The organism is Bacillus sp. GW823-FHT06B01 (assembly GCF_058952315.1).
On sequence record NZ_JBXAHR010000001.1, the window covers coordinates 115,343 to 173,013 of the forward strand.

At 33.9% G+C, this 57,671-nt stretch carries 58 protein-coding genes and 2 pseudogenes (1 of these 60 cut by a window edge); 51 read left to right on the forward strand and 9 right to left on the reverse strand.

The window, feature by feature from the left end; translation table 11 throughout:
• Positions 1-429 precede the first annotated feature (429 nt).
• From AC1Q8N_RS00605 to AC1Q8N_RS00665, 13 genes are all read left to right on the forward strand, one after another.
• The gene (locus AC1Q8N_RS00605; protein ID WP_493520992.1) at positions 430-939 is read left to right on the forward strand and encodes a DinB family protein; all 510 of its coding nucleotides are present in this window, start codon (positions 430-432) and stop codon (positions 937-939) included.
• 533 nt (positions 940-1,472) lie between these two features.
• Positions 1,473-1,778: an arsenical resistance operon transcriptional regulator ArsR gene (gene arsR / locus AC1Q8N_RS00610; RefSeq protein ID WP_048543675.1), complete on the forward strand. Its 306-nt coding sequence runs from the start codon at positions 1,473-1,475 to the stop codon at positions 1,776-1,778.
• A 60-nt stretch (positions 1,779-1,838) separates the two neighbouring features.
• Positions 1,839-2,276 (forward strand): ArsI/CadI family heavy metal resistance metalloenzyme, encoded by a 438-nt coding sequence (locus AC1Q8N_RS00615; RefSeq protein ID WP_048543677.1) that lies wholly within the window; start codon positions 1,839-1,841, stop codon positions 2,274-2,276.
• Positions 2,277-2,294: 18 nt separating this feature from the next.
• On the forward strand, positions 2,295-3,335 hold the full coding sequence (gene arsB, locus AC1Q8N_RS00620; RefSeq protein ID WP_098080522.1) for an ACR3 family arsenite efflux transporter: 1,041 nt from the start codon (positions 2,295-2,297) through the stop codon (positions 3,333-3,335).
• A 25-nt stretch (positions 3,336-3,360) separates the two neighbouring features.
• The gene (gene arsC, locus AC1Q8N_RS00625) at positions 3,361-3,765 is read left to right on the forward strand and encodes an arsenate reductase (thioredoxin) (RefSeq protein ID WP_097843177.1); all 405 of its coding nucleotides are present in this window, start codon (positions 3,361-3,363) and stop codon (positions 3,763-3,765) included.
• Between the two features lie 220 nt (positions 3,766-3,985).
• Positions 3,986-4,732 (forward strand): GNAT family N-acetyltransferase, encoded by a 747-nt coding sequence (locus AC1Q8N_RS00630; protein ID WP_493521136.1) that lies wholly within the window; start codon positions 3,986-3,988, stop codon positions 4,730-4,732.
• Between the two features lie 56 nt (positions 4,733-4,788).
• The gene (locus AC1Q8N_RS00635) at positions 4,789-5,772 is read left to right on the forward strand and encodes a phosphotransferase enzyme family protein (RefSeq protein ID WP_098080526.1); all 984 of its coding nucleotides are present in this window, start codon (positions 4,789-4,791) and stop codon (positions 5,770-5,772) included.
• A 55-nt stretch (positions 5,773-5,827) separates the two neighbouring features.
• Positions 5,828-6,427, forward strand: a complete 600-nt coding sequence (locus tag AC1Q8N_RS00640) for a DJ-1/PfpI family protein (RefSeq protein WP_098080528.1) — start codon at positions 5,828-5,830, stop codon at positions 6,425-6,427.
• A 300-nt stretch (positions 6,428-6,727) separates the two neighbouring features.
• A complete protein-coding gene (locus AC1Q8N_RS00645; RefSeq protein WP_098848173.1) occupies positions 6,728-7,723 on the forward strand; it encodes a CgeB family protein in 996 nt (331 codons plus the stop codon).
• Between the two features lie 167 nt (positions 7,724-7,890).
• Positions 7,891-8,775, forward strand: a complete 885-nt coding sequence (locus tag AC1Q8N_RS00650; RefSeq protein ID WP_048543691.1) for an alpha/beta hydrolase — start codon at positions 7,891-7,893, stop codon at positions 8,773-8,775.
• A 238-nt stretch (positions 8,776-9,013) separates the two neighbouring features.
• Positions 9,014-9,289, forward strand: coding sequence for a hypothetical protein (locus AC1Q8N_RS00655; RefSeq protein WP_098080440.1), 276 nt, complete (start codon positions 9,014-9,016; stop codon positions 9,287-9,289).
• Positions 9,290-10,140: 851 nt separating this feature from the next.
• Entirely contained in the window at positions 10,141-11,052 is a 912-nt protein-coding gene (menA, locus tag AC1Q8N_RS00660; protein WP_098152481.1) for a 1,4-dihydroxy-2-naphthoate polyprenyltransferase, read from the forward strand.
• Positions 11,053-11,452: 400 nt separating this feature from the next.
• Entirely contained in the window at positions 11,453-12,679 is a 1,227-nt protein-coding gene (locus tag AC1Q8N_RS00665) for a phospholipase D-like domain-containing protein (RefSeq protein ID WP_048543702.1), read from the forward strand.
• 378 nt (positions 12,680-13,057) lie between these two features.
• On the opposite strand, the gene AC1Q8N_RS00670 is transcribed toward AC1Q8N_RS00665, so the two are convergent.
• Positions 13,058-13,357 (reverse strand): hypothetical protein, encoded by a 300-nt coding sequence (locus AC1Q8N_RS00670; RefSeq protein ID WP_001191994.1) that lies wholly within the window; start codon positions 13,355-13,357, stop codon positions 13,058-13,060.
• A gap of 549 nt (positions 13,358-13,906) precedes the next feature.
• Here AC1Q8N_RS00670 and AC1Q8N_RS00675 point away from each other — a divergent pair.
• From AC1Q8N_RS00675 to AC1Q8N_RS00695, 5 genes are all read left to right on the forward strand, one after another.
• Positions 13,907-14,815, forward strand: coding sequence for an acyl-ACP desaturase (locus AC1Q8N_RS00675; protein ID WP_075308995.1), 909 nt, complete (start codon positions 13,907-13,909; stop codon positions 14,813-14,815).
• 216 nt (positions 14,816-15,031) lie between these two features.
• A complete protein-coding gene (locus AC1Q8N_RS00680) occupies positions 15,032-15,493 on the forward strand; it encodes a CarD family transcriptional regulator (protein ID WP_000486298.1) in 462 nt (153 codons plus the stop codon).
• Between the two features lie 548 nt (positions 15,494-16,041).
• On the forward strand, positions 16,042-16,188 hold the full coding sequence (locus AC1Q8N_RS00685; protein ID WP_000738548.1) for a BC1881 family protein: 147 nt from the start codon (positions 16,042-16,044) through the stop codon (positions 16,186-16,188).
• 295 nt (positions 16,189-16,483) lie between these two features.
• Positions 16,484-16,717 (forward strand): hypothetical protein, encoded by a 234-nt coding sequence (locus AC1Q8N_RS00690; RefSeq protein ID WP_098048388.1) that lies wholly within the window; start codon positions 16,484-16,486, stop codon positions 16,715-16,717.
• Positions 16,718-16,955: 238 nt separating this feature from the next.
• Positions 16,956-17,189, forward strand: a complete 234-nt coding sequence (locus AC1Q8N_RS00695; protein ID WP_098048389.1) for a YuzF family protein — start codon at positions 16,956-16,958, stop codon at positions 17,187-17,189.
• 67 nt (positions 17,190-17,256) lie between these two features.
• On the opposite strand, the gene AC1Q8N_RS00700 is transcribed toward AC1Q8N_RS00695, so the two are convergent.
• On the reverse strand, positions 17,257-17,532 hold the full coding sequence (locus AC1Q8N_RS00700) for a hypothetical protein (protein ID WP_001087713.1): 276 nt from the start codon (positions 17,530-17,532) through the stop codon (positions 17,257-17,259).
• Between the two features lie 392 nt (positions 17,533-17,924).
• Here AC1Q8N_RS00700 and AC1Q8N_RS00705 point away from each other — a divergent pair, with 392 nt between their 5' ends.
• The 7 genes from AC1Q8N_RS00705 (at position 17,925) to AC1Q8N_RS00735 (ending at position 26,609) form a co-directional block, all read left to right on the forward strand.
• Positions 17,925-18,287, forward strand: coding sequence for a Na-translocating system protein MpsC family protein (locus tag AC1Q8N_RS00705; RefSeq protein ID WP_098222080.1), 363 nt, complete (start codon positions 17,925-17,927; stop codon positions 18,285-18,287).
• A 647-nt stretch (positions 18,288-18,934) separates the two neighbouring features.
• Positions 18,935-20,467 carry an NADH dehydrogenase subunit 5 gene (locus AC1Q8N_RS00710; protein ID WP_493520993.1) on the forward strand — a complete coding sequence of 511 codons (1,533 nt, stop codon included), beginning with the start codon at positions 18,935-18,937 and terminating at the stop codon, positions 20,465-20,467.
• Entirely contained in the window at positions 20,467-23,091 is a 2,625-nt protein-coding gene (locus tag AC1Q8N_RS00715; protein ID WP_493520994.1) for a DUF2309 domain-containing protein, read from the forward strand. The genes AC1Q8N_RS00710 and AC1Q8N_RS00715 overlap by 1 nt, the downstream gene beginning before the upstream one ends.
• A 72-nt stretch (positions 23,092-23,163) precedes the next feature.
• Positions 23,164-23,676 (forward strand): carbonic anhydrase, encoded by a 513-nt coding sequence (locus AC1Q8N_RS00720; protein WP_493520995.1) that lies wholly within the window; start codon positions 23,164-23,166, stop codon positions 23,674-23,676.
• An 85-nt stretch (positions 23,677-23,761) separates the two neighbouring features.
• Positions 23,762-25,192 carry a cryptochrome/photolyase family protein gene (locus AC1Q8N_RS00725; RefSeq protein ID WP_493520996.1) on the forward strand — a complete coding sequence of 477 codons (1,431 nt, stop codon included), beginning with the start codon at positions 23,762-23,764 and terminating at the stop codon, positions 25,190-25,192.
• Between the two features lie 147 nt (positions 25,193-25,339).
• A complete protein-coding gene (locus tag AC1Q8N_RS00730; RefSeq protein WP_493520997.1) occupies positions 25,340-25,795 on the forward strand; it encodes a TspO/MBR family protein in 456 nt (151 codons plus the stop codon).
• 103 nt (positions 25,796-25,898) lie between these two features.
• Positions 25,899-26,609: an alpha/beta hydrolase gene (locus AC1Q8N_RS00735; RefSeq protein ID WP_493520998.1), complete on the forward strand. Its 711-nt coding sequence runs from the start codon at positions 25,899-25,901 to the stop codon at positions 26,607-26,609.
• A 102-nt stretch (positions 26,610-26,711) separates the two neighbouring features.
• Here AC1Q8N_RS00735 and AC1Q8N_RS00740 read toward each other — a convergent pair whose 3' ends face one another.
• On the reverse strand, positions 26,712-27,077 hold the full coding sequence (locus AC1Q8N_RS00740; protein WP_098080426.1) for a YxeA family protein: 366 nt from the start codon (positions 27,075-27,077) through the stop codon (positions 26,712-26,714).
• Between the two features lie 751 nt (positions 27,078-27,828).
• Here AC1Q8N_RS00740 and AC1Q8N_RS00745 point away from each other — a divergent pair.
• From AC1Q8N_RS00745 to AC1Q8N_RS00755, 3 genes and pseudogenes are all read left to right on the forward strand, one after another.
• Positions 27,829-27,924, forward strand: a complete 96-nt coding sequence (locus AC1Q8N_RS00745; RefSeq protein ID WP_239660868.1) for a flavoprotein — start codon at positions 27,829-27,831, stop codon at positions 27,922-27,924.
• Positions 27,925-28,323: 399 nt separating this feature from the next.
• Positions 28,324-28,632 (forward strand): hypothetical protein, encoded by a 309-nt coding sequence (locus tag AC1Q8N_RS00750; RefSeq protein ID WP_098079394.1) that lies wholly within the window; start codon positions 28,324-28,326, stop codon positions 28,630-28,632.
• 115 nt (positions 28,633-28,747) lie between these two features.
• Positions 28,748-29,047 (forward strand): annotated as a pseudogene (locus AC1Q8N_RS00755) (alpha/beta hydrolase); the annotation flags it as partial.
• A gap of 113 nt (positions 29,048-29,160) precedes the next feature.
• Here AC1Q8N_RS00755 and AC1Q8N_RS00760 read toward each other — a convergent pair.
• The gene (locus AC1Q8N_RS00760; protein ID WP_255258497.1) at positions 29,161-29,316 is read right to left on the reverse strand and encodes an acyl dehydratase; all 156 of its coding nucleotides are present in this window, start codon (positions 29,314-29,316) and stop codon (positions 29,161-29,163) included.
• A gap of 119 nt (positions 29,317-29,435) precedes the next feature.
• Between AC1Q8N_RS00760 and AC1Q8N_RS00765 the strand changes: the two genes are divergently transcribed.
• From AC1Q8N_RS00765 to AC1Q8N_RS00790, 6 genes and pseudogenes are all read left to right on the forward strand, one after another.
• Complete coding sequence (locus tag AC1Q8N_RS00765) at positions 29,436-29,822, forward strand: YflT domain-containing protein (RefSeq protein ID WP_098048402.1); 387 nt, start codon at positions 29,436-29,438, stop codon at positions 29,820-29,822.
• Positions 29,823-29,945: 123 nt separating this feature from the next.
• The gene (locus tag AC1Q8N_RS00770) at positions 29,946-30,347 is read left to right on the forward strand and encodes a peptidase U61 (protein ID WP_098079391.1); all 402 of its coding nucleotides are present in this window, start codon (positions 29,946-29,948) and stop codon (positions 30,345-30,347) included.
• A 35-nt stretch (positions 30,348-30,382) separates the two neighbouring features.
• Positions 30,383-31,408, forward strand: coding sequence for a ParM/StbA family protein (locus AC1Q8N_RS00775; RefSeq protein WP_098048403.1), 1,026 nt, complete (start codon positions 30,383-30,385; stop codon positions 31,406-31,408).
• A 305-nt stretch (positions 31,409-31,713) separates the two neighbouring features.
• Positions 31,714-32,664: a magnesium transporter CorA family protein gene (locus tag AC1Q8N_RS00780; protein ID WP_048547847.1), complete on the forward strand. Its 951-nt coding sequence runs from the start codon at positions 31,714-31,716 to the stop codon at positions 32,662-32,664.
• A 624-nt stretch (positions 32,665-33,288) separates the two neighbouring features.
• Positions 33,289-34,878 (forward strand): bifunctional metallophosphatase/5'-nucleotidase, encoded by a 1,590-nt coding sequence (locus AC1Q8N_RS00785; protein WP_098069194.1) that lies wholly within the window; start codon positions 33,289-33,291, stop codon positions 34,876-34,878.
• Positions 34,879-35,008: 130 nt separating this feature from the next.
• A pseudogene (locus AC1Q8N_RS00790) lies at positions 35,009-35,133 on the forward strand (M15 family metallopeptidase); the annotation flags it as partial.
• Positions 35,134-35,337: 204 nt separating this feature from the next.
• On the opposite strand, the gene AC1Q8N_RS00795 reads toward AC1Q8N_RS00790, so the two are convergent.
• Positions 35,338-35,757, reverse strand: a complete 420-nt coding sequence (locus AC1Q8N_RS00795) for a DUF1259 domain-containing protein (protein WP_048547833.1) — start codon at positions 35,755-35,757, stop codon at positions 35,338-35,340.
• 838 nt (positions 35,758-36,595) lie between these two features.
• Here AC1Q8N_RS00795 and AC1Q8N_RS00800 point away from each other — a divergent pair.
• The gene (locus AC1Q8N_RS00800) at positions 36,596-37,861 is read left to right on the forward strand and encodes a Y-family DNA polymerase (RefSeq protein WP_098079389.1); all 1,266 of its coding nucleotides are present in this window, start codon (positions 36,596-36,598) and stop codon (positions 37,859-37,861) included.
• The gene (locus AC1Q8N_RS00805; protein ID WP_048547830.1) at positions 37,858-38,199 is read left to right on the forward strand and encodes a YolD-like family protein; all 342 of its coding nucleotides are present in this window, start codon (positions 37,858-37,860) and stop codon (positions 38,197-38,199) included. Before AC1Q8N_RS00800 ends, AC1Q8N_RS00805 begins: the two co-directional genes overlap by 4 nt.
• 461 nt (positions 38,200-38,660) lie before the next feature.
• Here the strand turns inward: AC1Q8N_RS00805 and AC1Q8N_RS00810 are convergent, their stop codons facing one another.
• Positions 38,661-39,314, reverse strand: coding sequence for a CPBP family intramembrane glutamic endopeptidase (locus AC1Q8N_RS00810; protein WP_098132514.1), 654 nt, complete (start codon positions 39,312-39,314; stop codon positions 38,661-38,663).
• Positions 39,315-39,502: 188 nt separating this feature from the next.
• Here AC1Q8N_RS00810 and AC1Q8N_RS00815 point away from each other — a divergent pair, with 188 nt between their 5' ends.
• Entirely contained in the window at positions 39,503-39,784 is a 282-nt protein-coding gene (locus AC1Q8N_RS00815) for a YolD-like family protein (RefSeq protein ID WP_048547829.1), read from the forward strand.
• Between the two features lie 119 nt (positions 39,785-39,903).
• The gene (gene ppsA / locus AC1Q8N_RS00820; protein WP_098079386.1) at positions 39,904-42,510 is read left to right on the forward strand and encodes a phosphoenolpyruvate synthase; all 2,607 of its coding nucleotides are present in this window, start codon (positions 39,904-39,906) and stop codon (positions 42,508-42,510) included.
• Positions 42,511-42,565: 55 nt separating this feature from the next.
• Here the strand turns inward: ppsA and AC1Q8N_RS00825 are convergent, their stop codons facing one another.
• Positions 42,566-43,183 carry a TetR/AcrR family transcriptional regulator gene (locus tag AC1Q8N_RS00825; protein ID WP_493520999.1) on the reverse strand — a complete coding sequence of 206 codons (618 nt, stop codon included), beginning with the start codon at positions 43,181-43,183 and terminating at the stop codon, positions 42,566-42,568.
• A gap of 131 nt (positions 43,184-43,314) precedes the next feature.
• On the opposite strand from AC1Q8N_RS00825, the gene AC1Q8N_RS00830 reads away from it, so the two are divergent.
• The 10 genes from AC1Q8N_RS00830 (at position 43,315) to AC1Q8N_RS00875 (ending at position 53,881) form a co-directional block, all read left to right on the forward strand.
• Entirely contained in the window at positions 43,315-44,535 is a 1,221-nt protein-coding gene (locus AC1Q8N_RS00830; protein ID WP_098079397.1) for a YhgE/Pip domain-containing protein, read from the forward strand.
• Between the two features lie 190 nt (positions 44,536-44,725).
• A complete protein-coding gene (locus AC1Q8N_RS00835) occupies positions 44,726-45,160 on the forward strand; it encodes a ferritin-like domain-containing protein (RefSeq protein ID WP_098847272.1) in 435 nt (144 codons plus the stop codon).
• Between the two features lie 166 nt (positions 45,161-45,326).
• On the forward strand, positions 45,327-45,839 hold the full coding sequence (locus tag AC1Q8N_RS00840) for a GNAT family N-acetyltransferase (RefSeq protein ID WP_098079378.1): 513 nt from the start codon (positions 45,327-45,329) through the stop codon (positions 45,837-45,839).
• Positions 45,840-45,843: 4 nt separating this feature from the next.
• Complete coding sequence (locus tag AC1Q8N_RS00845) at positions 45,844-46,707, forward strand: aminoglycoside phosphotransferase family protein (protein ID WP_493521000.1); 864 nt, start codon at positions 45,844-45,846, stop codon at positions 46,705-46,707.
• Between the two features lie 625 nt (positions 46,708-47,332).
• Complete coding sequence (locus tag AC1Q8N_RS00850; RefSeq protein ID WP_098152471.1) at positions 47,333-47,905, forward strand: histidine phosphatase family protein; 573 nt, start codon at positions 47,333-47,335, stop codon at positions 47,903-47,905.
• 187 nt (positions 47,906-48,092) lie between these two features.
• Positions 48,093-48,476 carry a hypothetical protein gene (locus AC1Q8N_RS00855; protein ID WP_064475712.1) on the forward strand — a complete coding sequence of 128 codons (384 nt, stop codon included), beginning with the start codon at positions 48,093-48,095 and terminating at the stop codon, positions 48,474-48,476.
• 622 nt (positions 48,477-49,098) lie between these two features.
• A complete protein-coding gene (locus AC1Q8N_RS00860; protein ID WP_098079373.1) occupies positions 49,099-50,427 on the forward strand; it encodes a YjiH family protein in 1,329 nt (442 codons plus the stop codon).
• A 601-nt stretch (positions 50,428-51,028) separates the two neighbouring features.
• Positions 51,029-51,616 carry a GNAT family N-acetyltransferase gene (locus AC1Q8N_RS00865; RefSeq protein ID WP_098123647.1) on the forward strand — a complete coding sequence of 196 codons (588 nt, stop codon included), beginning with the start codon at positions 51,029-51,031 and terminating at the stop codon, positions 51,614-51,616.
• A gap of 330 nt (positions 51,617-51,946) precedes the next feature.
• On the forward strand, positions 51,947-52,579 hold the full coding sequence (locus AC1Q8N_RS00870; RefSeq protein WP_000662223.1) for a YdcF family protein: 633 nt from the start codon (positions 51,947-51,949) through the stop codon (positions 52,577-52,579).
• A 153-nt stretch (positions 52,580-52,732) separates the two neighbouring features.
• On the forward strand, positions 52,733-53,881 hold the full coding sequence (locus AC1Q8N_RS00875; RefSeq protein ID WP_048547812.1) for an acyl-CoA dehydrogenase family protein: 1,149 nt from the start codon (positions 52,733-52,735) through the stop codon (positions 53,879-53,881).
• A gap of 136 nt (positions 53,882-54,017) precedes the next feature.
• On the opposite strand, the gene AC1Q8N_RS00880 is transcribed toward AC1Q8N_RS00875, so the two are convergent.
• Positions 54,018-54,377 (reverse strand): nuclear transport factor 2 family protein, encoded by a 360-nt coding sequence (locus tag AC1Q8N_RS00880; RefSeq protein WP_098069189.1) that lies wholly within the window; start codon positions 54,375-54,377, stop codon positions 54,018-54,020.
• Between the two features lie 139 nt (positions 54,378-54,516).
• Entirely contained in the window at positions 54,517-54,987 is a 471-nt protein-coding gene (locus AC1Q8N_RS00885) for a DinB family protein (RefSeq protein WP_098079365.1), read from the reverse strand.
• 69 nt (positions 54,988-55,056) lie between these two features.
• Here AC1Q8N_RS00885 and AC1Q8N_RS00890 point away from each other — a divergent pair, with 69 nt between their 5' ends.
• The 3 genes from AC1Q8N_RS00890 to AC1Q8N_RS00900 form a co-directional block, all read left to right on the forward strand.
• Positions 55,057-55,761, forward strand: coding sequence for an ArsR/SmtB family transcription factor (locus tag AC1Q8N_RS00890; protein WP_048547809.1), 705 nt, complete (start codon positions 55,057-55,059; stop codon positions 55,759-55,761).
• A gap of 170 nt (positions 55,762-55,931) precedes the next feature.
• Positions 55,932-57,077 carry a stage II sporulation protein P gene (locus tag AC1Q8N_RS00895; protein WP_098643022.1) on the forward strand — a complete coding sequence of 382 codons (1,146 nt, stop codon included), beginning with the start codon at positions 55,932-55,934 and terminating at the stop codon, positions 57,075-57,077.
• Between the two features lie 225 nt (positions 57,078-57,302).
• On the forward strand, positions 57,303-57,671 hold the 5' portion of the coding sequence (locus AC1Q8N_RS00900) for a copper homeostasis protein CutC (protein WP_098048420.1). It continues 309 nt past the right edge of the window; only the first 369 of its 678 coding nucleotides appear in the window; its start codon is at positions 57,303-57,305; the stop codon falls past the right edge of the window.

Sequence of the window (57,671 nt, forward strand, 5' to 3'; positions counted from 1 at the left end):
TTCCTATTGTCGGTAGCAAGTTTTTCATAGACTCCTTGTTTTTACTAAATTTTTTGTCTCTATGTCTATCTATCACTTATATAAGATTTTATACATCATTGATATAGCAGAGATTCTAGGGATCTTCGCTATTCTTTTTTGTATAAAAAAGTAGTTAGACTAGTGTGTTTTACTCCGGTTCATTTCAAAATATAATTGAAAATTCATCTTTAAATTAAAAAAGAAAGTGTTACCTATATATTAATAACTTCGAAATATTGTATAACAGATAATTTTTATTGTGCTAACGAATCAGGATAGTGTGGCGACTGACCAACTAAATAGTTGCTTATCCTCGATTATTAGAAGGGAAGTTCTATCGTTTCGCGAATTTATTATACATAGACGAGCGCTATAATTTTCTATATGTACATAAAGAGGTGACTACGAATGAATCAAAGACCGTCAGAAGAAGAATACGCCGGGAACTCCGGCGAATATATCCGTTTGGTGCCGGACGGTAACATCATCGACATTTTGCTCGCCCAGGAAAAGCAAATGACCGAACTCCTGGCATCGTTGACTGAAAGCCAGGCCGCATATCGGTATGCGGAAGGAAAATGGATGCTGAAAGAAGTCGTGGGCCACATTGCAGATGCGGAACGTGTCATGACCTACCGCCTGCTCCGGTTCGCAAGAGGGGACCAGACGCCTCTGACTGGTTTCGATCAGGAATTGTTCATGCCTCCTTTTGGAAGCTGGACAACCGAGCAATTGGCCGAAGACTACCGGGCCGTACGGCAATCAACGATCACATTGCTGCGCGGGCTACCGGCGGAGGCGTGGACCCGCAAGGGCACAGCCAACGACCTAAGCATTACGGCGCGCGCCCTCGCGTACGGTATCGCAGGACACGAACTTCATCACATGGGGGTCATCCGAAAGCGGTACTTGAGTTAATCGTCGGGTGAGGCCTTTGGAATGGAACTAACACCTCTCATACAACCTTATATACCGTTCTTATTGGGGTCCCGCCCCACAACCATCAACTTAAGGATTTAGTCTATTTTTGAAATTAAAAGCACATTACTATTCTCTTATGTTAATGAGAAAGGATGACGTGCTTTTTATGAATATGCACCAAAAACAAGAGTTATCTTTATTTGCCGAAGCGTTATATCGATTTTTTTCATTTGGGGGTATTTGTTTTTCTTAGCTTGATGGTGATGGGGCGCTACTCTAAAATGGTCAAATTAAAATTTAAAACAGTTATAGAGACTCCATTCCTCGGACATATTGTAACTATTCAGTTGTAAAAAGAACCGTAGTTTTTCATTTTTGAAAAAGCTATGGTCTTTTTTAATTGTAACAAAGATAGGATGCGAGGAAGGTTTTTATAAATCAAAAAACTTGATGAACTAGTTGCATATAAAACTCATCTGCGTATATACTATAAATATCAAAAAAAATTGATGAAGGGAGAGTGAACTACAGTGGCACAGGATTTTAAGTTATATGAGAAAAAGTTTAAAGCGTTGGCTGATCAGAAGCGTTTAGAGATTATGTATGAGCTTTGTCAGCGGGGCCAGACTTGTGTATGTGATTTAACAGAGGTTTTTGAAATGACGCAATCTAAGTTGTCCTATCATTTAAAGATTTTATTAGATGCAGGTTTAATTGTAAAAGAAACAAAAGGTACGTGGAGCTATTATGATTTAAATGATGCGGAAGTAAACAATTTATTATCAGAAGAATTATGTTGTATTTTTAGAAAAACAGGTAAAGGTAGCTGTTGTTAAAATTTTGTACTATTAATCAAAAAAAATTGATTAATATCATATAAAGAGGAGGAATAAGCTATGAGATATGTTCACGTTGGTATAAATGTTACGGATTTAGAGAAGTCTATTGAATTTTACGAAAAGGTATTTGGTGTGTCACCAGTTAAGGTAAAAGTGGATTATGCAAAATTTTTATTAGAGACGCCAGGACTTAATTTCACGCTGAACGTACGAGATGAAGTGAACGGAAATCAGGTAAATCATTTCGGTTTCCAAGTGGATACAGCTGAAGAGATTACATTGCATAAAGAAAGATTAGAAAAAGAAGGTTTCTTTGCACGTGATGAGATGGATACAACTTGTTGCTATGCAGTGCAAGATAAGTTTTGGGTAACGGATCCTGATGGGAACGAGTGGGAATTCTTTTATACAAAAGCACAGAGTGATGTTCATAAAATTGAAGAGCCATCTTGTTGCACGACTTCTAACGTAGTAGAACAAAATTCTTGTTGTTAATAGGAGATGGAAAATAAAATGAAACGTTTATCTTTTCTAGATCGATATTTAACACTATGGATTTTTCTAGCTATGGCTGTTGGGATTGGTTTAGGGTTTGTATTTCCTAGTGTAGTAGATGGACTGAATACATTACAAGTTGGAACAACGTCTATCCCGCTAGCTGTCGGTTTAATCGTCATGATGTATCCACCATTAGCAAAGGTTCGTTACGAGGAAATGGGTCGAGTATTTAAAGACGTAAAAGTATTAGTTTTATCTTTAGTACAAAACTGGATTATTGGACCTGTACTTATGTTTGTTTTAGCAATTATTTTTCTTCCTGATAAGCCAGAATATATGGTCGGGCTCATAATGATTGGTTTAGCACGTTGTATTGCAATGGTAATTGTTTGGAACGACCTTGCAGACGGGGATAAAGAGTATGCTGCAGGTTTAGTGGCTTTTAACTCAGTATTTCAAATGTTATTCTTCTCCGTTTATGCATACGTGTTTGTAACAGTCATTCCAGAATGGTTAGGAATTGAAGGGGCTATTATTGATATTACAATGGCAGAAGTAGCGAAATCCGTGTTTATCTATTTGGGAATTCCATTTATAGCAGGTATGTTGACGCGATTTGTACTCGTTAAGTTAAAAGGACGAGAATGGTATGAAAAGGTGTTTATACCGAAGATCAGTCCACTTACATTACTTGCATTACTATTTACAATCATCATTATGTTCTCTTTAAAAGGGGAAATGATTGTTAGCGTGCCGCTAGATGTTGTAAGAATAGCGATTCCGTTATTAATCTATTTTATTGTCATGTTTTTTGTTTCTTTCTTTATGGGAAGAAAAATTGGTGCAAACTATCCGGTGACTACAACGTTAGCATTTACAGCAGGTAGTAATAACTTTGAGTTAGCAATTGCTGTAGCAGTTGGTGTGTTTGGCATTCATTCAGGCGCAGCATTTGCAGCTGTTATTGGTCCGTTAGTGGAAGTACCTGTAATGATTGCACTTGTAAACGTCGCTTTTTGGTTTAAGCGTAAATATTTTAATGATCAACCAGTATAATTTAAAAACAAAGGCGGAAAACAACATGGAAAACAAAAAGACAATCTATTTCTTATGCACAGGAAATTCATGCCGAAGCCAAATGGCAGAAGCATGGGGCAAACAATATGTAGGTGATAAGTGGAATGTATATTCTGCAGGAATCGAAGCACACGGAGTAAATCCAAATGCTATTAAAGCGATGAATGAAGTAAATATTGATATAACGAATCAAACATCAGATATAATTGATTCAAACATTTTAAATAATGCTGATTTAGTCGTTACCCTTTGTAGTCATGCAGATTCTGTTTGTCCTTCGACACCTCCGCACGTAAATCGTGTTCACTGGGGATTTGATGACCCAGCAGGAAAAGAATGGTCTGAATTTCAACGTGTTCGCGATGAAATTGGAGAACGTATAAAGAGATTTTCTGAAACAGGGGAGTAAAATAAAGAGTCAATCTTCTATCGTATAGGAGATTGGCTCTTTTTTATTGATTTAAAGCAACTATTAAAATGAATAGAGAATATTCTGTCATGATGGTAAAGTTAGAATAGAGCAGTTTCAGGGAGGGGCGTAACATATGATTTCTGAATTGAAAAAGGATGATTATTATAAATGTAACAGTTTACTAAATGAAAAAGGGCAATAAGAAGTAAAGGCTGTAATTGCAGGATTGAATCCTGGTCGTTTATTTGTAGATAACATCTATTCTCCTAAATCAGGACTTATTTGGTTAGGGAATAATGATGGCTTCTTTTTTATAGGAAGTGCAGAAAATGAAAAGTTTAATAATGAAATGAATAGTTTTATTGATAATGTGATAGAACCTGAGGCGAGAAGGGCTGGACTAAATTGCTTTGAAGCAATTGGTAATCATTCAAAGTGGAATAAAACAATCGAAAAAATATTTCAATATCGTAAATTAAAGAGTTGGAATCAAAGAGTGTATACGCTAAAGGAAGAGGATTATGAGGGGAATCATGAACCTAAAATGGAACAAGGGTATACAGTGATAAAAATGAGTAAAGCTCTCTATGAAAATCAAGGGGATGTATTGAAGAATATTGAGTTTTTACAATCAAAAATTTTAGAGTTTTGGTCCTCACCTGATGAATTTTTTAACGAGGGAATAGGCTATTGCATAGTTTTTGAAAACATGATTGTAAGTGTTTGTTTTTCGGGGTTCGTCTTTGACAATATACATTGCATAGATATTGAAACGATAGAAGATCACCAAGGGAGAAAATTAGCTCAAACGATAGCTCATAGTGTCGTAAAAGAATGTTTGGAGAATAATATTATTCCATATTGGGACTGCATGGAAATAAATAAACCTTCTGTGGCCGTTGTAGAAAATGTAGGTTTTACAAATGTGTTTAATTATGTAGGTTATTATTTTCCTTTTGAGTAAATGAAGTGTATGTTAAAAAACTATCATCGAGGGTTTTCACATGAAAGGAAAATAGGATGAAACAAATAATAAAAGACATATTAATAAACTACTTTAAAGAAATTCATTCACTAATAGTGGAAGAAGAACTACATAAAAACAGTTGGCATACAGATTTGCATTATAAAATCATCGTAAATGGAAATCGATATTCCGCACGGTTTATAAATAGCGATCGAACAAGCAATCCGGCCTTTGGGATGTTATCAAATGAACAATTGAAAGAGCAAGTACGGTTTACGTATTATTTACGAGAGCATGGAATTCCGTTTATGCAAATTAAGGAGAATATGGCGGGGGATTGCTTTACATTACTCACTTGGAATGACGAACAGTACCGGTTTGTATTGTCTACTTGGATTGAAGGGGAACATATTACTCATTGTACAGAAACGATGGCAGAAGTCTTTGGAAAGGAAGCAAGAAAGATACATGATATTTCTAGTACGTTTCAAAGCCCGATTTTTCAAAAGAAATCTCATTTAGATGGATATGGTGAGTTTATAAAGCTATTAGACAATAAAGGTGGTACATGCAAGGAATTGCGGGGGTATATAGAGCTCGCTAAGTATCATATAGAATGCGCACATACGAGTGATTTGGAGTTTATTGTACAAACTGATTTAAATCCTTTAAATATCATTTGGGATTCAAATCAATGTGTAAAAGGGATTGTAGATTTTGAATCGATTGGATATGTAGATCGTATGGAAGGGTTAGCCTTTTTATTAAAGTGGTATTCCCGAAAGGAAGGAATAGAGTCACATGTAGTATGTGCGGAAATTGCTAGAGCATTTTTAGAAGGGTATAAGGCCCATAATATTTTAACATCAAATGATTATAAAAGACTTTCTTCATTATTATGGTTATCCGGTAGTTTAAATTGGAACTTTGTGAAGAAAACGCTACTTGTAATAAGTGATGAGAGGGAATTGGAAAAACATTTGGAAGTTTATAGAGTGAGAGGAGAGAGACTATCTTCATTGTTAATTTGTAGATAACATTTATTCTTCTAATTTTGGATGCGAAAAAGAAAGTATATGAGGTGTTCAAAAAATGAAAATACAAATTGTATTGTTTGATGGTTTTGGAGAGCTTGTCTCTTTTGCACCTTTTGAAGTATTGAAAAGAGCGATAGAAGAAGGGGCTCCGTTTACGGTTGAACTCGTAGCAAGTGAACCGAAACAAGAAGTTACTACTTCATTTGGAGTGACGGTTAAACTACATGATTTTTTACGAATGGATAATCGCCCAGATTTGTTAATTGTACCTGGTGGAGGCTGGAATCATAAAGCTGAGCAGGGGGCGCGAAAGCAAGCTGAACTTGGTACTTTGACTAAAATAATTAGAGAGATGCACAATGAAGGAACGATCGTTGCTGGAGTTTGTACTGGAGGTATGTTACTAGCTGCATCCGGTATATTGAATGATAAAAAGGCGACAATGCATCATTTGGCGCAGAATGAAATGAGTGAATATGGAGCAGAACTGCTTCCTTACAGAATTGTGGATCAAGGGAATGTTATTAACGCAAGAGGAGTTACTTCAGGAGTTGATTTAGGACTTTGGATCACGGAAAGATTCGCAAGTCCTAAAATTGCAGCTGCTGTTGAATATAGAATGGAATATGAGCGGCGAGGTGTTGTTTGGAAATAATTTGATCTTAACCATGTTTTTTGCTGTAGAGTGTATTAGATATTGTAAAAGAGAAAGAGCCAACTCATACGAGCAGGCTCTTTTTTTACGTATTCATTTTCTATGTTTAATAATTGGGCTGAATATAACCTAATCTTAATCCCTTCGTAACAGCTTCCAAAATCTCGTTAGCCTGTAAAATGAGGGGAAGTGCAACATAATGGACATAAACGGTGCTTATACATGTAAAAGAAGATGTTATGAAAAATAAAGACTGCTAATTTTCGTGCACTTTGATTATGTAGAAATAGGGGAGATGACATGAAAGACAATACGCCTAAGAAAATTTTATTTATTCAATCAGGCATTCCTTTTTATTATCCAATGATCGAAGAAGCAATTTTGAATAGTTTACAAAAGGTAAACAGTAATACAATTATGGTAAACCCGGAACGAGCGATAGAAACCGCATTAAAAATGAAACCGGATTTTATTTTGGTACTCGGTGGTTTAAACGAGGGAATTATTAGTGTCATGCCAGTACTAAAGAGTGCAGGTTTTACTACTGGACTTTGGCTGACAGATGATCCGTATTATACGGATGTAACACAACATCTTGTGCCGTATTATGATTACATATTTACACAAGATTTAAATTGTATCAAGTTTTATAGAGCGTTAGGATGTAATAATGTGTTTCATCTTCCGTTAGCAGCAAATCAAGATGTGTTTAAACCTTCTCAGAAAGAAGATACATATAAGTATGATCTTAGTTTTATAGGCACAGCATTTGAAAATAGACTTACCTTTGTTGATTCTATTTCAGGGTATTTAGCAGAAAAAAACATAAAAATTGTGGGATTCGGTTGGGAGAAGTTAAAGAATTACGAAAGGTTAAAGGATAAAATACAAATTTTGCCACTTGCAAAGTATGAAGATGCGTTACAATTTTACGTATCAACTAAAATCAATATAAATTTACACCGTTCACCAAATGATCAGGAATTGAATTGTAATGCTGCAAATATCCAAGCCTATTCAGTAAATAATAGGACGTTTGAAATTAATGCCGTAGGTTCTTTTCAATTAACTGATATACGACCAGATGTAGCGAAGCATTACATACCTGGTGTTGAAATAGAAACGTTTAATAGTGCACGGGAGTTTATACAAAAAGCAGAGTATTATTTGGAACATGTACAAGAAAGAAAACAAATAGCAAAAAATGGACTGGATAGAACTTTGAGAAATCACACATATGATAAACGTATAGTACAATTATTAAACTATATTAATTTCATAGGCGTGAAGATGTAATCTAACCATTAACTTAAATGATAAGCGTTTGGTGCTTTCTAACTCTCGTATTCTATAAAAATTATTTGCGAAAAAGGGATTTGGATACATTTGTAGAATTTATTTATTCTGAAAAAACAATTTTGTATTCAAACTAATTTACATCCAATAATTAGAGGAGATTAAAAATGAATCACTTTTTTGTAGAATTTGGTGAATATGAAGCAAGTGTTTGTGAATGGGGAGATAAAAGTAATCCTCAAATCATTTGTTTTCATGGTTTAGGAAGTACAAAATTAAGTTTTATCGAAATAGCGGAACTTTTAAAAGATAACTATCATATTGTATCGTTTGATCTACCTGGACATGGGAAAACACCAAGTTTTGGGAAGGATGAAGATTACGGTGCATCCCATTTAACAAATTGGGTAGTAGCGTTACTTGAGGGGATAGGGAAAGAAACATTTCATATAGTAGCACATTCATGGGGAGCAAGCGTTGCGCTTCACTATGCAGCAGAATGTCCAGAAAAAGTGAATAAAATGGTATTGTTAGATGGTGGTTATCATCATGGTAAAATGAATGCGGATTATTTTGCGAATCTATATAAAGATGCGGAAGAAGGAGAGTGTCCACCGCGATCATTAGAGGAAGAAATTACAAATTACGAAAAAGATTTTGATGAATATATTTTTGACAGTAAAGAAGCGTTCATCCAATCAGAAAAAATGGTTTACAGTAGATGGTCACCATTAATAGAACGTGCGGTTTATGACTTAATGCGAGAAGAAGCTAATAAAGTGAAATGGCATGCTACTGGCGATACGGCTAGAAGTGTAATTAAGTTTCAATATACGGTGTATAAAACATTGAAATCGCATAAAATTAAAAATGATATTTTATTATTGTATTGTGATCTCCCACATAATTATTTAGAAATAAGGGAATTGCAAATTGCAGAATTTAGGAAGCATATTGATATTACGACTAAGCTTTATACAGATACAGGGCACTTAATGCATTGGGATAGACCGGAAGAGATTGCCGAGGATGTTTTACATTGGTTCAAATAAAGAAGGTCCGTTGTTCGCATTTGAGCAACGGATTTTCTTGATACGTTACCTGAAAAAGAAACAAGTATCTCTAAACTAGAGGAAAGTAAAAAATAAAGAAAAGAGGTTGCCAAAAGTAACTATTTAGCGACTTTTTGGGACAACCTTTTCTTTTTGTTCTATATTTTAAAGAAAATTTAGAATAAAATAAAAATATAGTCACCTACCTATTATTCACTAATGAAAAGAGGTTAGCGAAATGCAACTGAAGTATGGGAAGCACATTAATATATTATCTATTGTTCTAACTTTGTTCTCTTTTTCTGTAATTGTAAGTTTCTCTACCTGGTTGAGTAGATATTCAATTCCCAACCTTGCTACAATGCTTAAGGTAACAATGTTGAGTGCATTTATTCTTGGAATTATGGGGTTTAGACAAGAGAAAAGCGCACTAGCGATTATAATTATGGGAATATGTGCCTTTGCTCTAGTCGTTCTATATACTTATGCGGTTATAAGTTTTCTTGAGCATTAAGCACCATAAAAAAGAAACGAACATTTTTGTTCGTTTCTTTTTTGGGGATGATTATTATAAAATAGCCTCTTCTAATGATTGAGTGCTGAATCCAAGAATTAATTTTTGAATGTTATTTTCATGATCTTTTACAATGATATATGGAACGCCCTGTACGTTAAAGGATTCGAACTCTTCTTTTTCTAATATGGGGTATTAGGAGTACCACCCCATATTAGAAAAAACGATATTTCGATGCAAAGTTATGGTGTAAGCAAGAGCATTAAAGTTCTATCGCCAATTCTTTTTTTGATATAATAGATGTGAAGCAGGAAATAGATAGAAAGATACTGCTAGTAATTTATACTTAAATGTAGGGTAACTAACTGTTACGATTTATTTAACCAATTATAACGAAAGTTAATTAAATATATCAGCAAGCCCTGCTAGTCAAGTGATTGGCTAGTAGTGAGGGTTAACTGCGGGCAATCCCTAAAGCTGATTGAACTACAACGTGGCTAGAAATAGCGAGCGTGAATGTTGCGAAAGCAGAAAAAATCAATCAGATGGTGCAAGGTTAAATCCTAAACACTAGAACAATGGGTCTTCCGCCTCGAATCATCTAAGTCAAAATGGATAAGATGAACGTTCAACGACTATCTCGTATAACTGACGAGAGTACATCACAAGCCTATGGTGGTGGAAAAATCCTCTATCTTTAAGTAGATAAACATATAGTCTGCGCTCATGTGAAAACATGAGAAGTTCATAAGAGAACTGGCTAAGGAATTGCGCCCTTAGTTGAACGAGATAAATTTGATTGAATTGTATAGATTTAGTTAAGTTTATCGTATCGGAGATTGAACAGAGTTATGGGGAATGAAAAAGAAATTAGTTCCGCTAAATTAATATGGAAGATGACGCGCCCGCATACATTAACGGCGACATTTTCTCCTGTAATTTTAGGGACAGTGGCATCGCTTTATGTTGCCGAAATTCATTGGCTTTTATTTATTGCAATGATGGTTGCATGTTTAGCATTGCAAATAGCGACGAACTTATTTAATGAGTATTATGATTTCAAACGTGGATTAGATACCGCTGATTCTGTTGGCATCGGTGGTGGAATTGTCCGTCACGGATTGAAACCAAAAAATGTGTTAACAGTTGCGCTTTTATTGTATGTAGTAGCAGCAATTATTGGAGTTTATATTTGTATGAATAGCAGTTGGTGGTTAGTCGTCATTGGTTTAATTGGGATGGCGGTTGGCTATTTATATACAGGTGGTCCATTACCAATTGCGTACACTCCATTTGGAGAATTAGTTTCTGGATTGTTAATGGGGACATGTTTTGTACTCATCGCTTTCTTTATTCAAACGAATACGATAACAATTGAAAGTGTATTGATTTCCATTCCAATTGGAATTTTAGTCGGTGCAATTAACATGTCTAATAACATCCGAGATATCGAAGAGGATATTAAAGGAGGAAGAAAGACATTAGTAATCCTCCTTGGGAGAGAAAAAGCAATAGTAACATTAGCTGTAGCCTTTTTCATTGCTTATTTATGGATCGCGGTGATTGTATTGATGGGTTATATAAGCCCTTGGGCATTAGTTATGTTCCTAGGTTTGAGAAAACCAATCTCTGCCATTCAAAGTTTCCAAAAAGGAGCAAAGGATCCAGGGTATATGCGCATCGCAATGAAATCAACAGCGATGACAAATACGATTTTTGGTTTCTTATTATCAGCAGGATTATTAATTAGTTATTTGTTTTAAATAAAAATATGATGAAATAAATTAACCCCAATTTCTCAATTTTAATATGGAGAGATTAGGGTTTTTATTTTTGTATTTCTTTAATAATGATTAAACTCTTTTATAAATCTACACTATTTAATAGTTTAGTTGAGATAAAGGTTAGAGGAATGATTTTTATATTTGTTTAAGTTTAGTACTTACTGTCATGTAGTATTCCTCCTTGTAAATGTACTTCAAAATATAGAGTGCCTATTTTGTTATCGTCGTACGAATTCCAATTTTAGGGTTATGCGAATGAGAAATTTTATAGTTAATCATTCAAAGAAGGCTTTTTTTAGCTAATAGATGCATGGAATAGTTTTGTCCCAATAACAAAAACTAACAGAAATAAAACGATAATATATAAAGGAGATTCAATATGCTGAAAAAGATAGGAAGAATTTTTCGAGTATTCCTCTTTTTATTTATCGGTGGATGTTTAGTTCTGTTTGTTTGGGGTGAAATTGACAGAACGATAGCCGAAAAAAATGGGGTATTTAGCCAGAATTCTAGTCAATACCCTATGCGTCAAAGTGATATTACTTTGTATACAGATGGGAAACCGTTAAACAATCAACTATTCTCAGATATAGAGAAAGCAAAGCATTACGTGCATGTTAACTTTTTTTCTATTGCTGATGATAAAGTAAGCCATCAGTTTCTAGAGTTATTACGGAAAAAAAGTCAAGAAGGTGTAGAAGTATACTATGCTTTGGACAGGTTAGGTGGAATTTTACTAAAGAAAAAGGAAAGAGAATTATTAGTTAAAAAAGGAGTTCATTTTACATATTACAATAAACCTGCTTTCCCTTATCTTTTTTCTTCTTTGGATCATCGGAATCATCGTCGTATTTCAGTTATTGATGGAAAGGTTGGTTACATTGGCGGATTCAACATCGGAAAGAAGTATTTAGGGGAAAAAGAAAAACTTGGTTATTGGAGAGATTATCATCTTCAAATACGAGGAGAAGGAGTTCAAGATTTAGAACAACAATTTGTATTAGACTGGAAGAGAAACTCAGAGAAACCGATTCCGATACACAATGCGGTAAAGGAAAAGGGAGCAACCTCGCAACGATTTACTGCATATTATAGCGGAGAAAAAATTGGGCAAGATTATAAAATGCTGTTTCAACAAGCAAAAGAATCCATTATTATATTAACACCTTATTTTATACCAAAAGACAGAACTATTTGGAACGCATTAGTAGATGCAAGAAAGAGGGGAGTCCGTGTCAAAATTCTATTCTCACCTCATTCGGATGCACTATTAGTTAAAGAAGCAGCATATCCATATATCCGAAAAGCATTAAAACAGGGGATGGAAGTATATGGTTATAAAAATGGGGTGTTACACGGTAAAGTATTTTTGATTGATGAAAAAGTATTGATGGTTGGGACCGTGAATTTTGATTCACGCTCGTTTCATTTAAATGAAGAAATGAACTGTTATATTCATGACCCTATCTATATTTCGAGAATAAAACCAGTGATTAATGCAGACTTACAAAATTCAAAGCAAGTAACATCCTCTGACGTCAACCAATTATCTATAAAAGAAAAAATAAAAGAAAAGGTTGCAAAAATGTTTGAGTATTATTTGTAAAGACAATGTATTTTTATACTTGGATAACAGGGGCTATATGCTTAGTGATTTTACATATTCTCAATGGAATCAGCTGGGCAGTTGCTACAAGTTCGATAGAAAAGGCTGTGATTGATGTATTCCACGATCTCGTCGTGGAGAAGCAATGGCATGGCTTTAGGACCAATATTAGATCTTTGGGTAATCTTAGGTTGATGGCGGTATCCCATCAACCTAAGAAAACAGGTCACCCCCAAAACGATAAATAGGCTTTTTTCACAATAAAACCTAAAAAATTCGTTTTGGGGGTGTTATAAAACTTTATCTTGATGGAAATGGGGCGGTACCCCTGGTTTTAAGTTAAAAAACCCCCCGGAAATAAACCTTTTATAAATATGATTATTTTATTTCGAGGGGCTCCTTATAAATCTTAGCTATATATTTTACGAAATCAATGACGGGATAATGTATGAGTGAACGGTGCTGCGTAAAACGGATCCCTTCTTTTTCCATTTTCGAAATGAGTTGTTCAATTTCCAACTCTTTTTGTTGTATCCTATTATAATTTTGATATACAATGTTTTTCCATTGATAGGAAGAACCGTGAAAAAAATTCTCTCCTTTTACCCTGTGACTAAATATAATTTCTATTTTTTCTCTACGTTGTTTTTCCTTCATATGCGCTTCCGTTGACTGCATGTTTATCGCCTCTTCCCCTTTTTTGTATACTGTTTCACAAAATTTGGTCTAACTCATCATAGCCAATGTGCATTAAGCTTGTTGGGAATTGTCGTTTAAGGCTATCTCATCAACTATATTTTTTTCAAGCGCTTAATCTAATATATTGGATTATAATCTTACGTCTAAATAAGTTGATAGTGTATATAAAACACTATCATTCTTTATTATAAAACGATTCTTTATAGGCATGCACCTTTTTACACTCACCAAAATTTACAACATGACGAGTATCTTTATCCATGAATGTTATTCTGTATTTACTGAGGTTAGTTTTTATTTTGACTAACTAACATATTGTTTGCCTCAATATCTATTTTATAAAAAAGAAAATAGATGTAACGGTCCCTCTTTTGATAAAAAAATCCTATGAAAATATAGCACTCTTAAAGAGTTTTGTTACAAGTTTGTTATGTTTGATTTAAAAAAAGGAAAGTAATATTTATTTGTAGAAAATTTTTAGAGATAAAAATAAGCTGAATATTCATGGTAAGAAAAGGGGGCACTTATATGCTAACAAATGATTTAGATTTCCGATTAGAACCACGTTTAAAAAAACTGTATGAACAACATAAAATAAGAGCGCAGAAGATAGACTGGGGCTATCATGAGTTTTTACCATGGGATAAGGGAATGGACTTTAAAAGAGTTCCTTGGGATGAAAGTCAAGTTACTCTCCCTTCTGGTGTAATTACGGCCATTGAAACAGCTTTATTAACAGAAGTGAATTTACCATGGTTTACAACGTATTTATCTGCGACTTTTAAAGGTTCCCTTTCTGTTATTACAGACTTTATTCATACTTGGACCTCAGAAGAGGATCAACATTCGAATCTATTAGAGACATATTTACTACTCACTCGAAGTGTAAATCCTAAACGTATACATGAATTAAGAAAATCAGTCGTTGAGTGTGGATTTGAGCCTGATTTTCATACACCAATCGAAGCCATGACGTATACGACACTACAAGAACTTGCAACAATGGTGTTTTACAATAATGTAGCTAAGGTGGCAAGTAAGCATGATCCAGATCTTGCTACATTATTACGCCGTCTTGCAAAAGATGAAACACTTCATTATGCGTTTTATCGAGACGTTATTCGAACACATTTAGAATTGGAACCAAATTATTGCTACCATATTGCCAATGTGATTAGGAATTTTAAAATGCCAGGTGCCGTCATGCCTGATTTTGAAAATAGAATGGCTGTGATTGCAAAAGAAGCAAACTATGGGCCACTACAATATTTTGATCAAGTACTTGATGTAGTGGTTGAGTATTGGGGGTTAAAAGACTTACGACCAATTGCTCCTCTAGCAGAAAAAGCAAGAATTGAGATTTTGGAGTATCATATAAGATTGAAAAAAATACGGGATCGATTTGGCCGTTTTCAAGGAAAAACTGATCTACGTTAATGAGTAGAGATTTCAGAATATACGCGTGGGAATTCCCTTTTCTTTTATTCGAAATCTAGAACGCTCTCTATTATTTTACGGCTGTTTTCCTTAATTTAACTTCCGAAGAAAAAAGTTATTGACACCAAAAATAAACTCATGATATTATTAAATATTTGATAAAAAATAACATATGTGTTAAGCTTGAGAAGGTTACCACATATGGAGGTGGGTTATATGTTTCAAATTGGCGATAACATTGTTTATCCAATGCACGGAGCAGGTATAATTGAAGCCATAGAAGAAAAAGAGTTCTCAGGGAAAAAGCAACTTTATTATGTCATAAAAATGTCCATTAGTAATATGCAAATCATGATTCCTAAGGGAAAAATATTGAGTTCGAATATACGCCCAGTTATTGATATACTTACATTAACGCGCATTATACACATTTTTCAGCATGGAGAATCAGGCGAATTAATGCCTTGGAAACAAAGGTATAAAGTAAACACAGATAAAATAAAAACGGGTGAAATACAAGAAGGTGCTGAAGTTATACGTGATTTAATCCGTATAAAGAAGGAAAAAGCACTGAATACAAGCGAAAAAAAATTGTTGGATGATGCATATAAATTTTTGGTCAGTGAGCTAGAATTAATTAAAGGAATCACTGAAAAACAAATAAAAAGTTTCTGTTGAGATTTATTATAAATACTGTATGACATCCCTCGGAAATATCCTGAATTTTCTGGGTATACGTTGATTATTAAAAGGAAAGTATTTCAAAGATATTCAATTTCTTCAACTCACTTTTAGAGTAGATACCTCTTTTGTTACTACTTCAATCTAATCCATTTTTATTTTTAAATTTCTTTTACGAACGTTTGAAGTTTCATCAAATAACTCGATTAAATAGTCACTTGATTTTTACAATCCTGATTCACACTGGCACGGACAAGGAGCCGTAAGGATGAAAGAGAGGTAGGGCTTTCATTGTTTTAGGTAATATACTATCTAAGTCATTATTTCTAGAAGAAAAAACAATCAATCTCACCACTATCTTTAAGAGTGTCTTATATCTACTGAGACGGTGAATAGTAATTGTTTATCTTCTTTACGTAAAATTGATAAACGAACTGGTAACACCATATGGTCAACTACAAAAAAATTGGTTTCCAGACCAGGAAACCAATTTAAATTTTATTTACATACCAATAGTAAATTAAGCAGTAAGAAGGAGTACACACATGAAAAAAATGTTAACAAAAGAATTAAGTAATGAATTAAAGAAGCGAGAAGGGATCATCTCTATTACAGTTGAGTCTTATGAAAAAATCGAAGTTGGTGGAATTCGTGTAGATGGACCAGCTATTATTCTAATTAATCAAGAATAGGTAAAAATAGTTGCATACAAGGAGAAAAGGATCGGCCTTTAAGAGAAGGGGGATCCTTTTTGCTTGTTGCAGCTAATATGGGATATACATAACTTTTATCTGATTTGTTGGGATTAAAAGAAAGGAGAGGGTCGGGATTATCATGGTGGAGAGCTTAATATTGGTAGGATTTCTTTTTACGTTATATAAATTAGTTGATAAAAAACAAACTAACTATTTAAAACGATAGATTGTTTCCTTCTTAAGGGCTAGATTTATTTGAGAGTGAAATGGATTATTTAAAGGAGGAATTTAGATGGATGCAAGGAAAGAACGCATAAAATACGAGAAGATGTCAAAGAATTATGACCGTATTTATTTAGTTTCGTTTATCCTATTAATTATACTTGTTTGTAGTAGTGTGATTATCATAGGAGCTACAGGAGGAAAATATGGAGTGTTTTTATTGTTAGCAATTTTACTTAACGCACGTATTACGAAAGAATCTCAAAAAAAGTATGAGTACTATTCTAATAAAGGGCGTATTTAAAATGATACATATGCTGAAAGGAACAACCTAGATGTACATTCAAAATATCCCTATATAATCACCTATTAACTAGTAAAAGTAACTTTATATAAATAATTTTTTAGCAATTTAGGAATAGAAACCGTATCTTATTAAAATGTTATTTCCGTTCATATAATGAATTATCCTTCTAGCATATTTATAAGATTTATATCATATATTAGTAGAAAGAATGCAAGTTAGAAAGGAGTCTTATAGAATGAGTTATTCGAAAGGAAATGACTTGAGTGAACAACATATGGTAAGTGTGCCTAATCCCTATGTATATCAGACATTACAATCAATAATTGGTAAACATGTGGTTATTGAAACTGTAAGAGGAAATATAAGAGGTAAATTAAAGGATGTGAAACCTGATCATTTGCTCATTGAAGATACGGTACCATATATTGTACGCATTCAACAAATTGTATGGATTATGCCAAAACAATAATCAAATTACATGTAATTTGATTTATAACAGATTAGCGTCATAGAGCATCAAATAAAAACACAGGGTTTTATCTCTGTGTTTCTTCAAATTTTCGTTTTTGGATATATGCTTGAGCATGGATAATTTCTTTCTGAAGTTCTTTTAATTCTTTCGTAGATCCAGATTCAATCCTCATGTACGTAGTAACTAGACTAATCATCATATCCATCTTCTCTACTATATTTTGAATGACCTGTTCAGATTGCTCTTTTTTAGGGTGTTGTATTGCTATTAAAGCATTCTCTATATAATTGTTCTTTCGTTGCTGGATATCATAAATAAACTGTTTTGTGTTTGAGTTCATTTGTTATTCCTCCGTTTTGGATATACTTCTATTCTATCATATTTGAGTGGAAAATATTAGATTACCCTAAATTCACACCTGTCTCGTACATCTCCTCAAATATACAACCTAATCTCTTAACGTACAGGGGTCCTGCCCCATCGCTATCAAGCTAAGAAAATACAACTCCCCCCACAATGACCTTTTTAGAAATCTATGCAACAGAGCCTTTATGGTAAGAGTATCTTGTTGGGAATGATCAAAAAATCTATATTGTAATATAAAAAATCACTATGATATGAAAGGATACTTTACAACAATCCCAATAAATTCTTCTCAATAATTGAAAATAAAATCAATCCAGATTATTATATTGTTATTGTAAATTTATTTTATTGAGGGAGGATACATAGATGAGAAGCTCAAAAGGCTCTATTGAATCAGAGATAAGCAAAGCAATTACTCACTGGGAAAAGGACTACTTAGGACGCGGGTCTATATCAGTTAAGACAGATATATTACGGGATATGATTATCGTAAATTTACAAGGTATTTTAACGCCGGCTGAATATACTGTTTGCGAAACAAAAGACGGTATGTTAACGATAAAGAAAAATCGTTCGGAGTTAGTTGAATCTGGAATTGAAGATCTTAAAGAGATTATACTAGAATTAACTGGAGAGAAAGTGAAAAGCTTTCATACGGATATAAGCTCCCGTACAGGCGAACGAGTAATGATTTTTAAATTGCTTCATAATCTTGAGGAAAAATTTTAAAAATAAAAAACAACTTAAGGTTAGTGGAAGATAAACTAAAAATGTAGTGGGAGGATTAAGAAGCCTACAAGTTTTGCACTTTATTTAACTTTATTAACATGCGAATAATTAAAAAACTTGAAGTTATTTAGATATAATAAATCGTAATTCAAATAACTCTTAAAAAACTGATAAAGAAATTGACAAACTGCTTAATATGGTTTATCTTATAATTGTTTTAAAAAATTGATAGATGCTCATTTTAACAGTTTGCTATAATTAAGGCTTTAGCATTTTTTTAATATGTAATATTGACTAAATGAAAAAGTTTCTTAATGAAAAGATAGCGTATAACATAAATTGATATATTGATTGCACAATCTAGGAGATCAGAAAGATACTTTTCTTTTTAACAGGAGTAATACATACATTATTATCCTCTATAAAATGGGAGCTCTTCAAAAAACTTTATTGAAGTTAGTTGAAGGGAAACCGACAATCTCCATAATTCAATGATGATATAAAATCATTGAATTATGGAAGTTGTCGGTTTTTTTTATGGGAAAAAACGATGTACTAAAAAGAGTGAATGAAAATTGAAATTAAAAAACTATCGTAATTAAAAGGAATTTTTACAGTTTATTTTCGTTGGAAAGGGAGTATTATACATGTTAATTTCGCTGAGTTCATCGACACTGTTAACATTATTTTTTATGGCGCTTAGCGCTTCTTGGCTAAGTGGATTATTGTTTTTACATGCAAGGATACCTTTACGTTTTGTTCATATCCATATCGGTATCGCTGCTTTGCCTTCATTGGTTTCTTTACTCGCACTTGTTAATCACAATGGAGATAGAGTTGTGGGTCCTTGGCATCTAGATACTTTAGCTTGGTTCATGGCTTTCTTTGTTCTTACAATTGGTCTAATCATTCAGCGTTTTTCTATACGTTACTTACTGGGAGATCGCTCATATCGAAAATACTTTGCACTTTTTACATGTACTACAGGTGTATCTTCAGTTGCATGGTTAAGTGATGATCTTCGTTTCATGATTATTTGTTGGGGAGCAACTCTTATAGGATTGGTTCTACTCATAGGGCTAAATAAAGGGTGGAAAGTAGTTAGTGAAGCAACAAAAATTTCTAGTTATTTATTTACAATAAGCTGGATTGCCTTGCTAGCAGCTATCATTTGGCTTTTTCAAGTCACTGGACAGTGGCAGTTAACATCAGTTTTAACGAATGAAAATGTAGCTCAATATGGAACATTGGAGAAAACAGGAATTAACTTATTCATTATATTAGCTGTGATGATTCCAGCAGCACAATGGCCTTTTCAAAGATGGTTAATTGAGTCAGCTGTTGCTCCAACGCCTGTTTCTGCTATTATGCATGCGGGGTTAGTAAATGCTGGCGGTATCATGTTAACTAGATTTTCACCTCTTTTTCATGATGATATGGCACAAATCATTTTACTAATTTTCTCTAGTATTTCTGTCTTAATCGGAACAGGAATTAGCCTAGTTCAAGTTGATTATAAACGTCAGCTAGTGGGGTCAACTATTGCACAAATGGGGTTTATGCTTATTCAATGCGCATTAGGAGCCTATTTGGCGGCTGTTATTCATTTAATTTTACATGGTTTGTTTAAAGCTACACTGTTTTTACAAGCTGGTTCTTCAATGCAACGTTTTGGGGCAGTGAAGCAGTCTAATGAAAAGATATCTAATTTATGGATTATGGTCGGACGTGTTTTCGGATTATGTATAGCGATTGCTTTTTGGTTTACGACTTCTGGAGAAGGGTATGAATTAGTTAGTGCGTTCATCTTAGGGTGGTCATTATACTTTTCATGGAAACAACTTGTTGTTTTTGGAGAGGGAAGAATGGGACGAATTGTTGGCGTATTTATTTTAGTTGGATTTTCTCTCATTTACTTTACCGTTCATAATTCTCTTTATAAATGGTTGCATACTGACATGTATCAAAATGTTCAACCTTCAGCTTCAGCCGTTATTTTTGTTATATGTCTCTTATTATTTGGTAGTGCTATTAGTACTCTCGTTACTCGTAATCAATCCTCTACTATATTTGCTGTAATGTATCTTTGGTTCGTTCGAGTAGGTGAGGCGAGACAAAAGTCAGTAGAAAGTCATCCAAGCTATCTGAAACATTATGTATCAAAGGGAGGTAATCAGTGATGAGCATACCGTCAATCGTAACGAAAGAAACCTTAAGAAAGAAAGATACAAACATTGAAGTACAAGAAAAGAATATGAATGATTTAGTTGAATCTGCTAGCCGAGTGATTGCACCACTTTGGCCGATTGCTACATTTGCAGCTCATCACCCTTGGATGGGACTTGAAAAGCAATCATTTGAACAAGTTGCAGATTGGTTAAAAGAAACTCGTAATGTGGATATATATCCTAGTGCTACTATGATTCATTCGGCAAAGGCGAAAGGGGAGATTAAGGAATCATTTTTACAAAGTGGCTTGTCTCGTTGGCTTGATTCACAATCTTTTCATATCCCGCGAAAGAAAGCGGAGCAGTTTTGTCAAGCAGCTTTAAAATTAGAGAAATTACCTTCTAGTTTATTATCATCGCCACAATTAAATAAACTGGCAGAAGAAATGAGTTATATAAATACAGGAAGTATGAAAGACTCTTCTATGCAACCAATAAGTTCACTTATAGAGAATCAAAAGGGTGACAACCTATTTGATATTCTTAATTATCACATCATTAAATGGTGTAAATTATATTTGGATGACTCCGGGTCAAGTTGGACGATGCCAAATCGAGAGAAAGGTTTGTATCGTGCATGGCATCACCTTATTACATTTGATCCGGCGCTCAGTAAAAATGAGCGTAGCGTTTTAAAAGATTGGCCAGAGGATGCCGAGATAGCTTTAACAAGAGCTTTATCTGAATTAGGAATTTCTAAATCTAACATGCAAGCTTACCTTGAAGGTCACTTGCTTGCTTTGCCTGGGTGGGCAGGAATGATATTATGGCGTTCCCGACAGTCAACTCAGGAGCAGGAACTCGTTATAGAATATTTAGCCGTTCGAATTTCTATGGAGCTGGCCCTTGTAAAATCTTATTTACCTATAAAAAATCAAAAGGCTGAGAAAAAAGTTGCGATTGTCCCACTTATAGCTTCTTGGATCTACTGGGGGAATATTTCAACCCTGGAATGGTCACAAATGTCTGCAGCTGAACAAAGCGAATTATTAGCATTTGCTTATCGTTTTGATGAAAATATTCGCAGGAAAATTTGGCTAGAAGCTTGGGAACAGACGCATGCAGAGCAATTAAGGGAGAAGATTGCTTCTAAACAACGTGCAACTAATGATAAAAAGCGTGTATTAGCTCAATTAGCATTTTGTATTGATGTACGTTCAGAACCGTTTCGTCGCCACCTTGAAAAATTAGGTCCGTTTGAAACGTTTGGAATAGCTGGTTTCTTTGGGTTACCAATTGCGACTAGTGAACTAGGTAGTAATGACAGTCATCCTTCTTTGCCAGTTATATTAAAACCGAAACATCAAATAAAAGAGCTCACGGATGAAAATGAATGCAAATCTTATCAACAACGCAAGAAGATAGACAGCTCATTAAGTTATACGTTTAAAACGATGAAACAAAATGTACTGACAAGTATGTTACTACCTGAGGTAAGTGGCCCTTTACTTGGTTTACAAATGGTGACAAGGAGTTTTGTGCCAAGAAGAGTAGGGAGTTTCATTCGTAATCTTCATAAAACTATGTTACAAAAACCCGATACAACATTTTCGCTTAATCATGTTCATGATACAAAATGTGAGATACCTATCGGTTTTACTAAAGAAGAAAAAGTGAACTATGTGCGTCAAGCTTTAAAAATGGTGGGATTGACAGAAAAATTCGCGCCTTTAGTTGTAATGTGCGGGCACAGTAGTCAAAGTACGAACAACCCTTATGCTGCAGCGCTTGAGTGTGGTGCTTGTGGCGGAGCAGCAGGAGGATTTAATGCAAGAGTTTTTGCTACTTTATGTAATCTTCCAGAAGTAAGAGAGGCGTTGTCTGCCGAAGGTATTAAAATTCCGGAGGATACCATTTTTGCAGCAGCTGAACATAAAACAACAGTGGATGAATTGGAATGGATTTATGTCCCAGAACTTTCGGAAACTGCGCAAGAAGCATTTGATTGTATTGAGTCAATTATGCCAAATGTCAGTCAAGATGCAAATAGAGAGCGTTTAACACAATTACCTAATTTTAAAACGAAAATAAAAAATCCGAGTAAAGAGGCACATCGATTTGCAGAAGATTGGAGTGAAATACGTCCGGAATGGGGATTAGCCCGTAATGCATCTTTTATTATCGGACAACGAGAATTAACTCAGGATTGTGACTTAGAAGGTAGGGCTTTCCTTCATAATTATGATTGGAAACAGGATGAAAGTGGCGATATATTAGCTAGCATCATTGCAGGGCCAGGAACAGTAGCGCAGTGGATAAATTTACAATATTACGCTTCAACTGTAGCTCCACATTATTATGGTAGTGGAAACAAAACAACCCAAACCGTAACGGCAGGTCTCGGTGTTATGCAAGGGAATGCAAGTGACTTGTTGCCAGGCTTACCTTGGCAATCTGTTATGCAGTCAGATAGTGAGGCGTATCACTCACCACTTCGTTTACTAATTGTAATTCAAGCGCCTATTGAAAATATAGAACGTTTGCTAAATAATGATTTCACATTTCGAGAAAAAGTTCAAAATGGATGGGTAAGACTTGCAAGTGTGGATCCAGAGGGACGGTGGGAAAACTGGTAACAATCATGTAATGAATTATTGTTACTAGCTTAAAAGTTTCATAAATACAATCATGAAGAAGGAGTGCTATATATGAATGCAAAGAATAAAAAGGTTTTATTGTTAACAGACATTGAACACGGAATAGAGCCGATTATCCAACAAGTAACTAACATTCAACAAGAAAACGTGTTGACTATACACAGCTATGATTCTGTAATTGTACATCCTTATGGAGATATAATGAGATCTGTTATTATTGCTATTTATGAAGAAAAAGTTGAAGAAATTATTGTTGTCGGAATAGAGGATAAAGAAACTGATATAGTTAATCTACAAATTCAACGTGATTCCATAAAAAATAACAGAGAAATAGACTATCTCTTTAAAAATTGCATGCCTGAATTTTCAAGTGGTAGCCTGAATGCATGGCTAAGTGGACAAGAAAATGTTAGTGAAAATATTGAGAAGAGTATAGATATGATTCGTCATCATCCATTAGTGCCTTCTGATATTAAAATTCATGGTTTCATGATTGATAGAACAGGTGAAAAAGAAACGGTTGTTAAAATTCCTACTAATAAAATAGTTGAAAAAGTTAATTAATCTATTAAAGACAAATAAATTCTTATGTATAAACTACTGTTATATAATAAAATTTAATATGTTTTAAGAATTAGAAGGGATAGTTATGCAAAACAAAATTATTGTTATGTTTCAAAAAGATTTTCGTTTATATGATAACCCAGCTTTATTTGAAGCCGTTCAGTCTGGTGAGGTTGTTCCGGTATATGTACAAGATGAAACTTTTTTAATAGGAAGTGCGTCAAAGTGGTGGTTACATCATGCTATAATAGATGTCCAAAAGCAACTTGAGGCATTGGGCTCTACTTTAATAATTCGCAAAGGAAATACACAGGAAGAAATACTTTCTCTCATAGAACAGTTAGGTATAACGGCTGTATATTGGAATATTTGTTATGATCCGGACAGATTACAATCTAATCAAAAAATGAAAATGATGTTAGAAGAGAAAGGTATTATTTGTAAGGAATTTAATTCGCATTTATTAGTAGAACCGTGGATTATTAAAAAGAAAGATAACACTGAATATAAGGTGTTTACGCCTTTTTACAATGCATTTCAAAAGCAGGAAATACCTAAGCCTATTAGTAAAGTGCAGAGTATAAAGGGAGTAAGCTCTTTACCAGCAAGTTTATCTGTTTCAGAATTACATTTGCTGCCGACTATACCGTGGACATCTCATATGGAATCAATATGGGAGCCTACAGAAGAAGGGGCATACGAAATATTTAAGGGATTTTTCTCTAGCAAGTTAGCCTCTTATAGTGAAGGAAGAGATTTTCCAAATGAAAATGCTCATTCGATGTTGGCACCTTATCTTTCATTTGGTCAAATATCAGTAAAGCTAATATATCATTACTTAATAAATAAAAGTATGGAAAGACAATGTAGTCTTTTTGAACAACAAGTGAATAGTTTTATACGTCAATTGATTTGGCGAGAATTTTCTTATTATTTGCTATATCATTATCCATTTACAGTATATAAACCTCTTAATAAGAACTTTGAACATTTTCCGTGGAATAATGAAGAGGAGTTATTAACAGTATGGCAGAAGGGTGAAACTGGTTATCCGTTTATTGATGCGGGAATGCGGGAACTATGGCAAACAGGTTTTATGCATAACCGAGCAAGAATGGCTGTGGCCTCTTTTCTTGTAAAGCATTTGTTAATTCCGTGGCAAAAAGGGGCAAAATGGTTTATGGATACATTATTAGATGCTGATATTGCAAATAATACAATGGGGTGGCAATGGGTTGCTGGAAGTGGAGCGGATGCATCACCATACTTTCGTATTTTTAACCCGATCACACAAGGAGAAAAGTTTGATAAAAATGGCGAGTATATAAGAAAATGGGTACCAGAATTAAGCGATATACCGAATAAATATATACATAAACCATGGGAAGCACCTGAGCATATTTTAAAAGAGGCCAATATACAGCTTGGTAATACATATCCTTTTCCGATTGTTGACCACAAGGTAGCACGAGAGAGAGCGCTTTGTGCATATAAAAGTATGAAAGGATTTGTATAAAATAAACGAATTAATATGAATTGAATATGTAAAGATTATAATGAAAAATATAAGAATGTCTATTTACATATTAAAGTTGTATTCATTGAAAGACCATACGAATCATATAGAGTTTCTAAAACCTTCTATTAAAAAAGGAGAATGTTTATGAAAAAATCTAGTATTATATTGTTCTTACTAACGTATGGTTTGTTTTATGTTTCTAGTATTTTATTTCCTATTGATCGTATGTGGTACGATGCGCTAGAAAAGCCGTCTTGGACACCTTCTGGCATGACAATCGGAATGATTTGGGCTGTATTATATGGACTTATTGCATTGTCGGTTACAATTATTTACAACAAATATGGATGTAAGCTAAAAACATTTTGGTTTATATTCCTTTTAAATTACATATGTAATCAAGCGTTCAGCTACTTTCAATTTAGCCAAAAAAATTTATTTTTAGCAACAGTAGATTGTTTACTAGTCGCTATTACTACGTTACTTCTCATAGCGGTTTCTTCCAATTTATCTAAAGTATCGACATGGTTGCTAATTCCATATTTTTTATGGGCTGCATTTGCTACATATTTATCTTGGACCATTTATAGTATAAATTAAAGGCGTAAATAAAAACTTGAGCATAATAAAAATGCTCGAGTTTTTATGTGTATGAATGTTAATCTGAAATATAGAATATATACATCTTAGGGAGGTCACCTTTGTGAAGAAATGGATAAAAATTACGCTGTACTCTTTACTAGGTATTTTACTTATAGGAAGTATTACTTTTTTAACTTGGTCTCAGTTTACATACAAACCAACGAAAGAAGCTTTGTCGTTAATAGATGATAAAAAAGATGAAGATCATATCGTTTTTGGAGAGAAAGATGCTAAAATAGGGGTTATTTTTTATCAAGGAGCTAAAGTAGAAGCTGAGGCTTATAGTTACTTAGGAGAAGCTCTTGCAAAAGATGGGCACTTTGTAGTAATGCCTAAATTACCATTAAATTTAGCGATACTTGGAATCAATGCAGTAGACAGTGTAATGGAACAGTATCCTAAAGTTCAAAAATGGTATGTTGCAGGGCATTCAATGGGGGGAGCTATGATTTCTAAGTATGCCTTCCAACATGAAGACAAGGTAGACGGGATCATTTTCTTAGGTTCTTATCCTGCAGATGACTTCTCTACGAAATCGATTCCGATGTTATCAATTTATGGGGAAGTAGATGCTTTAGCAACTGTAGAAAAAATAGAGAACAATAAAAAGTTCATGTCAAAGAATACAACTATGCACATGATAAAAGGCGGAAACCATGCTCATTTTGGCATGTATGGTGAGCAAAAAGGTGATAATGCGAGCTTAATTACGCCAAAAGCCCAACGAGATGAAACAGTGAAAGTAATTGAAGAATGGTTGTTAAAACAATGATAATGAATTTAATAAATTGATCAAAAGAATTCTCCTTCCCAAAAATATCCTAATGGTAGGTTGGAGAGGTAATCAAGAGCCAGCTCATAAGAGTAGGCTCTTTTATTTAACTTCTACCTCTAATTGCTTCCTGATTTTCTCCGGAATATCCTTTTCGGAAATAACGTCGTAAGAATACACATACTTTCCTTTTACATGAATTTTTAAGTAAGTCTTTCTTATAAAATCATTAGGGGTGTTCGTTCCTATTTTATATTCTTTCTCATTGCTTAATTCATCAACACTTTTTAGTGAGTAAATAGCCTGGCCTTTATAATGATAATCTGGAACACCATCCCCCTGCGCAACGGCGTATACATTTTTTTCTTCAGCAATCGGATTAAATCTGTCTAAATCCCCGTGTAATATGAAAGGTAGTAAGTATATAGGAAGACCTATTCCTATTATGCAAATTATAAATTTCTTCATGATCGTTTCTCCTCTTGTTAAATTACTTATTTTTAAGTATAGGAAAAAATTCTTATGAATTTAGAAGTGAATTTCTTAAGTTTTTCTTAAATAGGTGTTTAAAGGAGGGATAACATTGTATGGTTATTTTTTCGTGCAAATCGTATTATTTTTTATCCCGCTTTAATGGGCAGCCCGCCCCCCACCTCAAAATTCAGCGAAAGCAAAGAAGTTAGGTGGGGGTCGGGCTGCCCCTAAAAGTCCGATTGGTGAGGGCTAATAATCAGTGGGGGATGAAGAAAACCCCCACTGATTAAAGTTTCACTTTATTTATATCTTCATAGCTTTTATGCAAAACACAACATTTCTAGATAAAATTAGACCTCCTTATATATATTAGAAAATGTATTTTGTGAATTAATTATGAATATATTTTATTTTGAAAAACATCCCTTGATAAATACACAGAGTTATTGTAAAGTGATGATAATTAAAATGTATATTGTTTGAAAGCGATAAAAGGAAAGAGTAAAAGTAGTTTTTCTTTTAGAGAGTCGGTGGGTGGTGTAAACCGAAGATAGGAAAATAAACCAAATTAGGTTCAAAGATGGTTCTTATGCTGACATTATTTTTATGGATTTTTATGGATCTTTATATAAAAATACCGAGTAACCACTCATTCTAAGGATGAGTGGTTACTTGCAGTTTGTTTAAACAGAGAAATATTGCTACCAAGGAAGCAAATTTTTATATATGCGGTTCTCTTCCTTTTATGGAAGCTATTATTAAGATTTTGCATAAATGGGAAGTACCAAAGGAATTGATTCATTATGAATCGTTTAGCCCCGTTGCAATTTTAGGTGAGTAACTAATACCGGATAGTGTTATAGTCATAATAATGTAAGCAAATGGTTTTTTGCGATACTTCAATAGTGAAGTATCGTTTTTTCTTGTATAACTAAAGCACAGCTATGGATTATGATGTAATGTTGAAAAATGATCCCAAGTAATGATTTGTCTGTTGTAATACTAAGTAACTATGATGAAATTGAATCTAAAAAGTATGCTAATAAAATAGTAAAAAATTTTTAAAAAAAGTAAAAAAAATAGAGCTTAGATTTGCAATAATAAATGTTTTTTTTATTAGATAATTACTTTACCGATAATCGAGATGTTTGCGGATACATTTATTTTTGAGATACATAATTATATTTAGAGAATACCCAGTTACAGTATTTGAATTTTTAATAAGAAGGGATGCGAAGGAATGAACTCACAGAGACAAGGCTATGCAGGCTGGTGGCAAGGCGGACACGGTGGTTGGCCGGGTGGACATGGTGGTTGGCAAGGCGGACATGGTGGTTGGCAAGGCGGACACGGTGGTTGGCAAGGTGGACACGGTGGTTGGCCGGGCGGACATGGTGGCTGGCAAGGCGGACACGGTGGTTGGCAAGGCGGACATGGTGGCTGGCAAGGCGGACATGGTGGTTGGCAAGGCGGACATGGTGGCTGGCAAGGTGGACATAGTGGTTGGCAAGGCGGACACGGTGGTTGGCAAAGTGGGCATGGATATTAAAACGAGGCTATAAAATCATTTTTTTATGCAAAGTTTGTATATTTAGTATCGTTGTATATTTTCATTTGTATAGTAAGTATATAGTGAAAACAGCAAAAAAATTCTGTGAAGTAAGAATTCTATCCGAAAAATTAAAGCAGCAGAAATGTCAAAAGAACAAAAGACATCGCTTTTTATTATTCAAGGAGAAAGAGACTATCAAGTTCAATCAAAAATCGAAATTCCTTTTTGGAAAGAACAATTCAAAGAACGAGATAACGTTGATTATCAACTATATCCAAAGTTAAATCATTTCTTTACAGAAGGTTATGGAGAAATAAGTAAACCGGATGAATATTATAGTCCTGCTAATATTCCTGAGTATGTTATAAATGATATTGCTGCTTGGGTGCAAGGAAGATCGCAATTAAATTAGCAACTATATGTTTTAATAAAGACTTTCTTTCTGTAATCAAACTAGAAACATTATTAGGTTATATGTTTTTTAGCACTCTTTGAAAAGGAGTGTTTTTTTATTTTTCTTTTGATTTAATTAACGAAAAAAGTATCTTGTACTCCTTTTGTAACTTTTTCTAAATAGAAATTTTCTATAAAATAAGGGGCCTGCCTTCCAAACAAAGCGTTATTTGTAACATTGTTATCAAAGCAAAGTGCTCGTGACATCTCGTTAATATTGAAAAACAGTAATAACATATTGTATTAATTTTTTTGAAAATTTAGGTTTAACATCTTTAAAATAGGTGTATTACATATTACATAACAACTAAATAAGAAAATAAAAAATCTAAGGGAGGAAAAATACGATGCATAAGAGTGAAAGAAAACCGGTGGTTCATGAATATGATAATGAACATGAAGTAGTTATGAAAGTAAAAGAGCTAGAATTGCAAGGGATTCACCAAGATGACATTTACGTCTTAACACATGAAAAACATCTAACAAAAAAGATTGCGGATGATACAAATACAAATACGATTGGAGTAAAAGAACAAGGATTGGGTACAAGTATTATCAACTTTTTCTCCAAAAAAGGGGACGAACTCCGAAATCAAATGGAGGAAATGGGGTTGTCGAAGGACGAAGCTAACTTATATGAAGAAAAACTAGATCAAGGGAAGATTTTACTCCTAGTAACAGCTGAAGTACCACTGGCGAATGATAGGCAGCCGCAAAATTATCATTCTCTGTAATAGATTGCAACATCTGATAAATAGGTAAGATAATGCTAATTTCCTATTTTAAGAAAAAATTGAAATAGACTACATTTTAGGTTCTAGCATTGAAGAAAATAAAGTAGAGAAGGGTGAGAAAAAATGAAACATACAATATTCAAATATACTGTGATTGGGATTACGACCGGAATCATGGTCTCCTTGTTAAAAAAAGAAAATCGGAAAGCTATACAAACAAAAGGAAAAAGCGTAAAAGACAAACTACAAGAAGGAAACATAAAGGAAACATTAGAGAAGGTAACTGAGACAAGTAAACAATTTTCTGTAACTGCAGCTAATGTTGCAAAACAAACATTACCACAACTGCTTACAGCCACACCAGTTGTCATTTCTACCATTAAAGACTTAACAGAAAACGAAAATAACAAAAAGAAAACAGATGAAACGGATTACGAAATAAATGAAAATAGTAAGAAATTAGACGGGGAAAAAACGGAAAATGAAAAGAAATATGTGAAAGAAGGGAAAGAAGAGAGTGCTTAGATTTAATTCTAAAAAGAGAAAGTGAGGAAAAAAGTATGAAATCTCTGTATGCAATTGATGTAGGAATTGGCTTTACCAAGCGGGCATATCGACAGGATGTAGATTCTGAGATGACGATCAAGAGTGAAGCTTCCACACTAGCCCCTGTACCTAATCATGCTGAAAGTGAAGATTTAACAAAGGTAAGTTTTATAGACTTAGACTTTGCATACTACATGGGAAATGAAGCACATCAATCTGACGCTTCATTCCTTCCTCCATTTGGCGAAGAAATAGAAAATTATTATGAAAGCGAACGGTTTAAACAACAAATATTTGGTTGCATTGCAAAGGATTATAAAGAAAATGTCGTGTTGCCTTTAGTTGTTACCGGGCTTCCTGTTACTTGTTTTGGTAGTCAGCATGAGCAATTACAATGTGCACTAAAAAAAGAAACTTCCGTGCAAATTGATGGGAAATTTATTCATATTACGGTGGAAAATGCTTTGATTCTTCAGCAACCGGTCGCTTTACATGCCTATTTCTTAAAAGAGGGAATCATTCAGGAACGAGATCGTATCTTAATTATTGATGGTGGATTTCGTACATTAGAAATGACAGATATGAAACAGAATGTCATTTTAAATCATTATGAGACAGAGCTAGGATGTAGCAAGCCTTTGAAAAATATTAAGAATATCCTGCAGAATCATGCGGGTGAAAGTAATCAATTGCATATTAACGACATGCCAAACATATTAGAAAAAGGATATGGAGGTCGAGAAGAAAATCCTCAGACAAGTCAGGTGGATACTTTGATTCAAAAAGAGTTGGATGCACACTTCCAAGACGTTATGCGTGTATTACAAGAACAATTTAAGTTAGAACAGTACGATACTATTATTTGGACAGGAGGAATAGTAGATCTCCACAAAAAACGAATTGAAAAAATACAAGGTGAAATTTCTTCTTTCCGTATGGTAGACGCTTCGAAAGAGGCTGCACTTCATGGATACTATTTGATTGGAAGTCAAGTATTTGACGACATTACCAATCAATCTGTATATGAATCTAAATTATAATAACGACCGAAATGGATTTCGTTGAATAGACGTGCCAAATTATGTAGCTTCTTTTCCACATATAAAAAATTCTTTATAAGAAAAGATAAAAAGTGCTTATATAGAGGAAATGTTTAAAATTGAGAATAAAAATAACGAATATATAGGGGGTCTTCCTTTTAAAAGAATAAGGCCTCCTATGCCATTTATTTTGTAATTTAGATGGACTAAAAACTTTTCCTCCAAGACATGAATACCTACATACAAATTTCATATTACGGATATGATTCGATCAAACATAAAACCCTTTAGAAAGGAAGAATAATATGGAATGCATAAAAATGACGAAATGGAGTTGGTATCATGTGAAAACTAGTGAGCTTGAAAAACTTTCTTCTATAATCCCTCGTGATGTAACATCTTATTTCTCTCAATTTATAAAGAAAATAAGTTCTCCTTGTGAAAATGGATTATATGTTTATACGTTATCGCCAAGTCAAACTTGTGTATATGGTTCGTTTTTATATGATCAAGATAAAAAGGACGCCAAAATTCAAAAATTTCTTCATTATTTCGTAGCTCATGGAATACTGATAACAGTTCAGGAAAAAGAGGAAGAGGATTTTCAAAAATTAATACATAATTTCCCTATGGGTACAAAAAATTGTAATAGTTCCGCTGAAGGATTATGTGCTATCTTATCAATGTTTATATCTCACTACTTGCGAAAGGTTGATTACTTTGAAAACAATTTCAGAAATGTATTATGGGATTTTTATCATCATAATAACATAGCAGTTTTAGAAAGAATTTATCATATTCGTCATGAACTATTTATGAACACACATGTGTTTCGCTTAATACAAGAAGTGTTACAAGGGCTGAAAGAAGCTTGGTTAGAAAACTTAACAAACACCCTTTGTTATAAACAAACACACGTAAAATTAGAGCGTGGATTACAACTCGTTAAAGAGTACCAAGAAGAATTAGACACAATGATTCATTTACAAGAAGTTGTTTCTTCTCATCGTGGGAATGAAATTATGAAAGCTCTTACTGTATTAACTGCTGTAAGTACGCCTTTGACAGCCTTAGGAGCATTGTGGGGGATGAATTTTAAATATATGCCTGAGCTAGAATGGAAATATAGCTATTTAATCGCTCTCTTATTTATTATTTTTACAACAGGTGGTATGTATTTATATATGCGAGTCAAAGGATGGACAGGTGATTTATTACGAGTAAAGAAAAAGAAATCTTTTTTTAAATCTAATTAATCCTGTTTATAAAAAATATGATAGGTATATGGTTAGTAATATTTATTAATGGGGGTAGTGCTATATCCCTATTAAGTTAAAGTTTTGATGTCTCCGCATTTAAAAAGATGCTCTTGGATAAATCCAGGAGCATCTTTTTAAATGCGGAGTAGTGCACCACTGTAATCTTCCATTACGAAATTTCTATTTAATTTTTTAATTTTGATATTGAGATGTTAGCTTGATAAATACTCATTAGTTTCGAATTGAATAATCTTTTTAACAGCTAAAATTTATTGATTAGAGTTTTTTAGGCCTCTTAGATGTATTGATATATTACTATCAAGATAATATTTTGAATAATCCTCAAAACAAAGAAATGCACATTTTCTTATTTTGGGTAGTGAAGCTTCTTAAGTTGTTTATATCATAATCCAAAAGTGTAGGCTACAGCCTACAAATAATCATCTCCCTCTTAAAGTTGTCGTTTTACATCTTCACATTTTTGAGGAAGGAGTGTTTTGTTGGGAAATAATAAAATCTTATTAATTTTTATAATTAGTAGAATTTTTATAGAAATAATCCTCTTAATATATTAAAATAACATTGTATTATGTCAGATTTTAATTAGGGGAGAGAAATTTTATGTTGAAAAAAATCATTCCAGTTGCTTTAGCATTAAGTACAGTTACTTTTACTAGTGTATTCGCTGTGCCTTCAGCACAAGCAAGTACAGAACCAAACCGCTACATAGATGTACAAATGCTCGGTATTAACGATTTTCATGGGCAACTAGACACTGTAAAAAAAATTAACAATAAAGATGCAGGGGGAATTGAGTACTTAGGGGCTTATTTACGTGATCGTGAAAAACAAAATCCGAATACATTAAAAGTACATGCTGGCGATGTTGTTGGAGCAAGTACTCCTGTTTCAGCATTATTACAAGACGAACCTACGATTGAATTTCTAAATGATTTGAAATTCGATGTTGGAACTATAGGAAATCATGAATTTGATGAAGGTGTTGAGGAAATGCATCGCCTTATTTATGGTGGATTCCATGAGAAAACAGGAAATTTTAAAGGAGCAAAATTCCCATATGTTGCTGCAAATTTCTATAATAAATCCACCGGTCGTCTATTTTTACCACCATTCACTATAAAAAAGGTACAAGGAGTTCCTGTTGGATTTATCGGAGTCGTAACAACAGATGTGCCTAACCTTGTTATGCCTACTATGCTAAAGAATGTAGAAATTACAGATGAAGTTGAAGCTATTAACAAATCCGTAAAGCAATTAAAAAAACTAGGCGTTAAATCTATCGTTGTTCTTGCACATAACGGAGGTATAACAGATGGGAACGGTGTAACAAATGGTGATATCGTCCGATTAGCAAATGAGACTGATCCGGAAGTCGATGTTATTTTTGGTGGGCATAGCCACACTTATGTAAATGGAACTGTTAATAATAAACTTGTCGTACAAGCAAACTCTTATGGTATGGCTTTTGCTGATGTTGATGTAAAGATTGATCGTAAGACACAAGATATTGTTGAGAAAAAAGCAGAAATTGTTACAACTTACCATGAAGGCATGGAGCCTGATAAAAAAATCAAGAAGAAGATGGAGAAATATCAAGCAAAAATCGCACCTCTTGTTAATGAAGTTGTAGGTAAGTCTATTGCTCCACTAGATCGCAAACTAAATACGGCTGGTGAATCTACTCTTGGAAATTTAGTTGCTGATGCCCAGCGTACAACAATGCAATCCCAAATTGCACTTATGAATCCTGGTGGTATTCGTAATGACTTAGATGCTGGTGATATTACATGGGGAGAGATATATGGTATTCAACCATTCGGAAATCAATTAATAAAAGTAAATTTAACAGGCCAAGACATTCGTGATATTTTAAATCAACAATGGCAAAAAGACATAACAAGAATGCTTCAAATTTCAGGGATCCAATACACTTGGGATGCGAACAAGCCTAATGGAGAAAAAGTAACAAGTATTCGCTTAACAAATGGAGAAGAAATTATTCCTTCGAAAACTTACAGCGTCGTTGCGAACGCATTTCTAGCTTCAGGTGGAGATGGATTTGTATCCTTTAAAAACGGTAAAGATGCTGAAACAGGACCAACTGATTTTGAAGCATTAGTAGATTATATAAAAAAATCAAAAGAACCAATTCAGTCTATTATTGATGGAAGAATTCAAAAGATAAATTAGGTTTTTATTAATCTCAAAAACAACTAGATTGCCTGTGCGCTAAACTTTTTAGTGTGCAGGTAATCTATTTTTTTTGGGTTTGAAATAAAGTCTTACTGTGGACAAGGGGTATACCGTCTAGATGCAGAGTGCAGGGTTTATCATTCGTTATCCAAAGGAAAAGGGAAATATAACTGGTTATGCGTATTCGCTGTGTAGGAGATATTGCAAAAAATATATAAGGAAAAATTAACTTTAGAGGAATATATGAGGTAAGAAAGCTAAAGTGAATTGCAAATCTGTATTTTTGTTTAGGGAATAGTAGTTTATAAAATAGTAGGGTACTTTATTTTAATAGATTCAAAAACTGCCTATCTAAAAATTTGATAGGCAGTTTTTTCTTTTGGGCACAAAGTGAAATAATTTTATGATGTTCGCACATGTAGAAAATGTAATGTGTAAATATATCCGAAACACCAATCATTGCCCCTCATTATTAGCGATAGGATAGCTACTTAAGGACAAAAAAGAATGGGCTAACTTTTGTGCAAAATGTAATGGAGGCTCTACCGACTGGATATGAATATACATAATTAAGGGATTCATGTACAGCCAGTGATTATGTAAAGCACTTACAATGATTCCTTGTTGTACAATTGATTTCATAAATGCAGGAATTTCTTCTTGTAGAACAGCGATTTCGCCTAAATTTAATGCATTACCATTTGGATCCAACGATTCAAAACTTACTCCCACGGGCACTACAGAAGTACTCGGTTTTCCTTGAACAAGCACCCTAAAATCGCGGTGAAAAGACACTGAACAACCACCTTGATTTCTTTTACCTTTCCCTTTAAGTATTGTAGCAAATTGTTCACAAAGGAAATTAAAATTTTGCATAAATTCAATTCCTTTCTTGTACAAAATTATGTAATTAGAGATTCGATTGAGGAGATACAGATAAAGTGAAACTTTAATCAGTGGGGGTTTTGTTCATCCCTCACTGATTATTAGTTGAACCAATCGGGCTTTTACGGGCAGTTGATCCCCCACCTAACTTCTTTGCTTCCGCTAAATTTTGAGGTGGGGGTTTTACTGCCCGTTAATGCGGGATAAACAATCTTTCTTTAGCATTCAAAAAACAGGCTGTGATTTTAATGTATCCAATGTTTATTTTAAAAGAAACACATGCGATATTATTTGGATATTCAGGATTTCATTGAAGATGATTCGTGTATCCGGGTTAATAAATTTATGATTCATGATAGTCCGTTCGAGATATTGTTATAAAAAATCGATAAAGTATGCAATTATACGCTTTTAGTTTATGTAGGTTAGATAAATATGTGTCTAAATTTGAATGATAAAACTAGAAAACAACGTTGAGAAAATAAACAATAATAATTTATTTTCTATAAACAAGCACTGCTAAATAGTACTCTTTTTCGAAATAAGTCTTTCTTATATAAGTATATTGCTTTTAAATACAGGATTAAGTTTGAATACTAAAAAACGGGTTCTAAAATACCGTATCTATTCAAGAAGAATCTAGTTGTTTCTTCTTGTATCTATTTACATTTTTCAGTATAGAAAAAATATAGAGGTGAATTCCTTGATTTTTTCTTGAAAAATGTTCATGCACGGTTATTTTAACCAAAATTTTCATGAAAATACCTTTAAAAAGAACATGAGTTCGTATATAATAAGAACAAACGTTCTTTTGTTAGGAGTGATAACCTTGTATGATTATTCTCTTTTACCGAATCGTATTATTCTTTGTGTAGATCTTCGTAGCTTTTATGCAAGCGTATCATGTATTAAAAAAGGACTTGATCCACGATATACAAAATTGGCTGTCGTAGGAGATGTAAACCGCAGTGGATCAATCGTATTAGCAGCAACACCGCCATTAAAAGCGTTAGGAATAAAGAAGATGGCTAGAATGTACGAAATACCGAAGCGGTCAGATATTATTATTGTGAATCCGATTATGCATACATATATGAAGTGTTCAACTTACATAACTGGTTTAGCTTTACAGTATGTTGCGCCGGAAGATTTCCATCAATATAGTATTGATGAGTTTTTTATGGACATGACCGCAAGTATTCATTTGTTTGCCAGTAATCCGTGCGAGTTCGCATTAAAGTTTAAGCGAGAAATATATGAACGTACACGGATTGAAAGTACGATTGGTATTGGACCCAATTTATTATTGAGTAAAGTAGCACTGGATGTGGAAGCGAAAAAGAATAACGATGGAATAGCGCAGTGGACGTATGACGATATACCCGAGAAGTTATGGAGTATTAGACCACTCAGTAAATTTTGGGGTATATCGTATAAAACAGAAATGAAATTAAATCGAAAAGGTATACATACGATTGGAGATTTAGCGCAGTACCCGTTGAAGTATTTAAAGCAATCATTTGGTGTGATAGGAGAGGAATTACACTTGCATAGTAACGGGATTGATTTTAGCAGAATAGCAGAGAAATATGTTCCAGCGACAACATCTATAGCGAAAAGCCAAATATTATTTCGTGATTATTCGGTAGAAGAGTTCATCGTTATTTTATTAGAGCATACAGAAGAAGTTTGTTACAGATTGAGACGAGAAAAGAAATACGCGCAAACGATTCATTTTTCAGTCGGATATAGTAGGGAATACGGGGGAGGAATAAAAAAAGCACATACGTTAAATAGAGCAACAAATTTAACGATGGATATTTACAACGTTTGCACATATTTTTTATACGAGCGGCATACAGGAGAGCCGATTCGATCGATAAGTCTTTCCTTAACAAATTTAATACATGAAGGAGAAGAGCAAATTTCGCTTTTCGATAACATTATACAGAGAGAAAAAGAAATGAGATTAACGAAGGTGATGGACGAAATTCGAACACGATTTGGTAAGAACAGTATTTTACGTGGGATTTCTTACACAAGCGTCGCAACAGCAAGATATAGAAACACATTATTAGGAGGGCACAAATCGTGAAGAATGCTAATATGCCAAAAGGAAGAGGAATGGTAAAGTGGCAACCGTTTGCTAGTATGCCAGAGCAGTTCATCTGTATTAAAGACATGATACAGGAGCAAACAAAAATCCCGCGTCCAATTTTAACGCAAGATGCAAAAGAAAGGATTGAAAATAAGCTGTTAATTTCATATTTAGGTGAAGAAGAGGTTTTACTTACATATTATAGAGGTGGATACTTATATAAAAATTACATAACTGTAGTTGATATAAATCCCTTGAATGGATTGATTACTTGCACGGATGCTTTTTGTAATAAGAAGATTTTTAAGTTTGGTGATGTAATTGAAATTGATTAGAACTTTTTAGCTGATGTATTTTTGTACTATTTACAAAGAAATGCTCATTTACTTCAAGTGTTATTTCTATTTTTATGCAAAACCCAAAGTTACAAAAGAAGTTCATAATATAAAGTGTAAGTACCATGGGTTTTCAAGTTATAAAACACGTACTTCCGACTAATATATTAAAACTTAAAGAACCTAAAAAATAAGAATGATCACTACTAAATAGGCATTCAAAATACGAATTCATATTTTGAATGCCTATTTGAAAATTTTCGAAGTCAATATAGTTTGTGTCAAACATTGAAGAATCCTTTTATAGGTGTAAATATATATATTTCTCATGTATCTGTCCCTGAAATGAATGGGTATTTTATCTATATTCTAAGTAATATTTTCTGTTAAGTAAAAAAGAACCCTAAGGTTCTTTTTGTTTTTATGTTATTGTTTGTTACTTATAAGTACAATGTAATTTTTTATTTAAAAAGCATTGGTAAAAATCCAATAATGTCGAAAGCAAGGTGGCAAATCCAACTTACCCAAACACTCTTTGAATTTTTCCATATATAATTCAGTAATAACCTAACAGGGACTATAGTTATCAATAATTGCATTGGCACGAAACCATAAGCAGGAATATGCCACAAGGCAAACAGAACGCTACATATTATTGATGCTGTACCAAATTTTAATCCTAATTTTTGTAATGCGATGATTATGTTAGTACATAGCAATTCTTCACCCATTAACATGAATGGTACACGGGTCAAAATCATCGAAACGCTTATTACTTGAGCAACAGAATTTGTAGTTGGAGGTTCAAAAATATAGTTATATAGTGTGCCTGAACCCATGCCCACTATGATTGTTAAAGGTAAACCCCAGATTAATGTTTTAAATTTAAAATGTTTGAATTGCTCTAAAGATATTTTCCCTAAAAAATAGTATCCTATAATTCCACATAATACAAGATTCCATGAAGCTTCAAGAATCATTTCTAATAATTCAGGTATATTACCTACTATAAGTGCAATACATTGATATACAATTCCTGAAATAATTAATAATCCTAAAGCCAAAAGAGATTTTGAATCAATTTTCTTTTTTGTTTCTATAATCTTTGTTTCCACAACAACCCCTTCTTTCTTATTATTTCATTAATTACAAATATATAATAACATATATTATCCCTAATTAATGGTAATTCAGAAGGGTGCCATAACTTTTGTATAATATCGTTGTATAAATGCAGTAAAGCGATTTTTTAAACAAACTTAATAGGCTTATTTAGCATGCCTACTTTTTTATCGTTGCTAGTATGCCAGAGCAGTTCGCCTGTATTAAAGAAATGATACATGAGCAAACGAAAATCCCGCGTCCAATTTTAACGCAAGATGCAAAAGAAAGGATTGAAAATAAGCTGTTAATTTCATATTTAGGTGAAGAAGAGGTTTTACTTACATATTATAAAAATGGCTATCTATATAAAAATTACATAACAGTAGCTGATATAAATCCATTAAATAAGACGATCACTTGTACCGATACTTTTCATAATCAAAGGATGTTTAAGTTTGGTGATGTAGTTGAAGTGAATTAGAGGGGGGATATTTCTTCCTAACTTAATTATATCATGTAAATCAAGTTCGAAATAGACTGTTTATTCGTATTTACTACTGCTACAATCAAGAACACATGCATAGTAAGGAGAGATGGTAAATGAGTTCTTTCGTTCTCGATTTTCAGGAAATAGAAAACACGCAGCTTGCACTCGTTGGTGGAAAAGGATTGAATTTAGGGGAGTTATCAAGCGTTCAAGGGATACAAGTGCCAGAAGGATTTTGTGTTACAACGGTAGGATATGAAAAGGCCATCGAGCAAAATGAGGAGCTTCAAACTTTGTTGCAGCAACTAACAAAGTTGAAAAAGGAAGAGCGAGCCCAAATTGGTGAAATGAGTAAGAAGATTAGAGAAGTCATTATGGCAGTAAAAATCCCTTCTGAAGTAGTGGAAGCGGTAGCTCATTATCTCTCACGTTTTGGAAATGAACATGCGTATGCCGTGCGCTCTAGTGCGACGGCTGAAGATTTACCGTATGCCTCGTTTGCTGGTCAACAAGATACGTATTTAAATATTATCGGTAAAGAAGCGATTTTGCAGCATGTAAGAAAGTGCTGGGCTTCTTTATTTACAGAGCGAGCAGTAATGTACCGCATGCAAAATGATTTTGAACATAATCAAGTTTCTATATGTGTTGTCGTTCAAAAAATGATTTTCCCTGAGGCTTCGGGAATTTTATTTACTGCTGATCCGGTTACTTCTAACCGAAAGGTAGTATCAATTGATGCCAGTTTTGGACTTGGTGAGGCATTAGTATCAGGACTGGTCTCTGCCGATAATTATAAAGTAAAAGAAGGCGAAATTACCGGAAAGATGATAGCAACTAAAAAATTGGCTATTTATGCTTTAAAAGAGGGCGGAACGGAGACGAAACAGATTGATCCGGCTCAGCAACAAATTCAAACATTGTCTGAACAACAAATTTTACAACTAGCACAGATTGGAAGACAGATTGAAGCTTATTTTGGTTGTCCGCAAGATATTGAATGGTGTTTAGTGGATGATACATTTTATATTGTCCAAAGTCGCCCCATTACGACTTTATATCCAATTCCTGAAGAAAATGATGGGGGAAATCATGTGTATATATCAGTTGGCCACCAACAAATGATGACCGATGCGATGAAACCGCTTGGGTTATCTTTTTTCCTGTTAACGACTAATGCTCCTATGCGTAAAGCGGGAGGACGGCTGTTTGTGGATGCTACGCAACAATTAGCTTCACCTGCTAGCAGAGATTATTTAATAAACACTTTAGGAAAATCAGATCCACTCGTAAGAGATGCATTAACAACTATAATCGAGCGAGATAATTTTATTACATTGTTGCCGGATGATGAAAAAGAAAAGAGTGTTAGTAAAAGTAAGCAACCTGCAAATTCGCAACCAGAAATCGAAAATGATCCGGCAATCGTTACGAATTTAATACAGAATAGTGAAGCATCAATCGAAGAGTTAAAACGAAACATGCAAATGAAATCAGGGGTGGATGTACTTGATTTTATTTTGGAAGACATTCAGCAATTAAAAAAAGTATTATTTAACCCGCAAAGTATAGCTGTTATTATGGCTGGTATGAATGCTTCAACATGGATGAATGAAAAGATGGAGCACTGGCTAGGCGAAAAGAATGCAGCAGACACGCTTTCTCAATCTGTACAAAATAATATTACGTCTGAAATGGGTTTAGCATTACTAGACGTTGCTGATGTGATTCGACCGTACCAAGAAGTTATTACGTATTTACAACATGTAGAAAATGATAACTTTTTAGATGAATTAGTTCAATTTAAAGGCGGAGAAAAAGCTCGAGATGCTATTCTAACTTTTCTAAATAAATACGGAATGAGATGCAGCGGAGAAATCGATATTACGAAAACGCGCTGGAGTGAAAAGCCAACTACAATTATCCCGATGATTTTAAATAATATAAGAGACTTTGAAGCGGGTGCTAGTAAACGGAAGTTTGAAGAAGGGCTGCAAGAAGCTTTGAAAAAAGAAGAAGAGTTAGTAAATCGATTGCAGCACTTGCCAAATGGAAAGCAAAAAGTAGAAGAGATGAAGCGGATGGTTCGTAATATCCGTAATTTTATCGGTTATCGTGAATATCCAAAATACGGCATGATTAATCGTTATTTCATATATAAGCAGGCATTATTGAAAGAAGCTGAGCAACTTGTACAGAGCGGTGTCATTCATGAAATCGATGATATATACTATCTAACCTTTGAAGAACTTCACGAAGTTGTTCGCACGAATAAACTAGATTACGAGCGGATACAAAAACAAAAAAATGATTACAAATTATATGGAAAACTAACGCCTCCTCGTATCATGACGTCTGATGGAGAAATCATTACAGGCAAATATAAACGAGAAAACCTCCCAGCTGATGCGATTGTAGGCCTGCCTGTTTCTTCAGGAGTGATTGAGGGAAGAGCTCGCGTTATTTTAAACATGGAAGATGCGAATTTAGAAGAGGGGGATATATTAGTTACTGCTTTTACTGACCCGGGCTGGACACCGTTATTTGTGTCTATAAAAGGGTTAGTCACCGAAGTTGGCGGGCTTATGACTCACGGGGCAGTGATTGCACGTGAATATGGATTACCAGCAGTCGTCGGGGTAGAGAATGCTACGAAACGAATAAAAGATGGGCAACGAATTCGGGTACATGGGACTGAAGGGTATATTGAAGTGTTGTAATGAAATAAAAGATCATCTGCTATTATAGTAGATGATCTTTTATTATATAGCTAACTTATTTCTTTAAGCCAGCCGCATAAAAAGGTCCATGAACTGCGATTGTTGATAAAATACGAGCAATTTCCTCAGGTGTTTCTTTTTGCCCGGTATTTAACCATTGCTGAATGACACCTATATGAGCAGATGCCATATAAGAAGCTAAGTATTGACTTGGGACAAGTAAATTCTCCTTATTAATGAGGGCACCATTCGTATCTTCAAATATTGTTTTCCACATAAAGTCTTTTAGTTTTGTTTGGAAAGATAAATCTCCTTTTGGGCTTAATACTGCGTTCATAAAATCACTATTTTCATTTAGAAATTCAAGAATAGAAGTAATAAGTATAAACGGCATTGTTGGGGAAGGGTTTGACCCAAGATCAGCAATAACTTCAGGCAATCTCTGTTTGGCAATGCTAGAAAACTCATACATAATTTCTTCTTGGCATTTCGTCATTAAATCAAATTTATCTTGATAGTGCGCATAGAAAGTGCCGCGATTAATGTTTGCTTTCGTTGTAATATCTTTCACTGTAATGGCGTCAAAGCCTTTTTCTTCAATTAGTTCCACCAATGCATTTCGTATGGCAGTTTTCGTACGAATAACTCGTAAATCTAAATTACTATCACGCAAAGTATGTCCCTCCTTCATTTTAGCCAACACATTTCAAAGATGTGTCTTATAACCGACACATTCACGATTTTTGATTATTGTATAAGGATCAACTCAAACATATAATTCAAATATAAATAAACAACACGTTGTTGGTTATTATAAATCAAATGATAGGAGGAGAAAAGAAGATGTTTAAAAATAAACTTTTATTGTTATCACCAGTTATTGCACTACTTGTTGTTTTTATTTTTTCATTAACGTTATTTCCAACTGTTCAACCTCAGCCGAAAAACTTGCCAATCGCAATTGTAAATGAGGATCAAGAAGTAGAAATTCCGAATCAACCGAAGATGAATATGGGGCAAACGATTGTTGATAATATGAAAAAGACATCAAAATCAGAGGAAGAACCTGCGGTGAAGTGGGTAGAAGTGAAAGATAAGGAAGCTGTGCAAAAAGGATTAAATAATCAAGAGTATTACGCAGCGTTAGTTATTCCGAAAGACTTTAGCACAAAACAAGCATCATTACGAACAGCACAGCCATCTTCACCAGAATTAGAAATATTCATCAATCAAGGAATGAATACAGCGGCATCAACTATGGCAGGACAAATGTTAAATGCGATCGTTGATAATATGAATAATACTGTTCGCGCGCAACTATTAGAAGGATTGAAAGCAAAAGGAGCTACAGTAACAACAGACCAAGTTTCAAATGTAGTCACACCAATTGCAAAGAAAGTGACAAACGTAAATGAAATCGGCAAAAATAGTGCGAACGGTAACTCGCCAATGTCTTTATTCCAACCGTTATGGATTGCAAGTTTAGCGAGCGCAGCAATTATCTTTATTGCGATAAGTAAAATGCCAGTAGGTACAAGAAAAGAAAACTTCGTATTAAAACTAAAACAAATCATAACAGGGGCTGTCGCGGCACTTGTTATTGGATTTGGCCTCACATGGATCGCGGATGGTATGGTAGGTTTAAATATTTCGAATTTCACGGATACGGCATTGTTTTTATCAATTACCTCCTTTAGCTTCTTTTTAATGATATCCGCAGTACTTTCACTAGTTGGACTAAAAGGAATTGGTGTATTCGCACTCTTACTTTTCTTTGGGGCACCGTTATTATCGTTAGCACCTGAAATGTTGTCGCCATTTTATCAAGACTGGGTGTACGCATGGTTGCCAATGCGATTTATGATTGAAGGACTTAGAGAAATATTCTTCTTTGGAAAAGGGTTAAGCTGGAGTACACCACTTACTGTGCTCGTTTGGATTGGCGTAGTAAGTATGGTTATTATTTTAGCGACTGCTTTCAAACGTAGTGTAGTAAAGGGACGAAAAACGGAATTAAACGCATAAAAGCAAAAAACGTTTCACTAGGAGTGAAGCGTTTTTTGCTTTTTATTAACTTATCGGGAAATCAAGAAGGATAGGTTTTTCTATATTTTAAAGGGAATAGAAGAGTTCGGATTTGCAGTGCCTTTTTGTATACATGCTCCTGCTATTTCAAATTGCATAAAATGTTATGTGAAATAATGGAGGGGATACGATGTATAATTCGAATGATTATGATTGGTATAGGCAAAATGATAAGTTGATTCGTGATATTGAGAAAGCAATTAATGGAGAGTTTAGTGCTATAAATTGCTATGCGAAATTAGCCAACATGGCTCCAAATGCGGCGGAACGAAATCAAATTCTTGAAATTCGTAACGATGAAATAAAGCATTTTCATCATTTTGTACAAATCTATACAAATTTAAGTGGTCAGCAGCCGAAGCCACAAATTACGGAAGAATGCCCAAATACGTACTTACAAGGATTAGAATTGGCAATACAAGATGAACAGAAGACAGTGGATTTTTATTTGGGAATTTCAGATGAAACATCAGATGCACATATGAAAGAGTTGTTGCGCAGAATAGCTGCCGATGAACAAAATCATGCGGTGTGGTTTTTATATTATTTTGTGAAGTCGAAGTGAATGCTTAAGGAATTAAAACCGTTTCACTAGTAGTGGGCGGTTTTTTTGATGGAATACAAGTTGTAAAATAGATATCTTTGAAGGTGTAGTGGTTAATCTTGGTATATAATGTATAAAACGAAAATTAATAAAGAGAGAAGTAAGCATTTGAAAGGAGAACAGAAATATGGAGAGAAATACAGTTAAAGAATATACAATTCGAACTGCTATTGAAGAGGAAAGCGATAGCATTATCACTCTATTAAAAGAAGTAGCAGAGTGGCTACAACATAAAGAAGTGAATCAATGGCAGTATCTGTTAGGTGGAGAGGCTACGGCTGAAATACTAGAAGGTATAAGAGAGAAATATACGTATGTTGTTACGAAAGGAGATGAAATTGTCGGTACGGTTACAGCATCTCCTAAACAAAATGATTGGGATGAACATATCTTTGGTAAAGAGGAAGTTTCTAATTCGTTATATATTCATAGATTTGCAGTGAAAAGGCAGCATAAGGGGAATGGAATAGGAGAACACATTTTACAGTGGGTAGATGAGAATATGCAAAGTGATAAACAGTATTTGAAGTTAGATTGTGTTGGACATAATCGTACATTGAATGACTTTTATAAGAAAAACGGTTTTGAATATATCGGTAGTACGGATGGACATAGTAAGTTTCAAAAGAGAAGGGGGTAAGTGGATGAATCAATTTCCTACTGCTTTAGTTAAAAGGTTGATAGAGGAACAGTTTCCTGAATGGGCACATTTAGAAGTGAGACCTGTAAAGTTTAGTGGGCATGATAATAGAACGTTTCATCTAGGAGATGAGATGAGTGTAAGATTGCCAAGTGACGCGGCATATGCACCGCAAGTAGAGAAAGATATATTAAGTAAGGAGCTTTCTTTACCGATTTCTGCACCAGTTGCGAAAGGAAATCCATCTGAAGAGTATCCGTGGCCTTGGTCTATTAATAAGTGGATAGAAGGAGATACTGTTACGAAACAAAATGTCCGTGACCTAAATGAATTTGCGTCGGACTTAGGATCATTTTTAGTGGAATTGCAAACTATTGATGTGAGTAATGGCCCAATAGCTGGAGCACATAATTTTTACCGAGGCGGGCTTATATCTGTATATGATGAAGAGGCGAGAGGTGCTATCGAAAATAATAAGGACGTTTTTGATGAAACTGTATTAAAGCACCTTTGGGATGTAGCACTTCAGTCAACGTGGGAGCGTAAGCCAGTTTGGGTTCATGGGGATGTTGCACCTGGAAACTTACTCGTTAAGGACGGAAAGCTTTGCGCCGTAATTGATTTTGGTATTTTAGGAGTAGGCGATCCAGCTTGTGATGCAGCGATGGCATGGACGTTTTTTGGTAAAATTAGTAGAAAAATATTTAAAGAAGTATTACAAATAGATGAAGAAACGTGGAATAGAGCGAGAGGATGGGCACTTTGGAAAGCGTTAATTACATATGATGCGAATAAGGCAAATAATAAGATAGTGGCAGAAGAATCGTATCGTGTCATTCAAGTGATTGTGGATGATTATGGGGATTAATAGAAAAAGCCTCTTTTGTTTGTAGGATTCAAAAGAGGCCTTTTCTATTAATTGATACTTAGAATTATTTATTATAAAAGTGTTCATTTCTGTAAATATGCACTGTTTTTTAGAAAGGGAGATGTTTGCAGCTTTATGCTATTTATTTTGGGGTTATTCCTACTAGAATTTGCTTGCTAGTATGTGCTTGATTTTCTCTAGAGGTGGTTTTAAATTTATACTATTTGATTAACAGGTTGAATAGAGGGACAAATAAATCTTAAGCAGTAGAACCAACCGATAAGAGTGTATTAATTTTATCTATTCCGTTGTACAAACCCTAGTTCTTTAGCGAGGTTTTCCAGAAATTAAGGAGTAAGATGTTCATATAATTCTTCAGCAAATAATTGGAGTTCACTTTGAATTCAAAGATTCATAAAAAACATCATCTTTTCTAATCTAGCTTGTTTAGAAAGAATAATGCTTTTTTATACCAGAGGGTAGTGAAAACTTCGCGTCTTTCTTACAAATATCGTGACTTTATTTCAAATTCACAGTTTTCTGTTATTTTTAAGGGGACTGAATTGGATATATATGCTAATATGAGAAAGGAATTGTAAAGGAACCTGGAAAAATGGAGGGAATTATGAAAACTTTCATATATATGGTGAGACATGGGGATTCACCGAAATCTGGAAAAGAAAAAACAAGAGGATTAACTGAAAAAGGAAAGTTAGATGTTCAACGAATAACAGATATATTACAAGGTGAGGGAATCGATGTTGTTATCTCAAGTCCATACAATCGTTCAATTCTAACTGTTCAGCAGTTAGCGAAGCAAATAGGACAAGAAGTTTTAGTATTTGAAGACTTAAAAGAGAGAATCTTTATTGCTGAAGAGGAACGAATGTCGGATAAAGAATTATTCCCTTTGATAACAAAGTCATTTTTAGAACCCGACTTTGCTTTAACGGGAGGAGAGTCTAATGTCGACTGTCAGAAGCGTGCTATAAAAGTTTTAAAAGAATTATTAAAAACCTATCGAGGACAGAAAGTAGTATTAGGAACCCATGGAGCTGTTATGACTTTGATGATGGGGTATTATGATAGTAAGTATGGTTTGAATTTTTTACTACAGACATCAAAACCAGATATATACAGAATGGAATTCAATGGACAGGAATTGGTGGAGATTAAAAGATTGTGGGAAATTGAATAGATTGACTTTATTCATCCGTAGCTTTTCCTAGTGACGTGTATTATAAACAATAGGGTTACTGCGGTAACTCTTTTTCTTATGGCACTAACGGGGGATTGAGTTCAACAATCTAAAAAATCCGGTTCCTTAGCATACAAAATTCGCGTTTTGTTCTTGCTACCTCGAGATGAAATGGGAGGGAATGTTTTTGGGCAGGATACTTTTAAAGTTATTTTTTAAATTAATCCTATTTTTTTTCTTATTCGGTATTGTTGTTTTTTCTATATTTCAGATTATGTTTGTCTGGAGTGTTTCGACAGGATTAGGAAGGGATGATATAGTCGGATTTTCTGATAATAAGTATGTAATTGGTCGTCCACCTGTTAGCTATAATTTATATAAAAAAGATAGTGGGGAAACTATATTAGATAATGTTATTGGTTATAAAAAAGGAAAAATGAAAAGCTATGTTCGGAATGAAATTGAATTTGCAGTGATAAATGAGATAAAGGGTAGCTATGAACTGTATAAAATAGAAAATGCTTTAGAAAAGGATATAGAACGGCTGAAAGAAATGAAGAAATTAGAATAAAAGAGACTATCTGAAAGGTAAAAATGTACGCCTATTATTGTTAAATCTAAAAAACGTTTTAGGTTGATAATTGAATTTTATTTTATGAAAAGAGTCATTATTAAAGTAAAGTATTAGGGGTTCAGCCACATGTCCATCAAACTAACAGATAAAAATACCGTTTTTTTACACTTGAAGTTAATTAATATTTTTAAGTTGATGGGTATGGGGCGTCAACTGGGTCGACTATTATTGTATGCTTGATAACATATATAGCTTCTTTTACAAAGTTGCAATTTAGTTATATATCCTTTTTAATAGGCAGAAGTGTAATGGTCTAGGTCTATTTTTCTATTATTTATTCTGTAATGTTCCTTGGGACATGTATTCGATTATTATTACTCAAGTATTTTTATACGGTTACAGAAAATGACAAATGAATATAAATACCTATATTTTTTAATAATGTTTAATTGTGTTACATAAAATAACTCCTTCGTTGAACTTATATACTTATTATATAAATTTAGCAAGGAGTTTTTATATTGTTATATTTGGAGTCTTTATAATTAAATATTCAAAATCAATAGAAGGAATCTAACGTAATTATACAGAATATTTAGATAATAGGAGGTGTCGAATTTTGAGTGAAATTGAATTAAAAAGGAATGTAATTAAGACAGGGAGTGAGAAGGGGATCATTCTTCGGTTTATACTCGCTAGTCTAGTTGGGGTATTTATGTTTTTCGTACCAGTTACGATAAATGGTGCTTCGTCCATTATGATTGATCATATCGTATCATGGGTCAGGACTTCTGTTCCGAGCGTAGTACCTTATTACGCTCTACTCGTTATGATAATGGGTGCGATTTATCCATTTTATACGAAAAAATGGAATGCAACTATTGTAGACATTTGTTTTTCTATTTTAAAAGTAATTGGTGTTGTCTTTGGTGTATTACATTGCTTGAAAGTAGGACCAGCTTGGTTCTTTGCACAAGATGTAGGGCCGTTTTTGTATGAAAAACTAGTAATATCGGTAAGTTTACTCGTGCCAATTGGTTCGGCTTTTTTAGCGTTGTTAGTCGGGTACGGATTACTAGAATTTATCGGTACGTTTTGTCGTCCCATTATGAGACCGTTATGGAAAACACCTGGACGATCAGCAATTGATGCGGTTGCATCCTTTGTAGGGAGTTATTCACTCGCTTTATTAATTACGAATCGCGTGTATAAAGAAGGAAAGTATACGACAAAAGAAGCAGCCATTATCGCTACAGGCTTTTCTACAGTATCCGCAACATTTATGATCATCATCGCAAAAACATTAGACATTATGCATTTATGGAATGTTTATTTTTGGACTACTCTCGTTGTAACATTCATCGTAACTGCTATCACCGTAAGACTCCCGCCCCTTAGTAGAAAACCAGATACATATGTAACAGAAGAAGGGTTCCCAGAGCCCGTTTATAAGGAGAAAATGCTAGAACGCGCTTGGGAAGATGCGCTAGAAGTATCGAAATCTGCACCGAGTATTATAAAAAATATCGCAGTGAACTTAAAAGATGGGTTTATTATGACAATGGGAATTTTACCTTCTATTATGTCAGTAGGATTAATTGGTATCGTCTTAGCGAAATTCACACCAATATTTGATTGGGTCAGCTATATTTTTTATCCTTTTACATGGGCTTTACAATTACCAGAAGCCGACTTAGCTGCTAAAGCAGCATCCGTTGGTATTGCGGAAATGTTCTTACCATCATTATTAGTAGTTAGTGCACCACTTGTGACAAAGTTTGTCATTGCGGTTGTTTCGGTATCATCAATATTGTTTTTCTCAGCTTCCATTCCTTGTATACTATCAACAGATATTCCGTTAAAAGTATCGGAACTTATTATTCTGTACGTACAAAGAACGATATTAACGTTGCTTATCATTACACCGATTGCTTATTTGTTGCTTTAAAATTTTTGAAAAGATAAAGCTATAAACAAAAGAAGCCTTTTTACAGAAGGCTTCTTTTATTTATTTTTCGTATATGACGTCATGCTTCTTAAGAAGATTCCTAGTCCTGCAAAAAAGAAACCTAAGCATAATAAGCTGCCTGGTGTTCCCCAAGTAATTTGATCTAGCATTTTTATATCCTCCCATTTATCCCATATTAATTAACTGTAAAACTTTCACCGTTTTAAATTTCACTTTATTATTATATAGTATTTTTGGGTTTCCATCCATATTTATCCATACTATCAAACTGAAAAATTGATCCATAAATGAAAAACAATAATCTATTTGTAGAAAAAATAGCGTTTTTGCTGTGCAAATCTTTAAAGAACACACATTAGACCATTAGAAAAAGAATAATTTCACATGAAACGAAACCAATATGAATGTAGCTTGAAACAATGAGATGTAAACGGTATTTGTTAGAGATTTTTGGTTGATTATGATGTGAGAAGTTATTAAAAATTGAATGTAAGTGCATTTAAAAGTGGGATTAAAATTAAAATATCTATATAATTAAATTTTATTTTGTATGATATAGTAAGAAAAAGGGGGCTTACAAATGGAAAGCATTCACGAAAGAGCAAAGTTACGGTTAATAGATAGTGATGATGTCGAAACTTTGTTTTCGATTGTAGAAGGAAATCGGGATATTTGGGCGTATTTAATTTCTAAAATGGATAGTGCGCAAGATATGCAGCAATACGTTCAAAAAGCGATACAAGGTTATGGAAAGGGTACGCAAATCCCTTTCGTTGTAGTGGATCAACAGACGAATACGATTGTAGGAAGTACACGTCTATATAATATTTCAGTAGAAGATAAGACAGTCGAGTTAGGGCAAACTTGGTATCATCCAAGTGTGCAACGTACGAGTATAAATACAGAGTGTAAGTACATGCTTCTCCAGTATGCTTTTGAAAAATTACGTATGCTGAGAGTACAAATTAAGACGGATGCAAGAAATGAAAAAGCACAACGAGCAATTGAAAGGTTAGGTGCAGTAAAAGAGGGTGTGCTTAGAAACGAAAGAAAATTGCCAAGTGGTCATGTGAGAGATGCGGTTGTATATAGTATTATCGCAAGTGAATGGCCAGTTGTGAAAGTACGTTTATTAGAAAATTTAGAGTTGTATAAAGAAAAGTTATAATTCGTGTTTTGAAAGGTATATTGTTCGTGATGTATGAAAAATATACCTTTTTTCTTACAAAATGCTACTTTATTTTAATTCCTTTTGTTTCATCGTTCCCTTCTGAGAAAAAATTCGTTACAATGTAGTTGTATGGTAATAAACTTATGAATTTAAAACATGTAATGAAAACCGCAAATAAAAATGAATTGATAATCCTCAATTTTAAATGAAAACCCTTTTATACATAAATAACAAGTAAAGTTCCTTCTTTTAAATAAACTCAAACGAAACGATTTGATATAAATGTTTTTTTATAGAAGTATGGATGATGTACGGAGGCAATTACAAATGAAAGAAAATAAGAAGAGTAAGAAAAGACGAATCTTTCAAGTATTTTTACTAATGATTTGTTCTGCTATTTTATATGTAAGTTATGCAGCTTACGATATTTGGAGCTATCGTTTTAAAACAGATGATAGTGTGAAAACGGATGCTGGTATTGTATTAGGAGCAGCTTCATGGAACGGAAAACCATCTCCTGTATTTAAAGAAAGAATTAATCATGCGATTTCTTTATATAAGAACGGAAATATTAAAAAGATTATTTTTACAGGTGGTACAAAGTTCGAGGCAGAACTTGAGGAAGCGCGTACTGCAAGAGTATATGCAATGAAACAAGGTGTAAAAGAGGAAGATATTTTAATTGAAACAAAATCCCTTTTCACAGAAGAAAACTTAAAGAATGCGAAGGAAGTTGGAATAGAGAACGGAATACGCACATACACGATTGTAAGTGATCCACTTCATATGAAACGCGCAATGAGAATCGCAAAACATATTAATATTGAAGCGTATGCTTCACCAACGCCGACATCAGCATATAAAACGTTAGACACAGAAATACCATTCTTCTTTAAAGAATTATTCTCGTACATTGGATATGTAACCTCTTTGCCGTTAAAGGCATTGAAGGGAGACTAATATAAGAAAAGAACCTATTTTAAATGGGAACTTTTCTTATTGGTCAAAAACATTGTATTTTTATCGGAATAGTGAAACAATAGAGAGGTAGCTTCATATAATCATAATGAAAAAGTGAGCGGTTGATGAATCGAACATAAAGGAGATTATAGTATGGCACTCTCATTTGTTGAAACAGAAGAACAATCTTTCATTATTGAACAAATAAATAAATTGATTCCGAAGTTCATGGAAAGAGAGCATCAACTAAGTGAATTAGGATCATTTCCGTATGAAAATATAAGTGATTTGAAAGATATCGGATATACGAAATTAACGTTACCGAAGGAATTTGGTGGTAGTGCGATTTCTTTATATGACTTCGTTTTATTTCAAGAGAAAATCGCGGAAGGCTGCGGAGCTACTGCGTTATCGATTGGCTGGCATATTGGCATTGTGAAAGAGCTAGCGGAAAATCACTCTTGGAATGATGAGATGTTCAAATGGTTTTGCGAAGAAGTACGTAACGGTGCGCTTTTTAACAGGGCAGCAACAGAACCAAAAACAGGGAGTCCGACGCGTGGTGGTAAGCCAGAAACGATAGCGGTTCAACAAGGCGAGAAGTGGATTATAAATGGAAGAAAAACTTTTACAACGATGGCGCCAATACTTGATTATTTTATTATTTCAGCGAGTGTGGAAGGCCGAGAAGAAGTTGGTGAGTTTGTCATTCCCAGAAATACGCTCGGTGTATCCATTGAAGAAACGTGGGATAGCGTTGCGATGCGAGGGACTGCTAGTCACGACCTTGTCTTACAAAATGTAGAGATAGAAAGTCGCTTTTTTACGAATGTATTGGGCGGGAAAGTGAAACAAAAGGGTATTGGCTGGTTGCTACATATACCAGCATGTTATTTAGGAATTGCACAATCAGCAAGAAATTATGCGGTTCAATTTGCGGGATCATACAAGCCAAACAGTTTAAATCATTCTATTAGTTTATTGCCGAATGTTAGAAGATTAGTTGGAGAATTAGAACTTGAGCTTATGCAAGCTCGCGTCTTTTTATATCAAATTGCGAAAAAGTACGATGAGGCAGAAGATAAACTATCACTGCAAGCAGAATTAGCGGCAGTGAAATACGCCGTAACAAATGCGGCGATATCAATAGTGGATAAATCAATGCGCATCGTAGGGGCAAAAAGTTTATCAGAAAAAAATCCGCTTCATCGTTACTATTTAAACGTCAGAGCAGGATTGCACAATCCGCCGATGGATGATGCAACACTATCTATGTTAGCGGATGCGGCGTTTCGGTCGTAGTTTTTTTAACTTACATTTTATTGTTTATGGACAATATAGTTGTTTTGAAAGCACGTGTTTGATTAGTAATCGAACACGTGCTTTTTATGTGTACGACGTACCAAATTGAGATGTAGATTTTTAGTATAAATGGTTATCATGATTTTGTAAGTGTTCCTTGATGGAAAAACATTTGCCATTTTCCATCTATCAGTTTCCAAATGGAACTTCGCAAAGTATTCTGCATTCTAGTTTCATCTCTTACAAGATATGTCGCCAACACAGTATCCTTCGATAAAGGGTATATTTCAAAATTAGAAAGAGTCATTTCTCTCACACTAAGTCCGTCTCCACCAACAGAATCCTTCTTATACCAAACGTTTCCCGAACTTCCAAACTCAAAAAAGTCGTCTGCAAGTAATTTGTCCAGTTCTGTTGGATTTGTACGAGTTTTAGGTTCTAATAGTTTTTCCTCCAGTTCACATAAATGCTTTTTTAATTCAGAGTGCTTTTTCACGTGATCATCCCCATATATTAATTATCGTACAACAACTAAATTGCTCTTTTTAACTAACGGAAAGAATTTTGACTAGCTAGATAATTGGTTGCGTATTATTATAATGCCAGTTTGAAAGCTTTGTAAACATTTGTTATATTTAATCCCAGATTAAAGGTCTTTCCAAGTTTATAATTCGTAAATATTGTAAAAATTGACCAGCATGGACCGCATCATGATAGGCAATTCGTAATAGCATGTCGCCTAAATATCTTTCATAGCCAACATCGCTTCGATCAATAAGGGTTGAATCTAGCTCAGCTATGCTTATGGATTGAACATATTCTATAAAGTCAGTAAAGTACGATTGTGCCAATTCAATTTCCTTTTTTACACAAGTAATTGGCTCGTCATCATACGGGAAATGTATATCATGTATTGAGCCGTTGTTTTTTAAAATCATATGATAGTAAAAAGTTGAGCTCCATACATGACGAATCATCTCACCAAAGGACATAGCTTCATGATCAGGCTTCCAATTAAGAAAATTATCGGGAAGAGAATTCCATAATTTTTCTGAGCGCCTTCTCGTTTCTTTCAAATTTAATATACTAAGATCAATTGCATTCATAATACATTCTCCTTTACTATTAAACTTAAAATAATTGTATCAGTTTAATAGTTAGGGTATCATCGAAATATGAATGTATATCCGAATATCTCATATATAGCTAAACTAATTGCTGAACCTACAAGAGCAATTATCTTAGATTGTCTAATGAATAATCAGGCACTACCTGCTAGCGAATTGGCTTATAAGGCAAAAGTGTCACATCCAACGATTAGTTCCCATCTTTCTAAATTAGTAGAGGGGAATCTACTTACAGTTGAACAACATGGTAGACATCGTTACTATCGACTTGCTAATCAAGAGGTAGCAGAAGTTCTTGAAAAGTTAGGAACAATCGCACCAACAGTCCAAGTTCGTTCTTTAAAACAATCGGATCAACTAAAACAAGTTCGTTATGCTCGAACTTGCTATGATCATCTTGCAGGCAAACTCGGTGTAGAGATAACCGAAAAATTATTAGATAAGGAATTTATAATTTTAGAGAAAGGAGAATACATTGTAACGGAACAAGGTAAGCAGTGGTTTCTGAATTTTGGAATAAATATTGAAACGGCAGATATAAAGAGAAGGGTATTTGCAAAACCTTGTCTTGATTGGAGTGAACGACGCTACCATATTGCTGGTTGGTTAGGATCTGCGATAGCAAAACTATTTTTTGAACAGGAATGGATTACAAAAACGGATAAGAATAGAGCCGTCCATCTTACAAAAAAAGGTATGAAGTTATTGAAAGACCAATTAGGCATTGACATGGAAAATAAAAAATCCCATTAAAATGCAGTGTCTTCTGTCAAGTAAACGGCATGAAATAACCTGAGTACTATATTTATATAGACTCAGGTTATTTCATTTCTTTTAAAATTTTTGAGGCAATTCTATTAAATTAGTAATCATATTACTTAAAAATTATGCGTAAGAATATAGTAAATGAAGGGAGATATAAAATGAATAAAGTGAAACTGAAAGTATTGAATGTAAGATATGTAGTGATATGTATTTTATTCACGATTATATGTATCCTCACTTCATTCGTCATTTCTAGTAATTCCAGCGTATTTAAATCATTTTATATGAATCAGTTATTAGGAACGAATTCTACTAAAGGTCTTATGTATATGATAGGAAGTGAAAATCGTTATTTTGCAGAAGAATTTCATCAAGAAAAAGGACGAGCGTCTTTGGAATCTTTTTTACTGTCACTTTCTACAAACATTAATGTAAATGATCTCCGAAGTTTATTAACTAGAGAACTTCCTAATATGAATCAATTTTATTCGGAAATATTAATTGCTGGGGAAGGAACAGATTATACGAACATTCCTGAAGAATCCAGCATTCCTTTAGATAAAATTAAAGATAAAGGTACTGCTGTTGAGCGCCCAAAGAGTGGGAAAGAAAACAATTCTACTGATAAAAATTCAAATACACAAAATAACAGTGAAAATAAAGTTTTTATTTATCATACACATAGTTGGGAATCGTTTATTCCTCTTATTCCAGGTGCTACTGTACCCGATGATGCTTCCAGTACAAATAATGAAGTGAATATTACGTTTGTTGGAAACTATTTAAAACAAAAATTAGAAGAAAAAGGAATAGGTGTTTCGCATGATACGACAAATATGAGGGATTTTCTGCGAAATAAAAATTTAAATTGGGCCCAATCTTATAAAGGGTCCCGTCAAATATTACAAGATAAATTAACGCAAGATAAAAATATTATGTTCCCAATGGACCTCCATAGAGATGATGCACGAAAAAATATTACAACAAAAAATATTAACGGAAAGAATTATGCACGGCTCTATTTTATTTTAGGACGAGAAAATCCTAACTATGAAAAAAATAAAAAAATAGTAACGGCAATCAATTCATATTTAGATGAAAAGTATTACGGTTTAAGCCGAGGCATTTTTATTAAAGATCGTAAAAGCGGGAACGGAGTATATAATCAAGACCTTTCTCCGAATGCATTACTTATTGAAATGGGAGGGGTAGATAATACACCAGAAGAATTGTATGCGTCAGTTGACGCATTAGTAGAAGGATTTAGCCACTATTATAATGAAGTAACTAAGAAAAATAACTAAATGTATAGGGGAAACCTAGTATTTTTGTAAAATAAAAAGGAGTGACACCTAGTCAGAAGTTCTAGGGGTTACTCCTTTTTTAGTAGAATATAATATTAACAATGAAGGCAATCAATAAAAAAAATCTTTCTTTTCATTCTTCTTTTTATAGTTTTATAGGAGAATGCTATGCTTCTTATTTCACCTACTGTATAATAAGAAAAAAGCACGAAAAGAGGTCATCTCATGCTAGAGGTTATTGCAACATGTTTAGAAGATGTGAAACGAATTGAACGAGCTGGCGGGAAGCGAATTGAATTAATTTCATCTTATACAGAAGGCGGTTTAACGCCGAGTTATGCATTTATTAAAAAAGCGGTAGAAGCAGTACATGTACCAATTCACGTTATGATTCGTCCGCATGCGAAATCTTTTACATATACGGAAGAAGAAATTGAAATGATGAAAGAAGATATTGTAGTTGCTCAGAAATTAGGAGTAGCTGGTGTTGTATTAGGTGTATTAAATGAACGAAATGAAGTGGATGAAAAGAAACTAGCGGATTTATTATCTGTGGTAGACAGGATAAATGTCACATATCACCGTGCAATAGAT

What these genes read in the sequence shown, in the direction of transcription:
- AC1Q8N_RS00780 (WP_048547847.1), top strand. Translation starts at nt 31,714, where the DNA reads ATGGAATGCATAAAAATGACGAAATGGAGTTGGTATCATGTGAAAACT.
- AC1Q8N_RS00635 (WP_098080526.1), top strand. Translation starts at nt 4,789, where the DNA reads ATGAAACAAATAATAAAAGACATATTAATAAACTACTTTAAAGAAATT.
- AC1Q8N_RS00640 (WP_098080528.1), top strand. Translation starts at nt 5,828, where the DNA reads ATGAAAATACAAATTGTATTGTTTGATGGTTTTGGAGAGCTTGTCTCT.
- AC1Q8N_RS00850 (WP_098152471.1), top strand. Translation starts at nt 47,333, where the DNA reads ATGAAAACTTTCATATATATGGTGAGACATGGGGATTCACCGAAATCT.
- AC1Q8N_RS00720 (WP_493520995.1), top strand. Translation starts at nt 23,164, where the DNA reads ATGAATGCAAAGAATAAAAAGGTTTTATTGTTAACAGACATTGAACAC.
- AC1Q8N_RS00665 (WP_048543702.1), top strand. Translation starts at nt 11,453, where the DNA reads ATGCTGAAAAAGATAGGAAGAATTTTTCGAGTATTCCTCTTTTTATTT.
- AC1Q8N_RS00895 (WP_098643022.1), top strand. Translation starts at nt 55,932, where the DNA reads ATGAATAAAGTGAAACTGAAAGTATTGAATGTAAGATATGTAGTGATA.
- AC1Q8N_RS00750 (WP_098079394.1), top strand. Translation starts at nt 28,324, where the DNA reads ATGAACTCACAGAGACAAGGCTATGCAGGCTGGTGGCAAGGCGGACAC.
- AC1Q8N_RS00605 (WP_493520992.1), top strand. Translation starts at nt 430, where the DNA reads ATGAATCAAAGACCGTCAGAAGAAGAATACGCCGGGAACTCCGGCGAA.
- AC1Q8N_RS00645 (WP_098848173.1), top strand. Translation starts at nt 6,728, where the DNA reads ATGAAAGACAATACGCCTAAGAAAATTTTATTTATTCAATCAGGCATT.
- AC1Q8N_RS00700 (WP_001087713.1), bottom strand. Translation starts at nt 17,532, where the DNA reads ATGAACTCAAACACAAAACAGTTTATTTATGATATCCAGCAACGAAAG.
- AC1Q8N_RS00795 (WP_048547833.1), bottom strand. Translation starts at nt 35,757, where the DNA reads ATGCAAAATTTTAATTTCCTTTGTGAACAATTTGCTACAATACTTAAA.
- AC1Q8N_RS00715 (WP_493520994.1), top strand. Translation starts at nt 20,467, where the DNA reads ATGAGCATACCGTCAATCGTAACGAAAGAAACCTTAAGAAAGAAAGAT.
- AC1Q8N_RS00745 (WP_239660868.1), top strand. Translation starts at nt 27,829, where the DNA reads ATGGAAGCTATTATTAAGATTTTGCATAAATGGGAAGTACCAAAGGAA.
- ppsA (WP_098079386.1), top strand. Translation starts at nt 39,904, where the DNA reads ATGAGTTCTTTCGTTCTCGATTTTCAGGAAATAGAAAACACGCAGCTT.
- AC1Q8N_RS00775 (WP_098048403.1), top strand. Translation starts at nt 30,383, where the DNA reads ATGAAATCTCTGTATGCAATTGATGTAGGAATTGGCTTTACCAAGCGG.
- AC1Q8N_RS00765 (WP_098048402.1), top strand. Translation starts at nt 29,436, where the DNA reads ATGCATAAGAGTGAAAGAAAACCGGTGGTTCATGAATATGATAATGAA.
- AC1Q8N_RS00875 (WP_048547812.1), top strand. Translation starts at nt 52,733, where the DNA reads ATGGCACTCTCATTTGTTGAAACAGAAGAACAATCTTTCATTATTGAA.
- AC1Q8N_RS00690 (WP_098048388.1), top strand. Translation starts at nt 16,484, where the DNA reads ATGGATGCAAGGAAAGAACGCATAAAATACGAGAAGATGTCAAAGAAT.
- AC1Q8N_RS00685 (WP_000738548.1), top strand. Translation starts at nt 16,042, where the DNA reads ATGAAAAAAATGTTAACAAAAGAATTAAGTAATGAATTAAAGAAGCGA.
- AC1Q8N_RS00870 (WP_000662223.1), top strand. Translation starts at nt 51,947, where the DNA reads ATGAAAGAAAATAAGAAGAGTAAGAAAAGACGAATCTTTCAAGTATTT.
- AC1Q8N_RS00740 (WP_098080426.1), bottom strand. Translation starts at nt 27,077, where the DNA reads ATGAAGAAATTTATAATTTGCATAATAGGAATAGGTCTTCCTATATAC.
- AC1Q8N_RS00840 (WP_098079378.1), top strand. Translation starts at nt 45,327, where the DNA reads ATGGAGAGAAATACAGTTAAAGAATATACAATTCGAACTGCTATTGAA.
- AC1Q8N_RS00695 (WP_098048389.1), top strand. Translation starts at nt 16,956, where the DNA reads ATGAGTTATTCGAAAGGAAATGACTTGAGTGAACAACATATGGTAAGT.
- menA (WP_098152481.1), top strand. Translation starts at nt 10,141, where the DNA reads ATGGGGAATGAAAAAGAAATTAGTTCCGCTAAATTAATATGGAAGATG.
- AC1Q8N_RS00705 (WP_098222080.1), top strand. Translation starts at nt 17,925, where the DNA reads ATGAGAAGCTCAAAAGGCTCTATTGAATCAGAGATAAGCAAAGCAATT.
- AC1Q8N_RS00725 (WP_493520996.1), top strand. Translation starts at nt 23,762, where the DNA reads ATGCAAAACAAAATTATTGTTATGTTTCAAAAAGATTTTCGTTTATAT.
- AC1Q8N_RS00770 (WP_098079391.1), top strand. Translation starts at nt 29,946, where the DNA reads ATGAAACATACAATATTCAAATATACTGTGATTGGGATTACGACCGGA.
- AC1Q8N_RS00865 (WP_098123647.1), top strand. Translation starts at nt 51,029, where the DNA reads ATGGAAAGCATTCACGAAAGAGCAAAGTTACGGTTAATAGATAGTGAT.
- arsB (WP_098080522.1), top strand. Translation starts at nt 2,295, where the DNA reads ATGAAACGTTTATCTTTTCTAGATCGATATTTAACACTATGGATTTTT.
- AC1Q8N_RS00675 (WP_075308995.1), top strand. Translation starts at nt 13,907, where the DNA reads ATGCTAACAAATGATTTAGATTTCCGATTAGAACCACGTTTAAAAAAA.
- AC1Q8N_RS00615 (WP_048543677.1), top strand. Translation starts at nt 1,839, where the DNA reads ATGAGATATGTTCACGTTGGTATAAATGTTACGGATTTAGAGAAGTCT.
- AC1Q8N_RS00845 (WP_493521000.1), top strand. Translation starts at nt 45,844, where the DNA reads ATGAATCAATTTCCTACTGCTTTAGTTAAAAGGTTGATAGAGGAACAG.
- AC1Q8N_RS00885 (WP_098079365.1), bottom strand. Translation starts at nt 54,987, where the DNA reads ATGAATGCAATTGATCTTAGTATATTAAATTTGAAAGAAACGAGAAGG.
- AC1Q8N_RS00650 (WP_048543691.1), top strand. Translation starts at nt 7,891, where the DNA reads ATGAATCACTTTTTTGTAGAATTTGGTGAATATGAAGCAAGTGTTTGT.
- AC1Q8N_RS00710 (WP_493520993.1), top strand. Translation starts at nt 18,935, where the DNA reads ATGTTAATTTCGCTGAGTTCATCGACACTGTTAACATTATTTTTTATG.
- AC1Q8N_RS00815 (WP_048547829.1), top strand. Translation starts at nt 39,503, where the DNA reads ATGCCAGAGCAGTTCGCCTGTATTAAAGAAATGATACATGAGCAAACG.
- AC1Q8N_RS00730 (WP_493520997.1), top strand. Translation starts at nt 25,340, where the DNA reads ATGAAAAAATCTAGTATTATATTGTTCTTACTAACGTATGGTTTGTTT.
- arsC (WP_097843177.1), top strand. Translation starts at nt 3,361, where the DNA reads ATGGAAAACAAAAAGACAATCTATTTCTTATGCACAGGAAATTCATGC.
- AC1Q8N_RS00835 (WP_098847272.1), top strand. Translation starts at nt 44,726, where the DNA reads ATGTATAATTCGAATGATTATGATTGGTATAGGCAAAATGATAAGTTG.
- AC1Q8N_RS00680 (WP_000486298.1), top strand. Translation starts at nt 15,032, where the DNA reads ATGTTTCAAATTGGCGATAACATTGTTTATCCAATGCACGGAGCAGGT.
- AC1Q8N_RS00655 (WP_098080440.1), top strand. Translation starts at nt 9,014, where the DNA reads ATGCAACTGAAGTATGGGAAGCACATTAATATATTATCTATTGTTCTA.
- AC1Q8N_RS00890 (WP_048547809.1), top strand. Translation starts at nt 55,057, where the DNA reads ATGAATGTATATCCGAATATCTCATATATAGCTAAACTAATTGCTGAA.
- AC1Q8N_RS00785 (WP_098069194.1), top strand. Translation starts at nt 33,289, where the DNA reads ATGTTGAAAAAAATCATTCCAGTTGCTTTAGCATTAAGTACAGTTACT.
- AC1Q8N_RS00670 (WP_001191994.1), bottom strand. Translation starts at nt 13,357, where the DNA reads ATGCAGTCAACGGAAGCGCATATGAAGGAAAAACAACGTAGAGAAAAA.